This window comes from Meiothermus sp. (assembly GCF_026004075.1).
Classification (GTDB): domain Bacteria; phylum Deinococcota; class Deinococci; order Deinococcales; family Thermaceae; genus Meiothermus.
In genome coordinates, this window is sequence record NZ_BPIK01000001.1 from 2,222,658 (window position 1) to 2,277,432 (window position 54,775).

Genomic DNA, 54,775 nt, shown 5'->3' on the forward strand with positions numbered 1-54,775 from the left:
AGACGCTTGGGCCACCTTGCGGGTGGAAGACCACGCGGAAAACTGGCCCGTGCGCTCGAGGGCCTTCAGACTCTGGCTCACCCGGCTGTACTACGAGGAGCGGGGTGGGGTTCCCAACGCGCAAGCGCTGCTGGATGCTTTAGTCGCTGTGGAGGCCAAAGCGCTGTTTTCCAAAGCTGAGCACCCGGTGTACCTGCGGGTAGCCCACCAGGACGGGGCGGTGTGGGTCGACCTAGGACGACCGAACTGGCAGGCCGTGCGCGTCACCGCTGAGGGCTGGGCCGTTCTGCCCCCCGAGGTGCGCTTCCGGCGTAGCAAAGCCACCGGAGCCCTGCCCATCCCGATACAGGGAGGGGTGGGGGCGTTGAGGGATATTCTGAACCCCTGGGCCTTAGGTGAAGATTCCTACACCCTGGTAGTGGCCTGGACGCTGGGGACGCTGAGCGGTGGCCCTTACCCGGTGCTGGCCCTTTCGGGAGAGCAGGGAAGCGGAAAAAGCACCCTGGCCCGCACGCTACAGCGGCTTGTAGACCCTTCGGGAGATGTAAGCAGTATCCCCCGCGAGTCCCGCGACCTGTTTGTCGCGGCTAAGCACAGTCACGTACTGGCTTTTGACAACGTATCTGGCTTGCCGCCCTGGTTCAGTGATGACCTGTGCAAGCTGGCTACGGGTGGGATGCTGCGAACAAGGGAACTCTATACCAACGATGATGAGGCGTTTTTGAAGGCCAAACGCCCGGTAATCCTCAACGGGATTACCGATTACCTGACACAGCAAGACCTGGTAGATCGCTCTATCCTGTTGCACCTGCCCCCCCTCGAACAGCACCAGCCCGAGGCTGAACTGTGGGCTGATTTCCAGGAGGCCCACCCTCGAGCCTTAGGCGGGTTGCTTGACCTTACCGCCCTGGCCCTGCGTGAACTACCCCGCACCCGCACCCCTAACGTGCGCCTGGCGGATTTCGCCCGCTGGGCCTTGGCGGCTGAGTCGGGTTATGCCCCGCGCCCCGGAGCGTTTGAGCAGGCCTTTGCGGAGATGCGGGCGGAGTCGGTACGGGTTGGTTTGGACAATGAACCCCTATACCCTCTGTTGCTGCGGCTGTTGGAGGAGGGGGCTTTTGAGGGAAGCGCCGGGGAACTGCTCGAGCGGTTGAACGCATTGCGGGGAGAGGACAAAAAAACCCCACCCGGCTGGCCTCGCACCCCCCACGCTATGGCTTCCTGGCTAAAGCGCACAGCCCCCGCCCTACGCAAGGTGGGGATTCAGGTTGCCCCCCTACCCCGCCAAGGGGACAAACGCCGCTGGGTCATAGAAAAAGTAGGGGGTACAAACGTCACAAATGTCATTGGTGTCATAAACCCCGTGCAGGACGCAAATCACACCGTGACATTTCCCACCCACAATGACATTTCAAACGTCACCGCAAATGTCACCCCCCCGCCGGATGACATTTCAAATGTCATTTCCAACGGGCAAACGTCACTTGAAGAATCGCGTGCAGGACGCACTGGTGACATTCATGACGTTTGTGACATTTCCAACCCTACTCTTTCTACGCAAGAGCAAGAGGAAGAGGGGGGTGACTGGGAGGTGGTGCTATGACCCCCTGGCCCGCCCTCTTCTCCCGGCTGCCCCAACTGGTGGAAAAGCTCGAGGCGATAGCCCACTCCTTACTGACTGTGGAGGTAGACCGGGAGGTGGTGGCCCGGCTGGTGCGCCCGAGCCGGGCGGAACTCGAGGCCCACGCTCGCTGGCCCGGTATGCCCACCCACACCCCCGAGGGGTGGCTGCTCGAGGCCCTGAACAAAGTACGCCGCTACTATCCCGAGCCACGGGAGCGGGTGGCCCTGTATGCGGGAAACCAACCTGTGGCAGTGGTACGACGCAGGGAGGGGGTGGGCCATGCCGCATAGGTACCCCCACCTACCCGCTGCCCTGTTGGGGATGCTCGAGGTTGGAGCCTGGCAGGGAACCCCTACCGAGCTCTTCGCCGCCCTCGAGCCCCACCGGGTAGACCCCTGGCCCGCTAACCCGGTAGCCCTGTCCTTGTGGTTGAAGCACCACGCCAAAGCGCACGGCGTGCAGGTGGAGGCCCTCCACACCGGGGAGCACCGGCTGTTGCGGCTGGTACGGGAGTCTAACGGGTTGGTGGGTGCAACGATTCCGGCACATAGCGGCACGATTCCGCCGCATACCGCCGCGTTTTGGAGCTTCCCCACCTGGGGGGCTTTGCTCGAGGCCCTACCCGGAGCGCTCGAGGGGGTGAGCGGGGAAGTCACGCTGGCTTTTGACATAGGGCGTGGTCGGGTAAGCCAGGCCGTCCCCATCACCTGGCTACCAGGGGCGGTAGGGCGCTGGGCGGCACAGTTTCCCCAAGCCCATGAGATACGCATCTATCGCGGGGAAGTGGAGGTAGCCACCGTATGGCCTTTGGAATAATGTCGGAATTTGTCGCAATAAAAAAACTGACGTTCAACGGTTGAACAGGAGTACCAGGATGACCAACTGCCGTGAAACACTACGTGAAACAACACGTGAAACAACACCGGCAAAATGTTCGTTTATTGCCATAAGCGCACTTTGACCATTGAGAACACAGTGATAAAATAGTGATGTATGCCAAGAGGACAGAACTTACACCGGGTTAGACAGCCCAAGGAAGTACGGCTCAAGCAGCTAGGGCTCAACACGCCCTTGAAGCCGGGGGAGAGAAGTGTGCTGGTGCGCGTCCGCCTGCACGAGCCATGGGCGAAACGCCTGCTGGAGATGACCCCCCAGGAGCGCGGGGAGGTCTTCATGGCCGGGGTGGAGGCCCTGCAAGGGAGGTAGCCATGCCTAGAAAGCGCGGTAAGGGTTCAGGAACAACCTACTACCACAAAGGCTCTGGCCGCTGGTGCGCCGAACTGAACCTGGGCTTTGATGCTGAAGGTAAGCCCCTCCGGGTGCGCGGCTACCACAAGACCCGGAAAGAGGCTGAGGCATGGCTAGCAGAACAGGCCACGCTCTATCACAAGGGGCTGCTTGCCAACCCCTCCAGCGTCACCCTGAAGGACTGGGCCATGCGCTGGCTCGAGCGCAAAGAGAAAGAGGTCAGGCCCAGGACGGTAGAGCTCTACAGGCAAGAGCTAGGCTATGCCCTCCCCAGCGTCAAGAATCCCCAGGCCCGCGACCCCCTGGGTAGCCTGCCCTTGCAGAAAGTCACCCCTTCCCACATCCGGTCAGTGCTGGATGACCTGGGCAAACGCTACAGCCTTCGCACCGTAAGGCAGGTCAGGCAAAGACTCTGGCAGGTATGCCGGGATGCCCTGGACATGGAGCTCATTCACCGCAACCCGGCGGAGCCGGTGAAGATCAAGGCCCCCCGTGACCAGGCCAAGACCAAAGCTGGGAGGGCTCTCGAGCTCCATGAGGTGCAAGCTCTGCTCAGCGCCCTGGACGCTCACAGTGACCCCAGAACCGCCCTCTCGTTGCGCCTGATGCTGGCCTGTGGGTTGCGTTTGGGCGAGGCCCTGGGCTTGCAGTGGCAGGATGTAGACCTCGAGGCCGGGGTGCTCAGGGTGTCCAGGGCCTACAGCGCAAACCGCATCACCCTACCCAAGACCCACACAAGCGCTCGGACTGTACCAATCCCCAGGGCCACGCTGGAGCGGCTGAGGGCCTACCGGGACTGGTGGAGGGAGAGGCTGGGAGAGTACCCCCCGACTGGGATGTGGGTCTTCCCTGGGGATGACCCCAGCAAGCCCCTGGACTACCGGGCCCCTGCTCACCTGCTGACCAGGGTTACGAAAAAACTAGGAATCCCCCACGTCAGAGTGCATGACCTCCGGCACAGCTACGGTTCCCACCTGCTGGCTAATGGCGCACCCCTCGAGCTGGTATCCGAGCGGATGGGCCACGCCAACCCGAACATCACCCTGGGGGTGTACCGGCATCTGCTCCAGCATGAGCGACAGGGCTTTGTGATTGACCCAGAAGACCTGCTCCAACCCAGGGCGCAAGCCTGAACCCATAAACCGTAAAATCACCGTAAAAGCGAAGAACCGGGGTTTGTGTGACCCCGGTTTTCTTCGTCCTGGACTTGGTGGACCGCACAGGACTTGAACCTGTGACCAACCGATTAAAAGTCGGTTGCTCTACCAACTGAGCTAGCGGTCCGGTTTTTTGGCTTGCGGAGCAAGCAACTCCCAGCAGCCTTAGAGATTATAGGCAAATGGCCCAAAGTTGTCTATAGCGTGGGCACACCAAAAAAGCCGAGGGCCGGAGGTATTCCGGCCCTCGGTTCGTGGGAAACTACCAGATGTAGAAGATGGTCACGATAAACAACCAGACTGCGTCCACCAGGTGCCAGTACATCGAGGAGCCCTCGAGGGTGCCCTGCTCGTGGCTATCAATCTTGCCCGCCAAGCCTTGGGCGTAAGCCAGGGTGAGGCCCGTACCGCCAATCACTACGTGCGCCCCGTGCAGACCCACAATCAGGAAGAAAGCGGTGAACCACAGGGCCGCCTTCTGGGCCGCTTCCGACTGGCCGGCAGCGTTCAGGGCTTCCACGTAGTGCCCCGAGGCAACGGCAAACTCCCAGATCTGGAAGAGGAAGAAGACCACACCCAGCAGAATGCTGATGAGCATCCCCAGCTTGAAGGGCGAGAACTTGTTGGTGCGCAGGTCGTGGTGGGCGTAGTGAACGGTGAACGAGCTGGCGACCAGGAAGAAGGTGTTGAGCAAGGCCAGCCACAAGGCCGGGCGGTGTTCCTCGGGCGGCACCGCTGCACCGGTAAGGCGCAGATACAGGTAGCCCGCAATCAGAATGCCGAAGAGGGCAATTTCCGAGACGATGAACCAGGCCATCCCCACCCAGGCGTTGGACTTGCCGGTGACGGTGTGGTGCACCACCGGGTGGTCGTACTCTTTACGCAGCGCCCACTGGAAGAGGCTGTAAATAAAGAGCACCAGGCCCACCGCCAGCCAGCCACCCCAGCCCGCAACGCCGCCCACCGCGGCATTGCCCAGGTTGGGAGCCAGCGAAACCCCAATGCTGGTAATCAGTAGCCCCACCGCGGTCATGAACGGCCAGACGGTAGGGGCCGGCAGGTGGATGGTGGCCGGGTCTACCGGGGTCGGCTTGAGGCCCTCTTTTTCCCAGTCGTAGAGAGGCCGCTCGGACTTGAAGACAGTGGGGAACTGCACGGCAAAGTTATACGAGGGCGGCGGTGAGGAGGTGGCCCACTCGAGGGTATACCCCCCCCAGGGGTTGTCGGGGGCCTTCACGTTCTGGCGGAAGCTCTGAATCATGGCGATGAGCCAGGCAATGCCGCCCAGGGCCAGAATCACGGCGCCAACGGTAGAGGCGAAGTTGAGCTCGTTCCACAGGTACAGCCCGTCGGGGTAGGTGTAGTAGCGGCGGGGCATCCCCAGGAAGCCCAGCACGTACTGGGGCATGAAGGTAATCAGATAGCCCACCAAGAAGAGCCAGAAGTGCGCCTTACCCCAGAACTCGGGGTACATGCGCCCGGTAATCTTGGGCCACCAGTAGTACAGCCCAGCAAAGGCCAGGAAGCCCGAGCCAGCCATCAAGACGTTGTGGAAGTGGGCCACCACGAAGTAGCTGTCCTGCACCTGGTAGTCGAAGGGCACCACCGCCAGCATGACCCCGGTAATCCCCCCCAGCAGGAAGTTGAACATGAAGCCCATCACAAAAAGCAGGGGGGTCTTGAAGTCGAGCTGCCCGCCCCACAACGTACCCAGCAGGTTGAAGATCTTTACCCCGGTAGGCACCGCCACCAGCACGGTGAAGAACACGAAGACCAGCTGGAACAAGAGGCTCTCGCCCACCGTGAACATGTGGTGCGCCCAGACCAGAAAGCCCACCACCGCGATGCCCACCAGCGCAAACACCATAAAGCGGTAACCGAAGACCGGCTTGCGCGCGAAGGTCGAGGCCACCTCGGCGGCGATGCCCAGGTAGGGCAGCAGCATGATGTACACCGCCGGGTGGGAGTAGAACCAGAAGAACTGCTGGAAGAGCACCGGGTCACCGCCGATGCCAGGGTCGAAGAGGCTCAGACCCAGCTTACGGGAGAGCAGCACGGTCAGGCTGGCCGCGGTGATGCCGGCCAGGGCGAAGAGGGAAAGCATGGAGGTAGCGAAGATACCCCACACGAAGATGGGCATCTTCCACAGGCCCATCCCCTTGGCCCGCAGGTTGTAGACCGTAGCTGCGAAGTTGGCCGAACCCAAGAGGCTCGACAACCCTACCAGCAACACGCCCATCATGAAGAAATCGGTGCCCAGGCCGGTGGTGCGCGAGAAGGGGTAGTAGAAGGTCCAGCCCACATCCGGCGCGCCGCCAAAGAACAGCGAGGTGTAGATGAGCACCGCCGAGAACACGAATAGCCAGGCCGCAAAGGCGTTAATGCGCGGCAGGGCCACGTCCCGCTCACCCAGCATCAAGGGCAGAATGAAGTTCCCAAAACCCGCCAGCCCTGCCGGGATGATGAAAAAGAAGAGCATGGTAGCGCCGTGCAGGGTGAGCACCTGGTTGTAGGCCTCGCCTACCAGGAATTGCTGCTCGGGGCTTGCCAACTGCCAGCGGATGGCCACCGCCATCAGGCCGGAAAGCCCAAAAGCCACGAAGGAGGTGACCAGATAAATCATCCCGACCTTCTTGTGGTCACTGGTGGTAAGCAAATCCCAGACGGCTGCCCAAAAACCCAGGCGGGCCGCAGTCTGACTTTGTGGGGTTGCAACAGCCATATTCGTTCAGTCCTCCCGTTAGAACTTCTCCAGCTTGCTAAAGTCGAGGCCTTCTACTTTATGGCTCATCAGATAAGCCGCAATGGCCTTTACATCCTCGTCGGATAGGTTGGTGAAAGCCGGCATTTTGACGCCAGGCTTCATGCCGGGGGAGTTTTTAATCCAGGGCTCGAGGTACTCCGGCACGTTGGGCCACATTCCAGCCCCCACCGTGGTGCGGTTGCCAAAGAAGGTCAGGTCGGGGTTGTTGGGCGCCCCCTGGGAAACCCCCTTAATGGCGTGGCAGGCCGCGCACTGCTGCTTGTAGAGTTCCTGTCCCCGTACCAAGGTCGGATCGGTGGGCGTAGCAGCCTGGAAGGCCCTGGCCCCTTCAATCCAGCGGTCGAACTCCTCCTGCGACACCACCTTGACCCTGAAGCGCATGTTGGCGTGGGAGGCCCCGCACAGCTCCACGCACTGGCCGTAGTAGGTGCCAATTTTCTCCGGGGTTACCTCGATGTGCGTGACCACGCCCGGAATGGCGTCCCGGGCTCCCACCATGCTGGTGATGCGGAAGGAATGAATCACGTCGTAGTTGGTGCCATCCCCCACGGTAATCTCGAAGCGCACCGGCTTGCCGACCGGCAGAATCAGCTCGTTGGAGTTGCGAACCCCGTAATCCTTGTAGTGGAAGTCCCACCAGAACTGCCAGCCCCGCACCTCCACCACCATGGCCCCCGGTGTCGGGCGATCCAGCTTGAACATGCTCTGGGCGGTAAGGCCAAAGATGATGAGCACGATCACCGTGGGGATTACCGTCCAGGCCACCTCGAGGCGATCGTTGCCGTGCGTCTGCTCGGGTTCACTGGTCTCTTTGCCGGTACGACGGAACTTGACAGTTACGTAAATCAGCGCCCCGGTTACCACCACAAACACCAGGGCCGCAAAACCCATAACCCAGGCCAACAACCCCCGAACCTCGCGGTTAAACGCCGAGGCATCCCGATCCAGGATGTTCAGGGTGTGGCCCCCGGCCTGGCCTGGCTCGGCGGCCAGCGTCAAACCCAGCAGCAGCAGAACTATCAGACCTAGACTTCGTTGCAGCATTCCTACATCCTCCCTCGATCTTGGGGTATTCTAACCTACGTTGTTTGGAATCATTTTAGGGTATTCGATTCTATTCACAAAATACCCTATCCCGATAGGGTATTTTACCTACATCCACATAGCTCGATCTACGGCCATCGCAACAAATAGTAATGCCAGGTATAACATCGAGTATTTATACAGCGAAAGCGTCCAGCTTCGCTCCAGGGTCTGGTATAAGCGCAGGCTACGCACCAAGAGCAAGCCATTGAGCACCAGCGCTGCTATCAGATAAAACCAGCGCAATTCACCCATCAGCACCGGAATGAGGGTAATTAAGGCTGTCAGGATAGCATAAAGCCAGATCTGGTAGGCCGTTTCCCGCTCCCCGCGCACCACCGGCAGCATGGGAACACCCACCGCCGCATAGTCGTCCTTAATCATGAGCGAGAGGGCCCAAAAATGCACGGGCGTCCAGAAAAAGATGATCAGGAACAGATACCAGGCGAAGAGGCTCACATCCCCCGTTACAGCGGCCCAGCCGACCAACGGCGGGAAAGCCCCGGCGGCCCCACCGATTACGATGTTGCTCCAGAAGCGGCGCTTCATGTAGAGGGTATAGATCAGCACATACCAGCCCAGCCCGGCCATTGCCAAGAGGGCGGTGGTTAGGTTGGCGCCCCACCACAGCAACAAAAAGGAAAGCAGCATCAAAGCCGTCGCAAAAATCGTGGCATCGCGGCTACTAATTCTATCGGTGACGGTGGGGCGCTGGGCCGTGCGCTTCATGCGGCTATCAATGTCACGGTCAATAACCATGTTGAAGGCATTGGCCGCACCGGCAGCCATGTAACCGCCCACAAACACCACCACAAACAGACCCAGCCCCGGCCATCCGCCTGCGGCGATGAACATGGCCATCAGGGTGGTGAAGAGCAGCAGGCTGATCACTCGAGGTTTGGTTAGCCAGAAATAGTCGCGCCAGGTTGCGCGTTCGGGATGGGCAACAGGAACCACCATAGCAGTTTACCTCGCCTGGGCAACTTCCGACGTGGGCGGCCTTGCAGGATAAGCCAGGCTCAAGGCCGTGACCGAGAGCAGCAACCAGGTAACCCAGACCAGGTCGGAGAGCAAGAGGTGGGGAAGCTGGGTATACAACGGCGCTGCTTGCAGCACGTTAAGATAACCCGCCCCTAGCTGCAAAATAAACAAAGCCCCGACCACACAGGCAAATGGCTTGGTATAGCGGCTGGGGCGGAGCAGCGCAATCAGGTTGGCTACCAGCACCATGTACACACTCACCAAAACGGCAATAAAAGGGTGGTAGATGCGAAGCTGTACCAGGAAATGCTCACCGGGCGTGAGCGCTCTTCCCACCGCTTCGGCGGTGTTGCGAACCGGGAATAGGGCGTCGCCCAGCGAGGTCAGGGCACCCGAGGCAGCCACCGCCAGTATCCCCACGAAGCCCAAACCCAGGGCCCAGCCCACCAGCCCCTGGCCTCTCCAGACCGGGCGGTGTTCGGGGTGGCCCGACCACCAGGCGGTGAGCGTCAACGAACCAATCAGGAAAAGAGTATTGATGAGGTGAATGGGAGCCACAATAGCCCGCGCCACGCTGGCGTCCTCCCCTACCAGCCGAAACAGCACCAGTCCGGCCCCCACCAGGCTCTCGGTGATCATGAAGAGCATGGAGAGACCGGCCCCCAGCCGGGCCAGATGGCCCTTGGGAAAAGCCCGGCGCGACCAGACCAGAAGCCCAATGGTCAGAAGCAGCGAGAGGCCACTGGTAATCCGGTGGAAAAACTCGATAAAGGTCTCGAGGCCTCTAAACATGGGCAACACTTCACCATTACAGGTAGGCCAGTGAGCGCCACAGCCATCGCCGGAGCCGGTGGCCTGCACCACATCTCCCCATAAGATGACCACCAGGGTAAAAACCACCACCCCCCAAGCGTAAAAGGTAAACCGACGGTTTGGCATAAGGAAAAGACCCCTCCTGGGGGCAGTGCCACTATTCTGCCAGAAGGCACCAGGATACACCATTAGGACAATTGTCCCGCCACACAGCCGCCTATCAGGCAGCTAGATCACTAGTGGTTATGCATGGGCTTGGCGGTGGGCTCAAAGGGAAGTACCGTTCCCCCGCGCTCAAACAACCAGCGTTTCATCGTCTGAATTTCACCTGCCTGGCTCTGACCCATGGCCTCGATAAGCCGGCGCGGGAGGCCTGGGGACTGCACCTCGGCCAGCCCTTGCTCAATCATGGGTAGCGCCCCCTGGTGGTGGCGGATCATGAGCTGCAAAAATCGGATCTCGGCCTCGCGGCCCTGCAGGGCCAGCAGCTCGGCGATTTCCTGCTCCGAGGCCATGCCCATGGCCGCAGCGGCCTGGGGGCTGGGACGCTCAAAACCAATGGTCAGTTGCCGCCACCACGGCAACCAGCGCCGCATCTGGGCAATCTGGGCGGCCTGGGTCTGGGCTACATCCTGGGCAAAGTAGCGCAGGTTTTGGTCGGTGGCTCGAGGCTCCAGAATCCTAGCCAGTTCAACTGCCTGGGCGTGGTGGGGGATCATGGCCAGAGCAAAGCGGCCCTCGGGGGTGAGGGGCTGGGCCAGCAATAAGCCTACTATCAGCAGCAAACCAGCTCCCGATAGCCAACGCCACAGGGGGATACGGTGCCTCTGCATGCATTCAGATTAACCAACATCCCGGCCTTGCAAAGGTAGCCAGCATACCGGCCTCGAGCTGTGCAGGGTGGGGCTTTATTTGACACCTTGTTTAAAAGTTGTTATTTTTAGTCGAGAAATAAATAGTGGAGCCCTGTCGGAGCACACCAGATGGCCAAGTCCCCCGAGCACACCCCTTTGGGCGGTACCCGCCAGCTACGGCGCTGGCACCGCGCGCGCATCCTGCAGGCCATCCGGGCCGAGGCCGGCATCTCCCGGCTCAGGCTGGCCCGTAAGCTGGGCCTCTCGCCCTCGGCGGTGACCGAGGTGGTGGCCGAGCTGTTGAGCGAGGGGCTCCTGACCGAGCGCCCCCTGCCCCCCACCGGCCAGGGCCGCCCTTCGGTGGCCCTCGAGGTCGAAGAGGAGCGCCATCTGGTGCTGGCCTGGGAAATTGACGTAGACCGGATGGCCGTGGCCCTTCTGAACCTGAAGGGTGAGGTGCGGGCCCGGGTGGTGCTGCCCCCAGCCCCCCCGCAACTGGATGAAGCCCTGGCCCTTTTGCAGCAACACACCGCCCCGCTGCTGCCGGGGGTGCGGGTGCTTTCGGCGGGCCTTGCGCTGCCAGGGCTGCTCGAGCCCGCCCAGGGCCACCTGACCCTGGCCCCCAACCTGGGCTGGGCCGACCTGCCCCTGCTCGAGCGTTTCCAGGAGGCCCTTGGGTCGCTGGGCCTGGCAGGGACTCCCGCGGTAGTGGAAAACGAGGCCAACGCCGCCGCCTACGGGCTCTATGCCCTGGGGGGGCTGGCCCTCGAGCACTGCGTCTACCTGAGCCTGGGGGTGGGCGTGGGGGGCGGGGTGGTGGTGGAGCGCAAGGTATACCACGGGGCCCGCTTTCACGCCGGCGAGGTGGGGCACATCCCCCTCGACCCGGAAGGCCCCCCCTGCCGCTGCGGCAAGCGGGGCTGCGCCGAGGCTTTCCTGAGCTACCGCCGCTGGCAGGAAGACCCCAGCCCAGCCCGCCTGAACGAGATGGCCGAGCGGCTGGCCCAGCTCTCGGCCATGGTGCTGGCCGCCCTCGACCCCGAACGCATCGTGCTGGGCGGGCCCCTGGTCGAGGCCACCGGCGAGGCTTTGCTGCGGGCAGCACAGGCCCGGCTCCCCCGCTACGCCCTGGCAGTGCACGACCCCGCCCAGATCACCATCTCACCCCTGGGGCGCGAGGCCGCCCTGCTGGGGGTGGGCGCGCTGGCCGCCGACGTGTTTATGGAGCAGATGAGCTACGAGGAGGCATAATGTACGAACCCAGACCCGAACACAAGTTCACCTTTGGCCTTTGGACGGTAGGCAACATCGGGCGCGACCCCTTTGGCGAGGCCGTGCGGGAACGGCTCGAGCCCGACTACGTGGTGTACAGGCTGGCCGAGCTGGGGGCCTACGGGGTCAACCTGCACGACGAGGATCTGATCCCCCGCGGCACGCCCCCGGCCGAGCGCGAGGCCATCCTGCGCCGCTTCAAGAAGGCCCTGCAGGACACCGGCCTCAAGGTGCCCATGGTGACCGCCAACCTCTTCTCCGACCCGGCCTTCAAGGATGGGGCCCTGACCAGCCCCGACCCCTGGGTGCGGGCCTACGCCCTGAAGAAGAGCCTCGAGACCCTCGACCTGGGCGCCGAACTGGGGGCCCAGATTTACGTGGTCTGGCCGGGGCGGGAGGGGGCCGAGGTAGATGCCACCGGCAAGGCCCCGCGGGTATGGGCCTGGTTCCGCGAGGCCCTCGACTTTATGGCCGAGTATGCCGAGGAGCAGGGCTACAACTACCGCTTTGCCCTGGAACCCAAACCCAACGAGCCTCGAGGCGACATCTACCTGCCCACCGTGGGCAGCATGCTGGCCCTGATCGGCACCCTGAAGCACCCGCACCGCTTCGGCCTCAACCCCGAGTTCGCCCACGAGACCATGGCCGGGCTCAACTTCGTGCACGCGGTGGCCCAGGCCCTGGAGATGGGCAAGCTCTTCCACATCGACCTGAACGACCAGCGCATGAGCCGCTTCGACCAGGATCTGCGCTTTGGCTCGGAGAATCTCAAGGCCGCGTTCTTCCTGGTGGATCTGCTCGAGGCCAGCGGTTACGACGGCCCCCGCCACTTCGACGCCCACGCCCTGCGCACCGAGGACGAGGCCGGGGTCTGGGCCTTTGCCAGGGGCTGCATGCGCACCTACCTGATTCTGAAGGAGAAAGCCCAGGCCTTCCGGGCCGACCCCGAGGTGAAGGCCCTGCTCGAGGCCTACTACCAGGCCGACCCCGAGCCCCAGGCCCTGCTGGGAGCCTACAGCCGGGAAAAAGCCCAGCGGCTCAAGCAGCTCGAGCTGCCCGAGGCCCGCCGCAGCCGCGGTTATGCCCTGGAACAGCTCGACCAGCTCGCCGTAGAGCACCTGCTGGGGGTACGGGGATGAGCCTGGTGCTGGGCCTCGACCTGGGCACCAGCGGCCTCAAGGCGGTGGCGCTTTCCGCCAGGGGCCAGAAGGTGGCCGAGGCCCGGGCGGGCTACCCCCTCCACACCCCCCGCCCCGGCTGGACCGAGCAAGACCCCCTGGACTGGGCCCGCGCCGCCCAGGAAGCCTTGCGCGCCCTCTGTGAGCAACTGGGCGGGGCCGAGGTGGTGGGCATCGGGCTCTCGGGCCAGATGCACGGGGCGGTCTTCCTGGACAAAGCCGGGAACCCCCTATGCCCGGCCCCGCTCTGGAACGACCAGCGCACCGCCCTCGAGGTCGAGCAGATCGAACAGGCCATCCCGCGCAGCGAGCTCATCCGGCGCACCGGCAACGGGGCGGTGACCGGCTTCCAGCTCCCCAAGCTGCTCTGGCTCCGAAACCAGCACCCCGCGCTATTCCAGCGGCTCCACAAGGTGCTGTTGCCCAAGGACTACCTGGCCTTCCTGCTGACCGGTGCACGCTCCACCGAGTATTCCGATGCCTCGGGCGTGGGGGCCCTGAACCTGGCAAAACGACGCTGGGACAGCGAGGTGCTGCAAGCCCTCGCGCTCTCCCCCGACCTCTTCCCCGAGGTGGGCGAAAGCCAGCGGGTGGTGGGCTACCTGAGCCCGGCCTGGGCCCAGGCCACCGGGCTCAAGGCAGGCATCCCGGTGGTGGCCGGGGCCGGCGACAACGCCGCCGCCGCCCTGGGCCTGGGGGTCTCGCGCTACCGCGCAGGGGTGGGCAGCCTCTCCCTGGGCACCAGCGGGGTGATTTTCATCCCCACCGAACAGCCCATCCCCGAGCCCGAGGGCCGGGTGCACCTGTTTGCCCACGCCGACGGGGGCTACCACCTGCTGGGGGTGACGCTCAGCGCGGCGGGCAGCCTGGAGTGGCTGCGGGGCCTCTTCCCCGAGGTGGGCCTGGAAACCCTGCTCGAGGAGGCCCTGCAGGCCCCCCTGGGCTGCGAGGGCCTGTACTTCTTGCCCTTTCTGGCCGGGGAGCGCAGCCCCTACCTGGCCCCCCACCTGCGCGGGGCCTTCCTGGGCCTCTCCCTGGCCCACCGCCGGGGCCACCTGGTGCGCGCCGTGCTGGAGGGGGTAGCGCTCAGCCTGGGCGAGGTTTATCGGGTGATGCGCCCCCTGGCCGGGGCCCGGCGGCTGCTGGCCACCGGGGGCGGCTCGGCCTCCGATTTATGGCTGGCGCTGGCAGGAGGGGCCCTGGGGGTTCCCATCCACCGGGTGGTGGGGGATGAAGGCGCGGCGCGGGGGGCGGGGATTCTGGCCCTGGTGGGGGCCGGGGTGTATCCCGGCCTCCGCGAGGCCCTGGAGGCCACAGCCCCGGCAGAGCAGCCCGCCACACCCCCGCTGGAGGGCCTCGAGCCCCTCCGCAAAGCCTATGCCCAGACGGTGGAGAAGGTGCTCGAGCTGTACGAAGATAACCGCGTCTAGGCTACTCTTCCTTACAACCTCCAGAGAGCAAAGAAGCCCCTAGCAGAGCGTAATAAAAACAAACCGGTAGGGTCGGGGCGACCCCACCGGCGGGCGTTCTAGCCCATCGTCTAGGCAGTTTTAGGTTTTTGAACAAAGCGCAGCACAAAATAGACCACCGCGACCACAATCAGCACCGGAACCAGCACCCGCAGCAGCGCCCACACAATACCGGCCAGCCCTTTCAGGAGAGCGCCCAGGAATGTAAAGAGCCAGCCCCCCACCCACAGCACAACCAGTACCGCTACGGCAATCAAGAGGCCCAGCACCACCCACTCGAGGATGTCCTGCAGCGAACGCTCGTTCATGAAATTTAGGATAGCACAACACCCGGTGGATTCATCCTCCTTTCGGATGAAGACGCTCCGAAGCCATCCCATCCGGCCTTATCCCAATCGGCGCTCTGCTCACGTACCATGGGGGTAGTGGAACGCTACCGGCTCAGCGAAGGACTGGTGGTAGGGCGCAAGCCGCTCCCGGCCGGCGATGTGATTCTCTCGTTTGTGGGGCCGGAAGGCGCAGCCCAGGCCATCGCCCGTAAAGCCCTGCGGCCCACCGGGCGCAGCGGGCGGCTCTCGCTGTTTCACCACCTCCGGTACCAGGTCTATCAGAAGCCCGGCAACGACCTCCCCACCCTCACCCAGGTGGAGCTGGTGGGGCGGCTCGAGGGGCTCGAGGCCCCCACACGCTTCCCCTATGCCAGCTACCTGGCCGAGCTGGCTTTTCGCATCGCTTCCCCTGAGGTGGGCAGCAAAATCTGGCCTTTGCTCACCTCGGGGCTGAAGGGCGTTGCCAAGCACCCCCACCCCCGCATCGCTCTCCTGTGGGCTGGCTGGCGAATCCTTAAAGCCGCGGGGCTGGCCCCCAACCTGGGAGGCACGGGCCTGTATCTGCTGGATGGCGAGCGGGTGGAGCAGGGCGGGGTGTATCTGGGGCTCGAGGGCATGCAGGCCCTGGCCGCCATCCTGCGTCTGCCCGGCAGCGAGGCCATTGCAGTGCTGGAAGAAGGCGCGCCGCTGGATCGCTTGCTACAAGCTTTGCTGGCCCATGTCCGCTATGCCGTGGGAGAGCTCGGCGCGGCCCAGCTCCTCTCGAGTTCTCATGCAAAAGGGTGAGAATGACCCGGATGCAACTGGCCTTTTTGCTGGGAACTGCCCTGGGCGCGGCGCTGTTGTTCGCTGCACTCAACCAGAACCCCCCGCTACCCGCGCCCGGCGGCCAGGACATCCGCGTGCTGCTTTCTTATCAACCGGGGGCGGCGTCCTTCGAGGCGAAGTACCTCTTCCCTACCCTGAGCCTACTTCCGCTGGGAGGCAGCGTGCAGGTCTCGAGCGGCCCCGACCACGCAAACCTGCGGCCCGTGGTAACGGTTTTTGCCGACAAACCCCTCACCTTCACCCCACAGAATAATCGTCTGGTGGCTACTTTCGAAGGGCTTACCTTTGCCCTGGAGGGCGTGGTTCAGCTCAAACCCGCCGACCCCGCCCAGCCCGTGCTGTACCGCCTGCTCACCCGCATGTCCGAGTACCCCGGCGAACTCTGGCTCGAGCTGCGTAGCAACGGTTTGCTGGTGGTCAATCGGGTGGATTATCAGGACTACCTCAAAGGGGTGCTGCCCAGCGAGATGCCCCCACACTTTCACCCTGAGGCCCTCAAGGCCCAGGCGGTGGTGGCCCGCACCTATGCCCTCGTCCGGCAGCAGGCCGATACCTACTGGAAACAGTTCGGGGCCGACGTGGACGACTCGACGAGCGAGCAGGCCTACAACCACACCCGCCCCCACCCGGCCACCAACGCCGCTGTGGACGCCACCCACAACCAAATTCTAACCTTTGAAGGAAGGCCCATTCAAAGCTTCTTCTTCTCCACCAGCCCCGGTGCTACCGCCAGCATCGAGGAGGTCTGGATGGATCGGCCCCCCGCACCCTACCTGAAGGGCCTTTCCCAGACCAACCCCATCCGGGTTTCGATCGAGAACGAGACCGAAGCGCTGGCCTTTTTTCAGAACTGGAACCCCGAGGGCTTTTACGATGCCATCTCACCTTTCTGGCGCTGGAAGCTGCGCCTGAGCCGGGAGGAGCTCGAGGCCCTCCTGCGCCGCACCCTGCCCGAAAGGGCCCGGCGGGCCCCCCAGTTCGTGCAAACCCCCGAAGGCCCGCTTTCGCCGGACGCACCGGGGTTCGAGCTGGGAACCCTGCAGAAAATCGCCGTGCTGAAGCGAACCACCGGCGGCTATGTGACCGCGCTGGAAATCCAGACCTCCAGCGGGCGCTATGTGGTGCAGCGGGAGTCGCATATCCGCAGCCTGCTGCGGCCCGACAAGGCTTTTACCGGAGGGGCCGACGTGCTGCTGGAGCTGTGGCAGGGCGGGCCGCGCCTCAACTTCCCCAGCCTGCCCAGTGCGGCCTTTGCCCTGCAGGAGGAACGCGACGCGCGTGGAAATCTTCTGGGCCTTACCTTCTGGGGTGGGGGCTTTGGGCATGGGGTGGGGATGAGCCAGTACGGCGCGCTGGGGCTGGCCCGGCGGGGGTACGGCTACCAACAGATCCTCGAGCACTTCTACCCCGGTACCACCCTCACCACGCTCAACACCGGGGATAAACGCTGAAAACCCCGCGCAGCCGGCACGGGGTTCAGCACCAGCCCAGGGCCTACGAGGCCGGCTCTGTGTTCCTCCGGAACATCACCCCCAGGCGGGGCAGCACATAGTAGTCGAGGCCGATATAGCCAGCCGTGCGCCAGGCCAGCACCAGCCAGGTAGCCACGATAAACATCCAGGGGTTCGAGCTCACCGTGCCCGCCAGCAGGAAGGCCGCATTCATGAAGCCGGCGAAGAAGGCCGCTAGACCGGTAAAGAGGCCCAGGATGAGCGCCAGTCCCACCAGAATCTCGCCGAAGGTCACCAGGTAGCTGAAGAGCACCTTGTTGGGCAGGGCCACGTTCTGGATGAACCAGGCATACCAGCCGGTTACGTCGGGGTGGTCGCCGGTGGTCTTGGTCAGGGCCCGCTCGAGGAAGCCACCCACCGCCACGCCGGCCTTGTCACCCACCCACGCCGGGTTGTTGAGCTTGCCCCAGCCCGCCTCGAGCCACTGCCAGCCCAGGTACACCCTGAGCACCAGCCAGATAGGCGCAAGCCGCACATCCGCAAAGAGGAACCTCGCGATCTTGGGCTCGGGAACCTGCAGGTTGGTGTTGATTCTTGCCGTTGCCATACCCACCTCCTCCTATTTCGAAATTCAAAGTACAACCAAAAGCAAAGCAGCCATAGGTGAATCTGTACCCAAGCAAATGTCCCTATAGGGCTGCGCTCGAGGGCGTTATGATGACTCTTTTCGCTTTGAAGGCCCGATAACGGGACGGACAGCCTCAGCCGGCCCGCTCGCAACCAATTGTCTGACGGATTATCCTCCTGCTGTCTCAAATCCGTTATATAATCGGGGCATGGCACAGCCCAGACCCAAGCACGCCTGGATGCGGGAAACCTACCAGAAATCCCTGGCCAAGATGCCCGAGCGCAAAGTGGCCCACAAAACCCTCTCGGACATCGCCCCCGAGCCGCTTTATACCCCCGAAGACCTGAAGGACTTCGACTACACCGAAAAGTTGGGCTACCCCGGCGAGTACCCCTACACCCGGGGGGTTTACGGCTCGATGTACAGGAGCCGCCTCTGGACCATGCGGATGTTTGCTGGGTTTGGCACCGCCGAGCAGACCAACGAGCGCTTCAAGAAGCTGCTGGCCGCCGGGCAGAACGGGCTTTCCACCGCCTTCGACCTGCCCACCCTGATGGGCTACGACTCCGACCATCCGCTTTCCAAGGGTGAGGTGGGCAAGTGCGGGGTGGCGGTGAGCAGCCTGGCCGACATGGAGATTCTCTTCGAGGGGATCAACCTCGAGGAGGTCACCACCTCCATGACCATCAACTCGCCGGCCAACGCCATCTGGGCCATGTACCTGGCTGCCGCCAAGAAAAAAGGCTACGACTGGAACAAGCTGGGCGGCACCATCCAGAACGACATCCTGAAGGAATTTATCGCCCAGAAAGAGTTTATCTTCCCGCCCGAACCTTCCACCAAGCTGGTCATTGATACCTTCGAGTGGGGGCCCCGCAACGTGCCCAAGTGGAACTTCATCTCGGTCTCGGGCTACCACATCCGCGAGGCCGGCTCCACCGCCGTGCAGGAGCTGGCCTACACCCTGGCCGACGGCTTCGAGTACGTGGAGTGGGCCCTCAAACGCGGGCTGGACGTTGACGAGTTTGCCCCCCGCATCTCGTTTTTCTTCAACGCCCACAACGACTTCTTCGAGGAAATTTGCAAGTTCCGGGCTGCCCGGCGCATCTGGGCTAAAGAAATGCGGCATCGCTATGGGGCCAAAAACCCCCAGAGCTGGATGCTGCGCACCCACGCCCAGACCGCTGGGGTCTCGCTTACCGCCCAGCAGCCCCTCATCAACATCGCACGGGTAGCCATTCAGGCCCTGGCCGCCGTGCTGGGCGGCACCAACAGCCTGCACACCGACGCCTACGACGAGGCCCTGGCCCTCCCCACCGAGGAATCGGCCAAGATCGCCCTGCGCACCCAGCAGATTATCGCCTACGAGTCGGGCGTGACCCATACCGCCGACCCGCTGGGGGGCAGCTACTATGTGGAGTGGCTCACCGACCAGATGGAGACCCAGGCCATGCAGATCATCGAGGAGATCCGGCGCATGGGCGGGGTGGTGCGGGCCATTGAGGAGGGCTACTTCCTGCGCGAGATCGCCGACGCCAGCTACCGCTTCCAGCAGGAAGTGGAGCGGGGCGAGCGGGTGATTGTGGGGGTGAATGCCTTCCAGGACGAGGGCCTCCAGGTACCCATCCAGCTCATTGACCCCGAGGTGGAGCGCGTGCAGGCCGAGCGGCTGGCCCGGGTACGGCGCGAGCGCGACCCCCAGGCCGTACAGCAGGCCCTGGCGGCGCTGCGGCAGGCCGCCAAAGAAGGGCGCAACACCATGCCCTACTTCGTGGACTGCGCCCTGGCCTACTGCACCCTGGGCGAGATGATGGACGAACTCCGAGCGGTATACGGGGTCTACGAGGAGCCGGTGCTGGTATAGCGGCACAACAATACGTTCACCCGGGCAGCCCTGTCTAGCAACAGATGTACCGAACCCCTGCGTTATAGTCGGGGCATGGCCCTTTTTACCTACCACAAACCCAAATCGCAGCTCCCCTACGCCCTTTATCTACCCGAAGGAAAGCCCCCCAAAGGTGGCTGGCCCCTGATTTTGTTCCTGCACGGCTCCGGTGAGCGGGGTAGCGACGGCCGGAAGCAGAGCACGGTGGGCATTGGCCCGGCCATTCAAGAGAACCTCCAGCGCTGGCCCGCCGTGGTGCTGATGCCTCAGTGCCCCAAGGGGCAGCAGTGGGCCGGGGAGCCCCTGGCGCAGGCCTACGAATTGCTGAACCAAGTGGAGCAACAGCACAAAACCAACCCCCGGCGGGTCTACCTGACCGGCCTCTCGATGGGGGGCTGCGGCAGTTGGAATCTGGGCTGCCTGTACCCCCGGCGCTTTGCCGCCATCGCGCCCATCTGCGGGGCCGCCGACCCCTTTATGGTCTGGCAACGGCTGGGCAAGGTGCCCATCTGGAACTTTCACGGCGCCGCGGACGAAGTGGTGCCGGTGAGCTTCTCGAGGGCGCTGGCCGATGCTCTAGCCAAGGCCGGCAACGTCCGGGCCCGTTTCACCGAGTACCCCACCGAAAAGCACGATGTCTGGAACCGGGTGTATCGGGAGCTCGAGTTCATCCAGTGGCTGTTTGCCCAGCAGAAGCGCGGCGGTAGTTGAAGAACGGCTACTCCACCAACAGCAAGCCCCAGACCCGCAACCGCCGGCCTGGGGCAGGTGGCTTGCACTAAGCCGTTTGCAGGATGGGAATCTCCGAGAGGAAGGTGATGGGCAGCTTGCTGTTGCCCTGGTGGAAAGCGGCCAGACGGGCTACCACGTTGGCCCCGGCCTTTTTGGCTACCTTCTCGAGCGCGTTCATGGTGCCCCCCGAGGAGACCACGTCGAAGACCAGGGCCACATTCTGGCCCATCAGCTTTTCGGCCATGCGGCTGTCCAGCCAGAGGGTCTCGGTTACGCCCAGGGTCAGCGACTCCACCTCCTGAATGATGGGGTCTTGCATATAGGGGCGGCGCTTGCGGCGCACCACCACATAGGGCTTGCCGCAGATGGCGCTCATGGTATGGGCCAGGACGATGGGGGAGGTCTCGAGGGTCAGCAGGGCATCGGTCTCGGGCGGCAGGTGCTTGACCAGCCCTTCGGCGGCGGCCTGCACCAGCTCCACATCGCCCATAATTTCAACCAGGGGGATGTGAACGCCCGGCAGGGTTTCGACCACCGGTACATGGCGGGTGATTTTGCCTATTGTGATGGGGTAGGTTTCCATAGTTACACTCCCTCGTTGCACCAAGGACTTAGCCTATTCGAACACCATGAGGATACGTGTGAATAGCCGTATACAAAGGTCATCTGGTTCCAGGAATCACGGGGTTAGGACAGCGATTCTCTTGCCCCACTGTTCGGCCATCCGTTCAATCCGGTTTGAAGAGCGGCAGATGCCCCAGGGCGATCACGTCTTCGCGGGGGGAACCCTCGGTAAACACGGCCAGCACAGCGGCTACCTGTCCGCCCACATCGGTGATGAGGTCGGAAAGGCCCTTGAGCGTGCTACCTGTCGAGACCACATCGTCTACGATAGCCACCTTTTTGCCCTTGATGAGTGGCACGTCGGTTCCGTCCAGTACCAGAAGCTGAGGCTTGCCGGTGGTGATGGAAATCACCGTGCGCGATACCGGGCTAATCATGTAGGGCTTCTCGGTTTTGCGGGCCACCACGTAGGGCTTCCCGGTCAGGCGTGAGAGGGCGTGGGCCAGGGGCACGGCCTTAACCTCCGGCGTCACCAGGGTTTCGATATCAGCAGGCATCCGTTGGGCCAGCGCGGCTGCGGCCTGCTCGACCACCTCGGTATCGCCCAGCATGTTGAACAGGGCCACCGCCACATCGGGGCCCACCTGCACCACCGGTAGCTCACGACGAACCCCGGCTACTTCCACCGCATAGGTTTTCACGGTCATAGTTTATAGGGTTATTTGAGATTCGCAAGCACATGACTTATGGCACACATGCCCCTTGAAAGGCCGCGTATACTCAAAGCATGGTACCCGCACGCATCGAAGGAATGGGAGTAGATCCGGGGAACGGCAACCTGATCGTGATGCTCAGGGCCGAGAACGAGCTGCTCCTGCCGGTGGTGATTGGGGCCCTGGAAACCCAGAACATCATGGTGCACCTTTCGGGCGAGAAACCGCCTCGCCCGCTGGGCCCCGATCTGTTCTACAACACCCTCGAGTTGCTCGGGGTAAAGGTGCTGCGTCTTGAGATCGTCGAACTGAAAGAAGGTACTTTCTACGGTCGACTGATACTGGAACAGCGCGGCATGGAGTACGAGATTGACTGCCGCCCTTCCGACGGCATTGCTCTGGCCATCCGCGCCGGGGCCCCCATCCTGATTGCCGAGCAGGTGCTCGAGCAGGCCGGCATCAAAGAATCGCAGCTCACCCGCCAGGGAGAGCCGCCCAAGGCATGAGGCGCCTGCTGGCTCTTTTCCTTGGGCTGGCCCTGGGCCTGCCGGGGCTGGCCCAGCGGCTGGCCGTGCTGGGCGACTGGGGGGCCGAGACCCCACACCGCCCCCTGGTTGCAGGAGCCATATACGAGCAACATCGGCAAAAGCCTTTCGAGGCCCTGCTGACAGTGGGGGACAACTTCTACCCTCGAGGCGAGCCCGTGCGCCGCTATCTGGACGAGCTGCCCCCAGTACGCATTTATCCCGCATTTGGCAACCACGATGTACCCGCCCTGGCCAATCAGCTCGAGCTGTTCAGGGTCGAAGGGCCCTACTACACTTTCCGGCTGGAAAACCTCGAGGTCTTCGTGGTCTACTCGGAGCATTTTAGCCAGGCCCAGCGCCGCTGGCTGGAAGCCGCCCTCAAAGCCTCTAAGGCCCCCTGGAAAATTGTGGCCCTGCACCGCCCCCTCTACTCCTCGGGCCTGCATGGAGGCGCCCGCAGCCTGCGGCAGTCCATTGAGCCCCTCCTCATCCAGTACCGCGTGCCGCTGGTGCTGGCCGGGCACGAGCACAGCTACGAGCGGCTCGAGGCCAGGGGCATCGTTCACATCGTTTCCGGCGGCGGTGGGGCCTGGCTGCGGGGTTTCTTGAGCGTACGCCCTCAAAGCAAAGTGCGGCGCCAAAGCCCCAATTACCTGACCCTGGAAGCCAGCGCCGAGCGGCTGCTGATTACGGCCCACAACGAGAAGAACGAGATAATTGACCGCGTGGAGCTAAAAAAATAGCAAGGCCGCCTGCGCTAGGCGTCCGAGCGCAGGTGCACGTGGACGTGAAATACCTCCTGCCCGCCTTTCTCGCCCACATGGATGCGGATGAAGTAGCCCTCGAGGCCCATCTGCTTGGCGATGCGGTTGGCCGTCAGCATCAGCTTGCCCAGCTTGAGCGCGCCCTCTGGGGTGTCGGGGTAGTCGGCCAGGGTGGGGATGTATTCTTTGGGGCAGACTAAAATATGCACCTTCGAGCGCGGGCGAATGTCCTTGAAGGCGATAAATTCGCCATCTTCGTACACGATGTCCGCCGGCAGCTCACGGCGGATGATTTTACCAAAAACCGTGGGGTTCTCCATATCGCCTAGACTATAACGCTTCCGAATCGGGGGCTGGCACAATAGTAGGGAGGTAAGTCTATGGGATCACTACCAGCAAGGGCCCTCTGGACGGGTGTTTTTCTAATACTGGTCTCTACCCTGGCGGTCATGGGCTCCAAGCTCACCCCCACCGCGCTGATTCCGGGAATTCTCGGCCTCTTGATTGCCCTGATGGGCATCTGGGCCAACAGAACCCCCAGCCAAACAACCCTCGCCATGAACATCGCCCTGGGGCTCTCGCTGCTGGGCCTGCTGGGTTCGCTGCGCGGCATCCCCGACTTCATCACCATCCTGGGGGGCGGCACGGTGGAGCGCCCGGTGGCGACCATGGCCCAGTTTGCCACGGTATTCATCTGCCTGGGCTTCAGCATCCGCTGGCTGGTGGAGCGGCGGCGCAAGGCCTAGGCCCTATACCACGGGCAGCAGGTAGCGGGCCGGTTCTTCCTTGATGGCCTCGAGCCGACCCTGCAGGGTGTAGCCCTCGATGGCCTCCACGCGCACCCAGGCGGTCTGGCCGATGCGGGCCTGTCCGGTGAACTCGACCTCGTAGTAGTCGGGGGTATGCCCGTAGGCCTTGCCCCCGCGAAAACTTTCGACCAGCACCTCCACCGCACCGCCCAGCTTGGGCCGAACCCGCGCCTCGGCCAGCCGGGCCGCCAGGGCCTGGAGTTCTTTGTTGCGGCGCTTGCGGACTTCGATGGGCACCTGCGGCAGCGAGGCCGCGCGGGTCTTGGGGCGTGGGGTGTAGGTGAAGACGTGCACGCGGCTGGGCCGCACCTCCTCCAGGAAATCCAGGGTTTCCCGGTGCTCGGCTTCGGTCTCGGTGGGGAGGCCCGCAATCACATCGGTGGTGAGGGCGAAGCCGGGTATCCAGTTGTAGGCTTTCTGCACCAGCGCGCGGTAGTAGTTTTTATCGTAGCGACGGCCCATCAGGGCCAGCAGCCGGGCAGAACCGGTTTGCAGGCTCAGGTGCAGGTGGGGGCGCACCTGGGGCGCAAAGCGCTGCATTACCTTCAGAAGCTCGTCCCCGGTGTCCTCGGGTTCGATGGAGGACAGGCGCACCTTGGCCCCCATCAGAGCAAGTTCCTCTACCAGGCCGGCAATCCCGCGGGGGTGGCCTTTGTAGGAACCCAGCCGCACCCCGGTCAGTACGATTTCCTGCACACCCGCTTCCAGCAGGGCCCCGGCTTCCGAAAGCGCATCGCGGTGCCCACGGTGGCGTTCGCGCCCGCGCAGGCGGGGGATGACGCAGTAGGCGCACCCCGCATTGCAGCCGTCCTGCACCTTGAGGAAGGCCCGCACATAGTTGTTCAGCAGGCCCCGCTCGCCGGCCCCCCAGAACTCGTTGGGCGGGGTGGTGATGGGGTCGGCTGGCAGCCCAAAGCGCTGCAAGATTACACCGGGCAGCTCGGCTTTGCGGCTGTTGGGCAGCACCACGTCGGCCCCCAGCTCGGCCAGTTGATCGGGGGCCAGCTCGGCGTAACAGCCCGTCACCACAATGAACGCTACAGGGTTGGCTCGGCGGGCCCGGCGCACCTCTTTGCGGGCATCGGCCTCGGCGGAAGTCGTAACGGCGCAGGTGTTGATGATCACCAGATCGGCCCCTGCCTCGAGGGGCACCACCACCGGCTGCAAAGGCTTTAAGAGACCCACCAGGGCGTCCGATTCGACCTGGTTAACCTTGCACCCCAGGGTTTTGACCGCCAGCCGCACCCCTTCCATCAGGGGCATTGTGGGCCACGGCCCGTCTCCGGTCAAGGGTCGGTAAGGACAAGGCCAGCAAAGTCCTCGTCAGATTCGTGCTCTTCCAGTACACACACCGGCTTGAGCCGGACGATCTGGGCAGGCGGGTCGTCGGGGCCAAACTCACCTGTTTCGGTGCTTTGGGCCACGCGAAACATCTGCTCCTCGAGCAGTTCCAAAAGCTCAGGGGTGGCCTCACGCACCATGACGGGTAGGTTTTTGAGCACATGAGGGGCTATCGAATAGCAGTCCTCGAGGCAGTGCAAAGCCTCGAGCACCTCCACACAGGAGACCATATCCCGCCCCACGGCATTGCGTAACTTTTCTGGGAGGGGTTCGCCGGCCTCTACAATACTCACCGCATACAAGTCGAAACCTGTGTGGTGTCGGTGTATCCACAATTTGAGCAGCTCCCGCGCAGTGGGGGTTTGGCCAACTAGCATCTGGCCGGGCTCGAGTTCGTAAATTGCCTCGGCGAGCATCCGCATGCAACCACTGTAGAATAAAAGGCTTTTGTGTAAGGTGCTTTGTGAGCGTTACTCAAACATTGGGCGTTACACATCCTCCTGTTAGCATGGGGGCGTGCTATCCCTGCAAGATATCCAAGACGCCGCCCGGCGCATCGCGCCCTACATCCACCGCACCCCGGTATTCACCAGCCAGGGGCTGGATAAGCTTCTGGGCCGCCAGTTTTTTTTCAAAGCCGAGCACCTGCAAAAAACCGGCAGCTTCAAGGCCAGGGGTGCCCTGAACGCAGCCCTCCAGTTACAAAACCCCAGGGGCCTGATTGCGGTCTCGTCGGGCAACCACGCCCAGGGGGTGGCCTATGCAGCCCAGGTGATTGGGGTTCCGTCCCTGGTGGTGATGCCCGAGGACGCCTCCCCCACCAAAAAAGCGGCCACCCGGGCCTACGGCGCCGAGGTCTACGACCAGGGGGTGACGGTAGAGAACCGTGAGCAGGTGGTGCGCGCACTGGCCGAGGAGATGGGTTATGCGCTCATCCATCCTTTTGACGACTTTCGGGTGATGGCGGGCCAGGGCACCCAGGCCCTGGAACTTTTGCAGCAGGTGCCCGATCTGGACGCCGTCCTGGTCACGGTGGGCGGGGGCGGGCTGATCTCGGGCATTGCAACGGTCATCAAGAGCCTGCGGCCCGAGTGTGAAGTGATTGGGGTGGAGCCCGAAACCGCCAACGATGCCCAGCAGAGCCTCCGGGTGGGGGTGCGCGTGAAGCTGATGCAGGCCCCCAAAACCGTGGCCGATGGGGTGCGCACCATGGTGATTGGCGAGAAGACCTTTCCGGTCATGCAGCACCACGTAGACCGCATCCTAACCGTGCCGGACGAGGTTACTTTGGAAGCCCAGCGCCTGATGATGCAAAGGCTCAAACAGGTGGTGGAGCCCACCGCCGGGCTGGCTTTGGGGCCGGCCCTGATGAACTACGACCTGCCCCGGCGGGTGGCGGTCATTGTGTGCGGTGGGAACTGGATGCCATAAAAAAGCCGGGGGCCCGAGGACGTTTATCACAGAGGTTTGGGCGTAGGGTGGAAGTATGGACACCACCCCGTTGTGCATACCCAGTGACCTCGAGCTCGCCCGACAATCCCAACCCAAACCCATCGCGGAAGTGTCTGCCAGCCTGAACATTCCACCCCAGGCGCTTTTTCATTATGGCCCCTACATGGCCAAGGTAACACAAACCCCACCCCCACCCAGGGGCCAGCTGATTCTGGTTACGGCCATGACCCCCACGCCCGCCGGTGAGGGCAAAACCACCGTGGCGATTGGCCTGACCCAGGCCCTCGGCAAGCTGGGCAAAAAGGTGGCCGTGGCCCTGCGCGAGCCCTCGCTGGGGCCGGTATTTGGCATCAAAGGCGGGGCCACCGGCGGGGGCTATGCACAGGTGCTGCCGATGGAGGAGATCAACCTGCATTTCACCGGCGACTTTCACGCCATTACCAGCGCAGTCAACCTGCTCTCGGCCCTGGTTGACAATCATCTGCACCATGGCAATGCGCTGGGGCTGGACGTGCGCCGCATCGAGATTAAGCGGGCACTGGACATGAACGACCGGGCCTTGCGGCAGGTGGTTGTGGGGCTGGGAGGCCCCGGCCAGGGCGTGCCCCGCGAGGCCGGTTTCGAGATTACCGTTGCCAGCGAGGTAATGGCCATCATGAGCCTGGCCTCCGACCTGGGCGACCTGCAAGAACGCCTGGGGCGTATCCGCATCGGCTACAACCAGGCCGGCCAGCCGGTATTCGCCCGTGACCTGGGGGCCCACGGGGCCATGACGGTGCTGCTCAAACAGGCTTTTTATCCCAACCTGGTACAGACCATGGAGCACCAGCCGGCCTTCATGCACATGGGGCCTTTTGGCAACATCGCCCACGGCACCAACTCGGTGGTAGCAACCCGCATGGCCCTGGGCTATGCCGACTATGTGGTGACCGAGGCCGGGTTTGGCTCCGACCTGGGCGCGGAAAAATACTTCAACCTGGTCTGCCGCCAGGCCGGTTTTGCCCCTCAGGCCGTGGTGCTGGTAGCGACCATGCGGGCCCTGCGCTTCCACGGCGGGCAGGACGACTACACCCGGCCCAACCTCGAGGCCGTGCGGCGGGGACTGTCCAATCTGGCCAAGCACATCGAGAATATCCGGCTTTTTGGTTACGAGCCGGTGCTGGCTTTCAACCGCTTCCCCACCGATTCCCTCGAGGAGCTCGGTCTGCTGCGGGCCTTTGCCGCCGAGCAGGGCCTGCGGGTTTCCTTTACCGAGGTGCACGATAAAGGGGGCGCGGGAGGGGTGGAGCTGGCTCAGATGGTGTTGGAGGCTCTGCAAAACCCCGGCCAGTTACGGTTTCTTTATGCGCTCGAGCAGCCGCTGGAAAGCAAGATTGAAACCATTGCCCAGCAGGTTTACGGGGCCGCTAAAGTCGAATACACCCAGGAGGCCCGCAAAGCCCTCAAGCGGCTGGAAAAAGAGGGCTGGGGCAGTCTGCCGGTCGTCATCGCCAAAACTGCCAACTCCCTCTCCGACAACGCCAGGCTGCGGGGCCGCCCCCACAACTTCACCGTGACCGTAACCGACCTCCGGCCCAAGTGCGGGGCCGGCTTTGTGGTGGCCTACATGGGCGAGATCATGACCATGCCGGGGTTGCCCAAAGCGCCGGCGGCCCTCCAGATTGGGCTGGACGAAGAAGGTCGGGTCACCGGACTGTTCTAAAGAAGTAGGAAAGCGCTCGAGGTTCTTATCGAATATCCCTCGGCTTCCACCTAGCGCAGCAGCCTTTCCAGAATCCCCCGCACCACCTGGCCGGTCTGGGCCATCAGCACGGGGTCGGCGAGGGTGTCGGTGGGGCGGTGGTAGTTGGGGTCGAGACCCCGGAAGAAGAAAAGCACCGGCACCCCAGCCTGGGCAAAGGGTACGTGGTCGCTGCCCCCACCCGGCGCACTGCCGCAGGCCACCTGGAGGGCGTTGCAGTCGGCCAGCGCCCGCAATTCACCGCTCCCACCGATGCCCAGGGAACCATTCACGTTGACGCCCACCATGTCCAGGTTGAGCATGCCCTTCAGGCCCCGCACAATTTCGGAGTTCTGTTCGACAAACCGGCGCGAGCCCCACAGCCCGTCCTCTTCCCCATCGAAAAACATGAACCAGATTTGCGCTGCGAGGGGGCTATCGGCCAGTTGGCGGGCCAGCTCGAGCACCGTCACGGTGCCCGAGGCGTTGTCGTTGGCCCCGGGGCTGCCCGGAACCGAGTCGTAGTGGGCCCCCACAATGGCCAGCGGATTCTGGCCGCCGCGCTTGGCGATCACGTTGCGCCCCTGTACCTCCTCGGTCAGGATGAGCACGTCCAGCACGGCGCGGGTTCCTACCTGGCTGAAGAGCCCAGCACCATCGCTCTGCGAGAGGGTCACCCCTGGAATGGGGCTGTTGCCGCCAAAGGTAAAGCGGGTGCCGCTAGGCTCCTCGGTCAGCAAGATAATGCCCACAGCCCCCCGCTCGGCCGCCAACTGGGCTTTCTCGAGGCCCGGAATCCCACCCCGGCGCACCACCGCAATGGCGCCCTGCAGGTTCAGGTTGGCGAAGTCGGCGGCCAGCCCCGCCCCCGGCACCACCGCTAGCGGCCCCTCTACCCGTCGGCCCGGGCTACCCACGATGCTGCTAACCGGAAAAGTGGCCGCACCCACCTGGAGGCTCGAGCCCTGGTCGCGGGTGCGGCTGTAGGTGAAGGGCTGGAATTCCACGGTGTAGCCCGCCTTGCGCAGCTCGGCAGCCAGGTATTCCCCGGCGGCTGTGGTCGCGGGCAGGCCTGCGACCCGCGGCCCCTGCGACAGCAGGGCCTGCAGGTCGGCCTGCATGCGCTCGGTGGAGAAAGCCTGAGCCAGCGCCAGCAGTCCGGCAGCCACCAGCCCCAAAGCCAACCGCAAAAACAGGTGTCGGCCCATGCCCCAATTGTGCCATCCAGCCCATGAGTTAGATGGGCACAGTCATCAGTCGTTAAACAGATTATCGAAAGCCGCTTGACCACCGCTTTTGCGCTTAAGACGAAAGAGATCGTTTTTGAGCTCGAGCCGGTCTTCTTGTAGCAGCAGCTCGAGGGTGCGCCGCAGTTCGTCCCTGGACAGGGTCTCACCCTCCTCGTCCAGCCAGCGAATAATGTCCTTTTCGCTGGCGAAGCGCAGCTTCTCAATGGCTTTGAGAACCCAACCGCGGGTGTCCATGCTTGAATATACCGCGACCCCCACAGGCCTCGTCATGAGAAGCCAGCAGGCTCATGGCAAGGGCTCTCTTTATTCGTCGAACAAAAGCATATCTTTTTGAGCTTTATGCAGACTCGGGATAGACGATCACCACCCCGTAGCCACCCTCGAGATCGATCTCCACAGGGCCCAATGCCAGATTGGAAAGGGTCTGCGTACTCCCCAAGGATACGCTGGCTTTTTGGAGTGGCCAACGCACGCCCCGAATACTCAAGCCCGAAAACCCCCCCAGGGGCAACAGGCTGAGCTTGCTCTGCGGCGGCAGATATAAGCGCAATTGTCCCGGCAACAGGGGATGGGCCTCTTCGTTACCCGAGGTCAGCAAGGTGGCAATACCCTGCCGGGCCAGCCGGATACCCAGCAGCAGGTGGGCTAGGGTCTGGTCGGTCTGGCCTCCCATGGCCCCTACCAGAACAAGCTGCTCGGCCCCCCGGGCCAGGGCTGCCGCGACCGCCAGCTCGCCGTCGGTAAAGTCCTTAGCCACCGGGTGTTCCTCTCGAGGCACCTGGACATAGGCTTGCTCCAGTTCTGGGGAGGCCGAGTCGAAGTCGCCAACCCACAGCTCGGGCATAAGCCCCAGGGTTTGCGCATGGCGCATACCCCCGTCAGCTGCAATAATCCGGCTTCCGGCCACCTGGGCTCTTAGCCGCTCGGTGGGCACAACCAGGCCTCCCAGCAGAATGGTAAAGCGGTGCATAAACAAGACCAACCTACGGCTTAGGCCAGGGGATTTATGGTGTCGCGACGACCTGTTTGCTCCTCTTCCAGCGCGACCACCCTCGACCAATCTACCCGTATCTGGGTGGTATCGCCGGGGTAAAGCCCCTGCTCCGGGCCTTCCAGGTACAGCCCCAGGCCCCGCCAGACCAGCTCGAGGGCCACCACAAAACCCTTAAATACCCGCTCCCGTACAACCGCTTCTTCACCCACCCCCAGGGTTATGGCCTCCTGGGGCAACAAGTGTGGTCGGGCCGGAAGGCCCATCTGGCGGCTCTGCTCGGCAGAGAGCAGGTTGCGGTGGCCCAAAAAACTGGCCACCCAAGGGTTCTTGGGCTGGCGAAAAAGCTGCTCGGGTGAGCCGAGTTGCACAACGATGCCCTCCTTTAGCAAAGCCACCTGCTGGGCAATTGCAAATGCTTCGGACTGGTCGTGGGTAACCACAATGGTCGGTACGCCAATCTGGCGCAAGATGGCTCGCAGTTCCAGGAGCAGTTCCTGCCGTAGCTTCAAATCCAGTGCGCCCAATGGTTCATCCAGGAGCAACAAGCGGGGGTTGTTGGCCAGGGCTCGAGCCAGCGCTACCCGTTGCCGTTCCCCGCCCGAAAGCTGGTCGGGGCGCTTGTGGGCATGAGGCCCCAGATGGGTCAACTCCAGTAAAAAGGCTACCCGCTCCCGCATTCTATAGGCCTCCCAGCGCGCTTCGCGCAGGCCAAAAGCGATATTTTCCCATACCGACATGTGCGGGAACAACGCATAGTCCTGAAACACAAGCCCAACACGGCGCGCTTCGGGCGCCAGCAGTGTGAGTTCGGCTTCATCCAGCCAAACCTGACCTGCTTCGGGTATTTCCAGACCCGCAACCAGCCGCAAAAGCGTACTCTTGCCACTCCCCGAAGGCCCCAGCAAGGCCAGGGTTTGCCCTGGGCCAACCTCCAGCGATACCGATAACTTGAATCCCGGATAACTCTTGCCCAGCCCTACTATGCGCAGCATATCCTTAGCCTAACGCTAAAGCGGTAGCCACACACTAAACTTGGCCCCCCGATCTTCCTGCGAATCTACCCATATGCGCCCCTGGTGGGCTTCGACAATGGCCTTGGAAATGTAAAGCCCCAGCCCCGTACCCACAATGCCTCTGGCAATGGCACTTTTGGTGCGGCTATAGCGCTGAAAGAGCTGGCCCTGCTCTTCCAGTGGGATGCCCGGGCCAGTATCCTCTACCTCGATCAAAATCCCACCATGGGCTCTGGCCCGTAACCAAACGGTGCCCTGGCGGGGACAGAACTTAAATGCGTTGGAAAGCAAATTGCCCACCACCTGTCCAATGCGCTCCGGATCGGCCTCGATAATGGGCAGCCGCTCGAGCTCCAAAATGAACTGAATCTGGCTAAGTTTGGCCACCCCGGCAAAGCTGCGGGCAGTCTGGGCTAAGGTGGCCCGTAGGTCTACAGGCTGCCGATTGATGCTAAATCGGCCAGCCTCCAGGCGTGATGTGTCCAGCAAGTTGTTGACCATATCTTTGAGCCGCAGGCTGCTGTGCTGTATGTTTTCTAAAAAACCCTTAAGCTCCGAAGGGCTGTATTTATCGTCCAGCAGCAGTTCACTAAAACCCAGTATCGAGGCCAGCGGCGTTTTGAGTTCGTGCGAGACAGCCGCCATAAACTCCGACTTTAGACGATCGGCCTGGCGCTCGAGCGTGACGTCCCGGAAAAGCATCAGAGTCAGCTCTTTTTCCATGGGGACAATCCGGGCCTCGAAGTCCCGCGATTCCAGGCTAAACTCGAGTACCTGGGCCGGTTCACCAGCCAGCACCTTACAAGCGGCTCGTTGAAGCGCTTGTGCTACATCTGGAGCAAATAGCTCACTCAGGGTTGTACCCAGGAAGCGATCCATGGGCAGGTGAGTAGCACTCCTGCCAGCCTTGTACTCACGGATATTACCCTCGAGATCTACCAGCAGCATGTCGTCGGGAATGGCCTCCAATATGGCGCGAATACGCTGGTCACGCTGATATTCCAGGGTGCCGTCTTGCATCTTCAAATATTACCCGGCAACCCTTGAAAGAATTACGAATTCCCTAACCCTTCTGGGCTATCCTGGCTAATATGAGTCTTATTGCCGCCTTTCTAGCCGGGATTCTCTCTTTTCTTTCGCCATGCGTGCTGCCGCTGGTACCTACCTACCTTCTGTACCTGGGCGGGGAGCGCGGACGGCCTCTTTTCAATGCGTTCTTCTTCGTAGGTGGGTTCTCGCTGGTGTTCTTGCTGCTAGGGCTACCCTTCACCATTCTGGGGGGGCTGTTAGCGGAAAACCGCCAGTTACTGGGTCAGGCGGGCGGGGTCATCCTGGTCTTGTTTGGCCTGTACATGCTGGGCTTAAAGCCAAAGTGGGGGGTTAATTTGCGCTATCAGGGGGATACCAGTCGCCCCTGGGGGGCCTTTGTGCTGGGTGCCATCTTGGGTCTGGGTTGGACACCCTGCATTGGGCCAATCCTGGGGGGCATTTTGACCCTCACGGCCACTGGAGGTGGGGTCAGCTTTCTGCTGGCCTACATTTTGGGGCTGGCTATACCGTTCCTGCTGGTGGCTCTTTTTGCCGATCGCATCCGTCCTGTGCTGCGCAAGGCAGCCCATTTCTCTCGCTGGGCCGAGGTAACGGCTGGGATTGTTCTGGTTGTGGTAGGCGTGCTGATGTTTACCGGTACCTTTACCCAACTCAACAGCTTCTTTTTGAAAATCACGCCCGAGTGGCTTCTGAACCTCGAGAAGGGCCTAATTGGGCAGTAACCTATGCGTATGATAAGTCCTATGCTGATTGAGGCCGTATTGGTTTCCAAGCGCTACGGGCGGGACTGGGTACTGCGTGACCTAGACTTTCAGCTCGCCCAGCACGAGGCCGTAGCCCTAGTAGGGCCCAATGGCGTGGGGAAAACCACATTATTGAGGGTGCTAGCTGGTTTGATACAGCCAACCCAGGGTTCGGTCAAGCTGGGCGGAAGAGTGGGTTTTTTGGCCAATCCACCGGCCTTTCATCGGCATTTTTCTGGAGCGGAAAATCTGCATTATGCCCTTCGGCTCGATGGGCGAGTCAGTGACAGCAAAGAGATTGCTACCACCTTGGCAGAGGTCGGGCTCCCGCACGACAAGCCCGTACTGAGCTATAGCAGCGGCATGAAAAAGCGCCTGGCCATGGCCAAGTTGCGCCTGCAAAACCCCGATATCTGGCTACTAGACGAACCCGAGGCAGCCCTGGATGCAGAAGGGCGGGGGTTGCTAGAAAACCTGGTGCGCTACGCCCGATCGCGAGGCGGCGTAATTATTGCCACTCACGACAAAAGCTGGCTTTCGCTGGTAGATCGGGTGGTTGAACTGATACCAGGTTCGGTTCACTCGTCATTGAATGCGACCAGCTAGCCCAATCCGTATAACAGAGAACGATACCGTCGAAATGCTTTTCTACTCCCTTCGGTCAGCTTGAATCCTTCACCTCTGGCTGCGCATGGCGGTGAAGGATTCAAGCGGAAACAGTATGAAAGGGTATCTTTTGCTTCGACCCCTTCGACCGGCTCTGGGATCAGCTCTGCAGCCAAAGGATTACAGAGGGCAACCCCTTGCATGTAGTTGAACGACCCTTCTTGTGAGTCCGGTATTACAGCAACCCTCGAATGACCCCGCCCTCCACCATAATGGCTTGACCGGTTAAGTAGCTAGCCCTGGCCGAGAGCAAAAAAACGGCCACGTTAGCAATTTCTTGGGGGGAAGCCATCCGGCCTGCTGGTATCTGTGCGGCCTGCTGAGCATATGCTGCTTCTAAGCTGATGCCTTGGCTCTGGGCACGAAAGGCAAATACCTCCTCAACCCGTTCCGTGCGGGTATAGCCCGGCCCCAAGGTATTGACCGTAATGCCAAAGGGAGCCACTTCTTTAGCCAGGGTTTTGGCATAACCTGTCAGTCCTGCTCGTAGAGCGTTGGAAAGGGCTAAATTCTCGATGGGCTCCTTAACAGCCAGCGAGGTGATAAACAGAATTCTGCCGAACTGCCTCGCCTGCATATCAGGAAGCAAGGCATTAGCTAAAGTCACCATCGGGTACCAAAGCTGCTCTGCGGCCATGCGAATATCTTGAATCTTCAAGTCTCGAGCCGCCCCAGGCTTGGGCCCCGCTGTATTACCCAGGAAGAGTTCCACAGCTCCCAGTTTTTGGGTTTCTACAATTAGGCGCTCGAGCTCCTCTTCTCGAGCTAGATCCACCGCTACCGCATGGGCTTCTCCCCCACTCGTCCTGATTTCACGTACCAGCTCTTGGAGTTTCTCGCGATTGCGTGCTGCCATCACCACCCTAGCCCCCTCCTCCGCCAAAGTGGTTGCGATAGCCCGTCCAATTCCTTGCGACGCCCCTGTTACCAGGGCCAGCTTACCTGCAATGCCCAGATCCACAAGATACTCCCGAAACTACTTTAGAGATTTCATATACCAGCTCAGGGTCGGGCCACTGTCGCGCAGATGCTCAAAGCCTACTCGCTCCCAGAAGCGTTTGGCCTGCTCGTTATTGCCGTACACCACTGCATACAACTGTTCCATTCGGCCACTCAACTGGGCCTCGAGCTGCTCTACCGCGGCCTTTCCCAGACCCTGGCCCTGCAGCTTTTCCTCGATTAAGAGCAGGCTGATGGTGGCCGAGTGCAGATCAGGGTAAGCCACTTTGTAGTCCAGAAAACCCACGGGCCGGTTCTCCTGCATCAAGAGCAGCGCCTGGCGCCTGGTGTCGTGGCGAAGGGTATCAAGCTCGCGCCGAATGTCGTTTAGGGTGGGCATGTCCCCCCCAATGAGTGAAATATAGGTGGGGCAATTTAAGTAAAGCTCATGCACAATTGCAGCCGAATCGCTTGTAACGGGCGAGAAGTCGAGGCGCACAGAAACTTTCATAAGCTTGCTCAGATTGTACCCAGCACAGGCCGGCTAAGGTGTAATTTTCAACCCACAGGACACCTGTGTATCAATCCCACATCCAGGCGGGCGCAGCCTCGCTATTACCGGCCTGCCTTGATACCCAGTGCCTCGAGGGCCTTCTCAAAAGGCAGGTCACGCCCGGTGTTGGCGAGCTGCTCGAGGGAGTTCTCAACCACGAAGTCTGGAGTAGCCCGTGGCGGATAAGGCGTTCCATCGGCAAAAAAGGCCCGGTTGTAGGAGATGCTCAAGGCCCCTCCGTTAATCAAATTGAAGGGGCGGGTGGTGGTGTTGCCAATGCCCAGCGTGGGTACGCCCACCAGGGCCCCTACCCTGGCCTTCTGGATGGCCGACGCCAGATACTCTCCACCCGAAGCAGTGTTGTTGTCTACCAGCACCACCAAGGGGCCGCGCCAGCGTGTCAGGAATGGTAGGTTAGCGGTCTCGCTCTGACCATTGCGGGTAATGGTGAACCGCCCATCACGGATACGAAACTCGGTGCGCTCGGTCTGATAGCGGTCTTCCAGGGCCACATAAGCCTCGTCCAGAAAAGCAGCTGCGGCAAGAATCATCTCGTTGAGCAAGCCGCCGCTGTTGCCCCGCAATTCCAAAACCATGGCCCGCGCGTTTTTCTGCTGGGCCTCACGCACAAGCTCGTGTACCCGGCGGCCCACCTGGCCCTGGGCATCAAAGTCGGGGATTTTGAGCACCGCCACGCCATCGGGCCTTATTTTGAGCGAGGGGAAGCGGGCCAGATTAATTTCACGGCCTGTGAGGGTTATCTCGAGGCGCTGGCGCTCGGGGCCCCGCAGAATGGTTAAAACCACCGGACGCCCCGATTGCACCGACTGCGTTAGGAGCTGGACGACCTGATTGTCATCAGGCAGCTCGCCCAAGGAGCGTCCGTTGATAGCAATGATGCGGTCGCCATAAGCCAGCCCAGCCTCGTCGGCTGGCCCTCCCTCCACCACATCCACAATGAGGCGGTCGCGGGAACCAGGTATGGGCAGGTGGCTGACACCAATGCGCAACGTGCGGGAAGGCGCATTACCCTGGCGGCTTTCTCGAGTGCCGCGCAAAGCCTCGGGGCTCAGGTAATAGGTGTGATTGTCGTTGAGTTCGTCCACCATCTGCTCGATGATGGGCACGGCTTGCTCGTAGGGGCAGGTATCTTTTTGCGAAGCACAGGCACGATCCAGCTCCACCTGGTAGCGGGCTGTGAGCTCTTTGAGGTTCAAAGTAGCAGGGCCGTTGTAATAAAACTCCACATAGAAGCTGGCCTGGTCGAAGAGGTCTTGAGCCGGCGAGGCCAGCGAAAGCGAGCCGAGCACCAGAACCAGAGTGGCAAACAGTTTGCGCATAGCTTTCACCTACCGCAGCATTTCCAAGGCGTGCTCCAGTACTCGGTCACGCCCGGCAATAAGGGCCTCGAGGTCGTCCTCCACCACCACATCGGGGCTGACTTTGAGGGGGAAGGGCGAGCCGTCCAGGTTGCGCATTCTAAGCGAAGAAACCGCGATAAAATCGCCGTTGATAAGGGGGCCCTCGGCGCTGCCCGACATCCCCAGGGCACCGGCGGTGGGCTCTCCCACCACCCTGGCCCGACCCGCTGCCTGCAGGAAGTAGGCCAGCATTTCGGCAGAGTTGAAGGTATTGCGGTTAACCAGCACCACAACCGGGATACGGGCCAGGTAAGGCCGCCCGAGGGCGTTTTGCTCTTCCTTTTCGGCTCCTTCAGGCTGCACGTAAAGCTTGCCATTTTCTACGGTGTGGGTTTCATCCTGCCCCTGAAAACGACGATCGTAAATGAACCCCCCCTTGCCGGTAAAAGCCGCCGCCGCCAGCAGGGCTTCCGAGTCGTAACCGGTTAGGGCATCGCGCAGGTCGATCACCATCCCGCGGGCCCCGGCCTGTTCCGCCCGACGTGCAGCATCGTGGATAAGCTGGGCAGTGGAGTAGTTTTCGGAACTGTAGAGATGGTAGATACGCAAGTAGGCGATATTGTTATTGACCTCGAGCCTGGGCTGCATGGTGGCCTCGGCCACCCGTGGGGTGAGCGTCACGCTGCGGGCCGTGCCTTGCCGGCTATAACGCAAGCCAAAGGGGCTGCGGGCTGCCTCAGCCGCGTTCAGCCGGGCCAGGGTCGCAGGCTGGTCTGCAATCTGGGTAATCAGGTCGCCCCGGCGCAGCCCGGCCTCGTACGCCGGCTCGCCGGGAAAGGCCTCGCTCACCACCAACCCCCTGGGAGTTTCGCGTACCCAGACCCCTATCCTGGGGGCCGCGGGCCCCAGGCCAGCCCCATAACGCTCGTCATCGATGAGCTGGTCTCGAGTGACCAAGACCGTAAATGGATCGGCAATATCCCGCACAATGCGCTCGATAACCTGTTTTGCTTTATCGAAGCCGCAGCGGTTACCTTCAGAAGCACAAAGCCGATCAAGTTCAGGCTGGTACTGCCGCCGTAGCTCCCTGAAGGGCGGAACCTTGGCCGGGCCGTTGTAGTAGAAGCCGATCAGAAAAGTAGCTTGATCAAACAGATCCTGGGCGGGAGAAGCCAGGGCCGAACCAGCCAGACCAAGCACCACCATGCCGCTCACCAACGCATGTCGTAGGGCCATATTCCCTCAATGATACGCAAAAAAATGTTAAGCGAATGGTAGGTTGGCCTGGGTTATAAAAATGGTCACCCAAGCCGTAAAGATCCGCAGAGCTGCTCGCCCCTCCAACCACGGCCAGAGCGAATTTTGATTGGCTAAACCCGCTTAAAGAGCAGGGTGGCGTTCATCCCTCCAAAGGCAAACGAGTTGGAGAGGGCGTAGTCCACCTGTTTTTCTTTAGGGGTGTTGGGCACGTAGTCGAGGTCGAGTTCGGGATCGGGATCCTCGAGGTTGATGGTGGGCGGCAGAATTCCGCTGGCCAGGGCCTGCACGGTAGCCACAGCCTCGATGGCCCCCGCCGCGCCCAACAGGTGCCCAATCATGCTCTTGGTGGACGAGACCGAGAGCCTGTAGGCGTGCTCGCCGAAGACCTTTTTGATGGCCAGGGTCTCGGCCTTGTCCCCGACCGGCGTAGAAGTGCCGTGGGCGTTGATGTAGCCGACCTGCTCAGGGCTGACCTTGGCATCCTTGAGGGCCGCTCGCATGGCCAGGGCCGCGCCCGCGCCCTCGGGGTGAGGCTCGGTAATGTGATGGGCATCGGCGCTGCGGCCAAAACCCACCAGCTCGGCGTAGATTTTGGCACCACGGGCTTTGGCCCGTTCGTACTCCTCCAGCACCAGCACCGCAGCCCCTTCCGAGAGCACAAAGCCATCGCGGCTTTTGGTGAAAGGGCGGCTGGCCTTCTCGGGTTCGTGGTTGCGGGTCGAGAGGGCCCGCATCACCCCAAAGCTGCCAATGGCCATCTCGGTGACCACCGCCTCGGTGCCGCCGGTGAGCATCACATCGGCCTCACCCAGTTGGATTACCCGCAAGGCGTTGCCTATGGCATCTGAGCCGGTTGCACAGGCGGTTACTACCGTGGAGGATGGCCCCATGAAGCCATATTTCATGGCCAGCTGGGCCGAGGCCATGTTGGCAATCATCATGGGGATGAAGAAAGGCGATAGGCGGGTACCACCCTTCTCGAAGAGCACCTTGCTCTGCTCCTGCCAGGTAATCATACCCCCGATGCCGGTTCCAATCAGGGTACCGATGCGGGTGGGGTCTTCTTTCTCGAGCTCCAGCCCCGAATCCTGCAAGGCCAGGTGCCCGCCAATCAGGGCCAGTTGGGTGAAACGATCCAGGCGGCGCAACTCGCGCTTGTCTATGTATTCCTCGGGGTTGACATCCACTTCGCCCGCAATCTGCACGGGGTAGCTCGAAGCATCGAACTGGGTGATGCGGCGGATGCCCGACCGGCCCTCGAGCTGGGCTTTGTGGAAGGCTTCGGCTCCGATGCCGTTGGGGGCCACCGGGCCAATTCCGGTAACGACGACGCGACGCATAAGGGCCATTATAGACCACCGCCGCAATTGTTCTAAGTCTAGCTATAAAGGCCTATCGTAATCAAAACTCCGAGTAGCTACTCGGGAAACACCAGCTGCTTTTCCCGGTGGTGACTGCCGTATACTGAAGGACGGTGATGTATGGCTGGTCATAGCAAATGGGCACAAATTAAGCGCAAGAAAGCCGCTAACGACCTCAAAAAAGGTAAGATCGTCAGCAAATACCTGCGTCTGATTGCAGCCGCGGCCAGGGCGGGGGGTAGCGCCGACCCGGCGGCCAACGTCAACCTGCGCAACCTAATCGAAGCTGCCCGGGACGCCGATGTACCCAACGACAACATCGAGCGCCTTTTGAAGCGACTTGCCGGCGGCGACGACGAGGGCAGCAACTACGAAGAGATCGTCTACGAGGGTTACGCACCGGGCGGGGTGGCCATCATCGTGCAGGCCCTCTCCGACAACCGCAACCGCACGGCTTCGGAGGTGCGTCACATCTTCAACAAGCACGGGGGCAGCCTGGGGGCTACCGGGTCGGTCTCGTGGCAGTTCGACCGGCGGGGCTATATCTGGGTTGAACCCAACACCGAGGCCGCACAGGAAGCCGCCATCGAGGCCGGGGCGATTGATCTTCAGGAGAGTGAAGAAGGTCTGGAAGTCTATACCGACCCCCAGGAAGTCTATGCCGTAGCCAACGCCCTCAAGGCCAAAGGCTTCAAGCCCGAGGACACCGAGATCACCATGGTGCCGCAAAACACCATGAGCCTGAGCCAGGAAGAGGCCGAGAAGGTGCTGCGCATGGTGGAAGCCCTGGAAGAGCTCGACGATGTGCAGAACGTGTACACCAACCTGAACCTCGATAACGTCTCGATTGGGGCCTAGGCATGTCCCAGCCCATTGTGGTGGTGGACTACGATCCTACCTGGCCCGAAGTTTTTGAACGGCTCCGGGCGCCGGTCTGGCGAGCAGTACAGGATTTTGCCCTGGCCATCGAGCACGTGGGCAGTACCTCGGTGCCGGGACTGGCCGCCAAGCCTATCATTGATATGGATGTGGTCATCGCCTCTGCCGCCCTAATTCCTCTGGCCATCGAACGCCTGGGAACGCTGGGCTATGTGCACCGGGGCAACCTGGGTATCGAGGGGCGGGAAGCCTTCCAGCAACCGGCCCACCTGCCACCGCATCATCTGTATGTTTGTCTGCAAGACAGCGTGAGCCTGCGCAACCACCTGGCCTTGCGGGACTATCTCCGGGCTCATCCCGCGGCGGTACAGGCGTATGGCGCCCTGAAGAAGCGTCTTGCCCAGGAGCATGCCCACAACATCGAGGCTTACATCGAGGCCAAAAGCGACCTGATTCTATCCATGCTGGCTCAAACCGGTTTCGAGACCGAGCAGATAGCTGCCATTCGAGAACAGAACCGGGCCAAACCCTGACCGGCTGTACTGCATACTCAAGGATCCAATAGAATGCAAGCTCACAGCCAGGCTGAAGGAAGACTGGCTAAGCTTAATCAGCAGGCAGGGTTGGTTCTGCCTCGAGTGTCCCAGAATGGTATCCATAGTGGAACGGTTTAGAGAGGATGTGCAGGCCGTGCTGGACCGAGACCCGGCGGCCAGGGGTGCCCTCGAGGCCATCCTGTTCAGTCCGGGGATGCACGCCTTGTGGATGCACCGGCTCAACCACTGGCTCTGGCGGGCCAATTTCAAGTTACTGGCCCGCATTCTGGCCCACTTTACCCGTATGCTCACCGGGGTCGAGATTCACCCCGGCGCCCGCATTGGCCGCCGGGTGGTGCTAGACCACGGCATGGGCATTGTAATTGGCGAGACCGCCGAAGTGGGCGACGATGTGCTGATGTACCACGGGGTGACCCTGGGCGGCACCGGCTTCACCCGCGAGAAGCGCCACCCCACCATTGGCAAGGGGGTGCTGCTGGGGGCCCATGCGGTGGTGCTGGGGCCTATCGTGGTGGGCGATGGGGCCAAGATTGGGGCCGGGGCGGTGGTCACCAAACCCGTGCCCCCCGGTGCAACCGCCATCGGGAACCCGGCGCAGATTATCGTTCGGGAAGAGGCGCTCGAGGCGGTCGAAACCTAGTTTTCACAGAATCAGCATGGCATCGCCCAGGCTATAAAACCGGTAGCGTTCGGCCACCGCGGTCTGGTAGGCCTGTTTCATCAGCTCGTGCCCCATAAAGGCCGAGACCAGCATCAGCAGGGTGGATTTGGGCAGGTGAAAGTTGGTAATCAGGGCGTCTATCACGTTGAACCTGAACCCTGGGCGAATGAATAGCTGGGTCTCGCCGCTGCCCGCCCGCACACCGCTTAGCTCAGCGCTGTAGGCGGTCTCGAGGGTGCGTACCACTGTTGTGCCTGCCGCAATCACCCGCCGCCCCTCGGCCCTGGCGCGGTTGACTGCCTCGGCGGTTTGCGGCGAAACCTCGTAGGGCTCCAAATGCATCACATGCCGGTCGGGGTCGTCTTGGACAGGCTTGAAGGTGCCGGGGCCCACGTGCAGGGTGACGTATTGAATATCCACCCCCAGCCCCCGTACCCTGTCCAGCAGTTCGGGGGTAAAGTGCAGCCCCGCTGTGGGCGCGGCCACCGAGCCGGGGGTTCTGGCGTACACGGTCTGGTAGCGGGCCGGGTCTACCGAGGCCTGGATGTAGGGGGGCAGCGGCATCTTTCCGATGTTTTCCAGGTGTTCCCAGACATTGCCGGAAAACCTGAGCAGCCGGGTTCCGTCTGCTTCGATGGCCTCCACGGTAGCGAAGAGCCCATCGGGAAAGGTCAGCCTCGAGCCTACCTTAGCCCGTCTGGCGGGTTTGAGCAGGGCCTCCCACAGCCCCTCACTGGAGGGAATTTCCCGCACCAGCAGCACCTCGAGCACCGTTCCATGTGGGTTGGTGGCAAAAGTACGGGCCGGAATCACCTTGCTCTGGTTGAGCACCAGCACATCCCCTGCCCGAAGGTACTGGGGCAGGTCGCGGAAGATGCGGTGGGCAATCTGGCCGCTGTAGCGGTCAATTACCATCAACCGCGAGGTATCGCGGGGCTCGGCTCCACTCTGGGCGATGAGTTCGGGGGGTAGGTGGTAGTCGAAGTCCTCGAGGTTCATGGAATGGGTTTATGGCCGGGTTCGCGGGCTAGGGCTCGATTCGTGGTACTGCTGTACGCTCCCGGTCCTTACTGGGCACGAAGGCATTCTCGATCTCAGGCAGGTGGATAAAGCGGTCTACGGCATCAATCAGTTTTTGCGAGGTGGTCTCCTTGAAGGCGATCACCTCGACCCGGATGCCGCGTTCCATCAGCACCTCCACGATGTCCACAAAGTCGCCGTCGCCGCTGCCCAGCACCACCACGTCCAGGGTATGCATCAGCCGCACCATATCGGCGGCGATGCCCATATCCCAGTTGCCTTCGTAGATGGGCTTGCCCTCGTCGGTGGTCTCCTTGAGGGTCAGATTCATGCGGCGCACCCGGAAGCCAATGGTGGAGAGCTTATAGATAAAGGGCCAGGCCGAGGTGTCGTGCTCGCGCTCGACTACGTAGGCGGTGGCCCGCACCAGTTGGCGGTTGGCCACCGCATAGCGCATCAGGCTTTCGAAGTTGACGTTCTGCCCGTAGTAGTCGCGGGCCGAGTGGTAGAGATTCTGGGTATCTACGAACAGGCCCACGCGCTGATGGGGGCTCCAACCGGGGATACGGCCAAAAGGGTCGTTCATCAAAGCTCCTTTAAAAATCGAGACCTACAAAAGGGGGTTAGCCCGCCTGAAATTGTATCAAATCGTACCCAATAAAACGCGCGGGGCCCGGCCTCGCAAGGTTGTATAGGCCCCGCCTGCTTCTTTGAACAATAAGGGGTGTGGGGCTGCCCTCGACCAGGCCCTACCGCAAAGCCGCCAACTCACGCCGGGCGCGCTCGAGGTCGAAGCGGTCGGCGGCGGTTTTGGGAGCAATCGCCAAAGCGGCCTCGTACTGCTTGCGGGCCTCTTCTTTCTTACCCTGGGCAGCCAGCACCCCGGCCAGCTCCACCTTGTGGATGATGGTCTGGGGCTCGAGCTGGATGGCCTCGTTGAACAGCGGCATAATCTGGTTGCCATTGGCCCCGTACAACCAGCCCACGTTCTTGGAGATGAGCGAATGGTGCCACAGGGCCAGCGCGACCCTGGCCCCGGCATGGCGGGGGTTCAGACGCAGGGTTTTGTCCAGGTTCTCTTTGATGCTGCTAGCCAGGCCCAGGCTTTCCAAAATACCCCGGTACTGCGAAAGGCGGCCCTGGGCTCGAGCCAGCTCAAAATAGGCCTCGGCATTATCGGCGTCGGCCTGGATGGCCCGACGGGCAGCGGCTTCGGCCCGGCCATACCAGTCGGCTTTTTCGTTATCTTTGGCCTGGTAGCCTGCAAAATAGCTGGCGGCTTTGGCAGCCAGAATCAGGCCTTCGGCGTTCCCCAATCGCAAGCCTGCCTCGTAGGCCTCTTGAAACTTGCCTTCATCAATCAGTTTCTCGACTGTTGCAGGGTTTTGGGCCAAGCCCATGGACAGCAGCACCATCAGCCCAAGTAGCAGATTCCTCACAGGTTCCTCCTCTTTGCGGCTCGCAGCCGACTACGATACCGCATGGATTTTACCGGATGTGCATCTGCAGGCAACTAGCCTGGGTGTGCATGTTACACTACCCCCATGGTAGCGTTACGAGCGATTCCTTTCGCCGTGGGAATCGCCCTATTTGCGTTTACGGCCCTGGCCCAGCTTGGCGCTGAAGGCTACTACACCCAGTGCAAGGCCCTGTACGACCAGGGGGTGCGGGATAGCGCCAAAGCAACCTGTCAGCTCGCGCTGGTGGACAACCCCAATCACCTGCCCAGCATCAAACTGCTGGGACGCATCTACCTCGAGGAAAACAACCTGGCTGCGGCCCAGCCCTTCCTCCAACAAATGAAGCAAATGGGCCCCCAAGACCCCGAGGTAGCCCTGCTGGAGGCGCGCTTTTTACTGTTGGAGGGGCGGCCATCCGAGGCACTCGAGCGCCTACCCAGAGGCCTGAGCACCGAGGCGGTGCTGCTACGGGCGCAGATTTACGAGGCTTTAGGCCGCTACGAAGAAGCTTACGCCACCTACCGACGGATAGCAGCCTCGGAAGAAGCCCGACTGGGCGCGGCTCGACTGGCAGAGCGGCTGGGGCGGCCTCAAGAAGCCCTGGGTCTACTGGGCAGCAGTCCCAAGGAGCAGCTTGTAAAAGCCCGCTTGATGTGGCTGTCGGGTGACACCCGCGCAGCAGCGGAGGCCCTAGAGGAAGTCTTGCCTCGCCTGGGGCCCCTAGAGGGGGACTACACCCAAACTTTAGGGCTGCTAGCCATGGTCTACTACGGCCTGGGTGAATTTGAAAAAGGCTCGCTGGTGTTGCGTCAGCTATCCTCGAGGGTAAGCCTTCCCAGCAGCCTGTTGGGCAAAATCTGGCCCTGGCTGCTGGTGTTCCTTATCTACTTGGGGCTGGTGCTGTATGGGGAAAGCCGTATCGAGCCCATGCGTACCGTGGAAATGGGCAGCGATCGGCGCTTTGGGCCTGGCTCCATTCATCTATGGCTCATACTGGCCTTTATTTTGGCGGGGCTGGCCAGTGTAGGCATTGGGCAACTGCTCTACCAAAACCTGTTGGCTTTGTTTACCCCATTCCAGGGCCAGGTTGTACGCCCAGTGTTCTATTTTCTGATGGGCGCTTTGGCCCTTCTCATTACCTATCAGATGGTGAAGCAAGAGGGCCTGGTTCAGGCGTTGGGCTCGAGATCAAGCTGGGTCGAAGGCACTTGGGCCGGCCTGGTTTTACTGGCCCTACTGGGTTTGTATTCCTACATCGCCAAGCCCCTGGGTCTGAGTGGACTCGGCACCATGTACCCCATTTTTTTGGGGCTGGGTTTGCTGGAGGTGGTTATTCGCGGCGTGGGATATCCGATTTATAAGGAGCGCTATAAGGAGCTAAGTAACTTCATGATTCCAGTGCTGTTTGCCCTAGCCATTCCCGGCCCTACAATCTTCTTCCTGATGGCAAGCCTATTTTTGGGTTGGCTATATATGCGCACCAAAGGGGCTTTGGCCGGGGCCACCGCCTGGGTATTGGCCGGATTGATTCTGGCCCTGGTTGCCAACATGCCCTTGGTACGTACCCTGCTGGTCGGTTAGCACCTGTCTCCTTCGTCCCTGCTGACAAAAAGTGCGGGCTTTTAGAGGGTGAGCTGTGCACCGGGCGCTTTTTGTATAGACTGCGTTTAGATGCGGGAAATCTTCTTTCTCTCCGATTTTGGCCTAGCCGATCCCTACGCTGCGGTGGTCAAGGCGGTGATGCGGCAAACTGCTCCTGGTGTGGTTATTCACGATCTAGCCCACAACCTGCCTCCGGGCGATCTGAATCGGGCCACCTACATCCTGTATGAGTCGGTACCCTATCTACCCCGGCAATCGGTGGTGCTGGCGGTGGTCGATCCGGGGGTGGGCTCCTCCCGCCGGGCGGTTTTGGTAGTGGGGGAGCGGCTTTGCTACGTGGCTCCGGACAACGGCCTGCTCACCCTGGCCTACCTGCAAGACCCTCCACGTAAGGCGTACCTGCTCGAGAACCCTGCCTACCACCTGCCCCGCAAATCGGCCACCTTCCACGGGCGCGACGTGTTTGGACCGGTTGCAGCCCACCTGGCCACGGGGGTTGAGCCAGCCCGCTTTGGCCCGGAGTTGCCGGTTGCGGAGCTGGTGCGCCTGCCCATCCATCTGAACTTTGGCAACCAGGGCGAGATTCTGACCTTTGACCGCTTTGGTAATGCCATCACCACCCTATTAGCCACCCCGGCCCAGATCCGTGGCAAAACGGTGCGCATTCGCTATCATCGCATCCCGGTGGCTTCGCACTACGCCGAAGTGCCAGTCGGGACGGCCCTGGCCTATGTGGGCAGCGCTGGGCTTTTAGAGGTCGCCATCCATCTGGGCAATGCCCAGGAGCAGCTGGGCCTTAAACAGGGCGACCGGGTGGAGCTAGGTTGACCTTTTGGGCTTCAGCCTGTAGATTGGAGAACGGTTTGTCGAGCACAACCCCACCCAGGGGTTGATACTCCCAAAGGAAGTGACCCAAGATGGCCAAGCACCCAGTACCCAAGAAGAAAGTCTCCAAGTCCCGCCGGGACATCCGCCGGGCTGCGGTCTCCACCCTAACAGCCCCCACTCTCACCAAGTGCGCCAACTGCGGGGCCATGATACCGCCCCATGCCGTCTGTGATAGCTGTGGCTATTACGCCGGGAAAAAAGTACTGGAAGTCAAAGCTTAAAACCGGCTTCAAAAGCCCCCGACCGACGAGCGGTGTCGGTCGGGGGCGTTCTTTTGTAGGCTGCCATTGTCGCGCCCAGCCGAGCCTGCCGTCTAGACTTAGTCCAAAACGCATTCCGGCACAAGGGGGGGGCGGAGTGTTATCTTTGTTGAAGTGCCCTATGTGTTTAGGGCAGCTTTAGGAGGCGAATGAATACCGGTATCCTTGCCCTTGGCACCTACGCCCCCGAGCGGGTAATGACCAACCACGACTTTGAAAAGATACTGGACACATCCGACGAATGGATTGTTAGTCGCACAGGTATCCGCGAGCGACGCCTGGCTGCCGAGGGGGAGTTCACTTCCCACCTGGCCTTCAAGGCAGTCGAAGACCTGATTCGCCGCCATGGAGAAAGTGCGCTGGAAGGGGTGGATCTGGTCATTGTGGCCACCAACACCCCCGATGCCCTTTTCCCCGCCACGGCTGCCCTGGTGCAGAACCGCTTTGGTTTGAATGCCGGCGCTTACGACCTGCTGGCCGGCTGCCCTGGCTGGGGGTACGCCATTGCCCAGGCCCATGCCATGGTGCATAGCGGGCTGGCCCGCAAGGTGCTCACCATCGGCTCCGAAACCCTCTCCAAAATCCTCGACTACACCGACCGCTCCACGGCGGTGCTGTTTGGTGATGGGGCCGGGGCAGCCGTCATTGGCCCGGTGCCGGACGGGTACGGCTTCAAGTCGTTTGTGCTGGGGGCCGACGGTTCGGGGGGCAAGGAGCTGATGCTGCGCTGTATCGCCGACAAGCTGCCCGACGGCAGCCCCATGGGGCAGTACGCCTACATGAACGGGCGCGAGGTTTTCAAGTTTGCGGTGCGGGTGATGAACACCGCGACCCTCGAGGCCATCGAAAAAGCCGGCCTGAAACCCGAGGACATCAAGTACCTGATTCCCCACCAGGCCAATGCCCGCATCATCGAAGCAGCCCGCGAGCGCCTGGGGTTGCCCCCCGAGCAGGTCTGGGTCAACGTAGACCGCTACGGCAACACCTCCACGGCCTCCATGCCCATCGCGCTGCAGGAGGCCCTGGACGCAGGTAAGATCCACAACGGCGACCACATCCTCTTTGTGACCTTTGGCGCTGGCCTCACCTGGGCCGCCAGCGTGATGACCTGGTGGCAGCCGGACTAGGGCCGTGGCCTTGATGAGGTGAACCATGATTGCAGCTTTGTTCCCCGGACAGGGGTCGCAGGAAATTGGCATGGGCAAGGCGCTTTATGAGGGCTCGAGGGCGGCCCGCGAGGCCCTGGATCGGGCCGAGGCTGCTTTGCCCGGTCTGCTCAAGCTGATGTGGGAAGGCCCGGAGGAGGAACTCAAACTAACCGCCAACCAGCAGCCGGCCCTTTTGGCGGTGGGCTATGCGGCCTTCCAGGCCTATCTGGAAATGGGCGGTGCGCTACCCAGCTTTGCAGCGGGGCACAGCCTGGGCGAGTGGACGGCCCATGTGGCCGCCGGCACCCTCAGTCTGGAAGACGCCCTGCGCTTAGTGCGCAAACGCGGGGAGTACATGCAAGAAGCCGTACCGGTGGGGGCGGGGGCCATGGCGGCTGTTTTGAAGGTTCCGGCCCAGACCATTCAGGAGCTGACCGCCGGCATTGCCGGGGTGGAGATCGCCAACTACAACTCGCCCGAGCAAACCGTCATCTCCGGCACGGCCAAGGGAGTTGCAGAGGCTGCTGAAGTGTTGAAAAGCCACCGGGCTCGAGTCATACCCCTGCCGGTCTCGGCTCCGTTTCACTCCTCGCTGATGCGGCCGGCTCGGGAGCGCCTGGCCGCCGACCTGGCCCAGGTGGAGTTCTCCACCCCCCGCTTCCCGGTGTACTCCAACGTGCTGGCCCAGCCCGAGACCCGCCCTTCGGTAATTCGGGAGCTGTTGCTGGAACAGATCACCCATGCCGTGCGCTGGGTAGAGATTCTGCAGCACCTGAAGGCGCAAGGGGTGAAGGTGTACCTCGAGTTCGGTTCCGGTAAAGTACTCACCGGCCTGGTGGGGCGCACCCTGGAAGGGGTGGAGGCCCGTTCGCTAACCAGCCCGCAAGAAATCGCCGAGTGCCTGGCCATGCTAGGGCAAGGCTAACATCTGGAGGAAGTATGCGAAAAGCGCTGGTAACAGGTTCGTCGCGTGGAATCGGAAAAGCCATTGCCCTGGAGCTGGCCCGGCGGGGCTATGCCCTGGCGGTGCACTATGCCGGCAATCAGGCCGCCGCCGAGGCCACCGCCGCCGAGGCCCGGGCCCTGGGGGCCAGCCAGGTGGTGGTGCTGGGGGCCGACCTGAGCAGTGCGCAAGCGGCTCAAAAACTCGTAGCCGAGGCCAGCGCCGCCCTGGGGGGGCTCGAGGTGCTGGTCAACAACGCCGGCATCACCCGCGACACCCTTTTGATTCGTATGAAGGACGAGGACTGGGATACGGTCATCGCCACCAACCTGAGCGCCATCTTCCACACCACCCGCGAGGCCATCAAGCTGATGATGCGCGCCAGATGGGGCCGGGTCATCAATATCAGCAGCGTGGTGGGCATCCTGGGCAACCCCGGCCAGGCCAACTACGTGGCGGCAAAAGCGGGCCTGATTGGCTTCACCAAGTCGGTAGCCAAGGAGTACGCCACCCGTGGCATCACCGTCAATGCCGTGGCGCCGGGGTTTATTGAGTCGGACATGACCGCCAAACTGCCCGAGCAGGTTGTGGCCGAGTACCTCAAGCAAATCCCCGCCGGTCGCCTGGGCAAGCCCGAGGAGGTGGCCAAGGCCGTGGCCTTTCTGGCATCGGATGATGCAGCCTACATCAACGGACAAACCCTGTGTGTGGATGGCGGCATGACCCCGCACTAGAATGCTCGAGCCCTGTAACTCAGAGCCGAGGCTGGTTTTGATGTGGTAGAATCCCGCACGGTAGAATAAACCCTAATCTATGGAGGTTAAAACATGGCAATCCTAGACGATGTAAGAGAAGTGATCGTGGACAAACTCGGCGTGGATGCCGACAAGGTAGTGCCCGAAGCCCGCTTTATCGAAGACCTTGGCGCCGACAGCCTCGATACCGTAGAGCTGATCATGGGCCTGGAGGACAAGTTCGGGCTGGAAATCTCCGACGAAGACGCGGAAAAGATTCGCACCGTACAGGATGCGATCAACTTCATCCAGAGCAAGCAAGCCTAGGTCGGTTTCGGTTGGCACCCAGTACAACAAGTGGTGTTGTGCTGGGTCTTTTTTTCCACATGGCGCGCCGCGCGGTTGCAAACCACCTGCACCAATCAATCAGAACCAGCCCTGCCCATAAGAAGCAAGGAAGGGGCTTTGGTTGCCCCTCCCTTTAGGACGGTTACTCTCAAAAACGCTTGGCCGGCTCGACCACACTCACGTTGGCGGCCTGAGGGCCTTTACCGTTCTTTCCGGGCTCAATGTCGAAGGTTACTACGTCGCCTTCGTTCAGGGTACGAAAGCCACGAGACTGAATGGCGCTATAGTGCACAAATACGTCCGGCTCCCCCTCTTCGCGCTGGATAAAGCCATAGCCCTTCTCTGCATTGAACCACTTGACCTTACCTTTTTGCATACTGCTCCTTATCACGGGCAACTGGAACGTAACCCGGCCCGGGACCAAGGCGCTGAACTACCCAAACATCATCCGACCACCGCTAGCCATGGGCAACCCCCTTAGCCAGGCTGTGGACAAAACAACATGGGCCACCTCAGAAAACTCCCAGACGCCTCAAGATAGCACTACACAGCAAACCATGTCTACCCATCAAGCAAAACGCCCGCCGTCACCAGCGAGCGTTTTTCAATTGGTCTGTCTCGGCCATCAGGGGCGCCAGATCGGCACCGTGGTGGGATCGATACCCCATTCCTTGGCCAGGTAGGTCTGCGAAAGCTTCTTAAGGGTACCGTCTTTTTCCAGAGCTTCCAGAATTTTGTCGACCTGGGCCCGGTTGGGGTTGCCTTTGGTAAACAGCGCTCCGTAGTTCTCGCCGGTCTTGAACTGGCCCACCACCGCCAGGGCTCCCCCCGACTTGGCCGCCTCCGAGAGCACGATGGAGGTGTCGATGATGAAGGCATCAATCTGACCGGCCCGCAGCGCCGTGAAGCCCGCAGCCACATCCGGGAAGACCCGGGTCAGGTTCTGGGGGTGCTTGAGGGTCTCGCTCAGAAACTTGGCCGCCGTGGTGGCCTGCTGCACCCCCAGGCGGGCGGTCTTGAGGCTGGCCGGTGCGTTGAACTTGGCTTTGTCGGCTGCCCGCACCAGCACGCCGATATCCGAGGAGAAGTAGGGCCTCGAGAAGTCCACCACCCGCTTACGGGCCTCGGTGATGGTGATCTGCGAGAGGGCAAAGTCGAAGTTGCGGGTCTGGCCGGCAATCAGGGCATCCCAGGCCACGTTCTGCACCACCACCTTGTCCAGCCCCGCGCGGTGGGCAATGTTGGCGGCCAGGCAGTACTCGAAGCCGTCCTTGATGGTGGCGGGGCTGTCGCCGTTCCAGAAGCCCGGCCCCGGCAGGTTGGTCTGCACCGTTAGCTGGCCGGCCACCGCCGGGCGGATGGGAAACTGGCCTTTGGGGCCGGTCACTTCGCAGTTGCCAATTTTGGTCTGGGCCATCCCCAGCGAAGCCAAAACCGCCAGTCCTAGAATCCCGATTTTTTTCATGGAAACCTCCTTAGGCACCCATCTATGCGCTCTGCTCAACTTTACAGAACCCAGTAGAGGGCGTCAATGCAGGGCAAGTATGAACCGCAGGCCGTCGTCTACCAGAGACATCACCTCGAGCAGCCCCAAGCCCACGCACCCCTCGAGGTCGTCCCTGTCGAGGGTGATTTACTTGGCACCCAAAACCCAGGTTGTCGTACTATTAATCTCAGAGTTCAGGTAGGCCCCAACCGTCAGGTTGATGGACTCGAGCGCAGAAAAAATCATGAGATTGAACCCTGTGCTTTTCCTCTGTTCATTGTTCCTTGGAGCCTGTAGCTTCGTTTACACAGGATCAACCGTTACACCACAACCCATCACCGAGACCGCTCTGTCCTCACGCTATGGCCTGATTGCACTGAACGCTGCCATTTTGGAAAGAGAGGAGGAAGGCGGGTGGGAACGGGTGGTTTTTCGCTTACAACCCAACTACCCACTCCCGCTGGCAAACACAGGGGATCTGGGTCGCCACCTTCGAGCCCAGCTCGAGATTCGACAGTGGCGCTTGCAATGCGAGACCTCGAATTCCCTGCCCATCTTCGGCGGGCCTCACTACACCCTGCGGGTGGTTCGCGGGACGGAGGGAGCAGGCCTTTTCCTGCAACCGGCAGGGGAGCCCGGCACCTACAGGCTGGAAGTGGGCCCTACAAACCCAGACCCGCCGCCTTTTTCTTGCCCATTCCGCTAATTACTCTTGCCTGCCAAGCGCCCGCCGTGATTACAGACTTTCCCACCGCATCGGCTACAATGGGTAGGCTGTGCAGGAGAGGATTCGCAATTTTTCTATCATCGCGCACGTAGACCACGGTAAGTCTACGCTGGCCGACCGCATTCTTCAGATGACCAAGGCGGTCTCGGATCGAGAGATGCGCGAGCAGTTTTTGGACTCGCTGGAGCTCGAGCGCGAGCGCGGCATCACCATCAAGGCCAGCGCGGTGCGGCTGTTTTACCAGAGCAAAGCCGGAGAAACCTACATCTTCAACCTGATTGATACCCCCGGCCACGTGGACTTCGGCTACGAGGTGAGCCGGGCCCTGGCCGCGGTGGAAGGGGTGTTGCTGGTGGTGGACGCTTCGCAGGGGGTAGAGGCCCAGACCATCGCCAACTTCTACCTGGCCATGGAGCACGAACACACCATCATCCCGGTGATTAACAAGATTGACCTGCCCGGCGCCCAGCCTTTGGAGGTGGCCCTGGAAGTTGAAGAAGTGCTGGGGATTCCCGCCGACGAATGCATTTTTGCCTCGGGCAAAACCGGCCAGGGGGTGGATGAGATCCTCGAGGCCATCGTGGCCCGCATCCCGGCCCCCAAGGGCCGCCCGGAGCACCCCCTCCAGGCCCTGATCTTCGACTCCATCTTCGACGCCTACCAGGGGGTGATTCCCTACGTGCGGGTAATGGATGGCAGCATCCAGCCCGGTGACAGCATCCGCATCTGGTCTACCGGCAAGGTCTTCGAGGTGGACAAGGTAGGGGTCTTCCGGCCCGGAACGCTGGAACCGGTAGGCCAGCTTGGCCCCGGCGAGGTGGGCTGGATTACCGCCGCCATCCGCGAGATTGGCGATGCCCAGGTAGGCGATACCATCACCTCGGCCCAGAACCCCTGTGAAGCCCCCTATCCGGGCTTCCAGCCGGCCAAACCGGTGGTGTTTGCCGGCCTCTACCCTACCGACACCCAGGAGTACAACCGGCTGCGCGAGGCCCTGGAGAAGCTCAAGCTCAACGATGCAGCGCTTTCATTTGAACCCGAGACCTCCGAGGCGCTGGGCTTTGGCTTTCGCTGCGGCTTTCTGGGGCTGCTGCACGCCGAAATTGTGCAGGAGCGGCTCGAGCGCGAGTTCGACCTCGACCTCATCTCCACCGCCCCCAGCGTGATTTATCGGGTCAAGCTCACCAGCGGCGAGGAGATCGAGATTCACAACCCCTCCGAGCTGCCCAACCCCGATAAAATCGAGGCCATCTACGAGCCCTACGTCAAGCTCACGGTGTACACCCCCGAGGAATATGTGGGCTCCATCATGCAGCTTTTGCAGGAAAAGCGCGGCAAGATGGGCAACATGCACTACATGGGCAAGCGGGTGGAGCTGGTGTACGAGGTGCCCTTCGGCGAAATCCTCTACGACTTCCACGACCGACTTAAGTCCATCAGCCGGGGCTACGCCTCCATGGACTACGAACAGGCAGGCTACCAGGAAGGCGATCTGGTCAAGGTGAGCATCCTGGTCAACGAGGAGCCGGTAGATGCTCTGGCCTTTATCGCCCACAAAGACAAAGCCTATGGCATTGGGCGCGAGATTGTGGACAAGCTGGCCGAGGTTATCCCCCGCCAGCAGTTTGCGGTGCCCATCCAGGCGGCCATCGGGGGCAAGATTATTGCCCGTGCCACCGTCAAGGCCTTGCGCAAAGACGTGCTGGCCAAGTGCTACGGCGGCGACATCACCCGCAAGAAAAAGCTATTGGAAAAGCAGAAGGAAGGCAAAAAGCGCATGAAGGCCATCGGCAAGGTGGACGTGCCGCAGGAGGCTTTCCTGGCAGTGCTGTCGGCCGGGCGCGATTAGTTCAGGCTAATTTCGCTGAGCCGCTGGGGCAGGTTACGAGGGGCTGCCTCAAAGCGCAGAGGGCTGGCTGGCACGCGGGAGTCACGCCCGCCCTGCCTTATCTCGCCCTGTAACGAAAAGCGCACCCGCACCGCGCTGTGCTCGGCCCGAAGCGGTACAGGTGGGGTGGTCGGGCAAGGCACCGGGGTGGCCAGACCTTCCTCGTCAAAGCCCAAGCAGTCGGCAAAATTCACCACAAAACCGCCCGGCTGCACATAGTCAGCCAGCAGGTTGCCGCTGCTGCCCGGTACGGTGGTGGGCATGATAGCCGGCAGTCCATTGGGCAGGCGGTTGCTGCCCACCACCAGGTTACGCTCGTAGATGTACAGCAGCCATTTATCGTTGTTGGCAGGGTCGGGGCCGGGGTTCTCGGCCCCGCTGGCCCGCGCGACCACCCAGCCCCGGTTGAGGGGGTAAATCATCACAAACTTCACCACTTCCACCCCACCCTCTACTCGAGGGGGCTGGAGCAGGGCAATGGCCGGATCCAGGCCAATCTGCCAGGTATTGCTGTTGGTGCGCGGGTTGCGTACGCTATAACCCCCCGCACTTCCAATGGTGAGGGTTGTACCAGGGGGGTATATAAAAGCCGCCGTAGAAAGATAATCGCTCACCAGGTTACCGGCATTGCGCAGGTCTTCGGTGAGGAGCTGGGCATTTTGTACAAAGCGAAGGCTATCGCTGCTGCTGCGCAACCCGGCGGCAATTAAGGTCAGAATGGCCACCCCAACAACGGCTGCAATCAGCATTTCAACAAGGCTAAGACCGTTTTTGTGCATAACGCCTCTACTGGGGTGG

57 protein-coding genes, 1 tRNA gene and 1 pseudogene (2 of these 59 only partly in view) are annotated in these 54,775 nt (G+C 61.8%); 30 read left to right on the forward strand and 29 right to left on the reverse strand.

Annotated elements, in window-relative coordinates:
- The 5 genes from Q0X18_RS10730 to Q0X18_RS10750 form a co-directional block, all read left to right on the forward strand.
- Positions 1-1,603 carry the 3' portion of a bifunctional DNA primase/polymerase gene (locus Q0X18_RS10730; protein ID WP_297562154.1) on the forward strand. Its footprint begins 1,175 nt before the window's first position, so only the last 1,603 of its 2,778 coding nucleotides appear in the window; the start codon falls outside the window, past its left edge; it ends in the stop codon at positions 1,601-1,603.
- A complete protein-coding gene (locus tag Q0X18_RS10735) occupies positions 1,600-1,914 on the forward strand; it encodes a hypothetical protein (RefSeq protein WP_297562157.1) in 315 nt (104 codons plus the stop codon). The genes Q0X18_RS10730 and Q0X18_RS10735 overlap by 4 nt, the downstream gene beginning before the upstream one ends.
- Positions 1,904-2,440 carry a hypothetical protein gene (locus tag Q0X18_RS10740; protein WP_297562159.1) on the forward strand — a complete coding sequence of 179 codons (537 nt, stop codon included), beginning with the start codon at positions 1,904-1,906 and terminating at the stop codon, positions 2,438-2,440. The genes Q0X18_RS10735 and Q0X18_RS10740 overlap by 11 nt, the downstream gene beginning before the upstream one ends.
- Before the next feature lie 177 nt (positions 2,441-2,617).
- Positions 2,618-2,830, forward strand: coding sequence for a hypothetical protein (locus tag Q0X18_RS10745; protein ID WP_063843353.1), 213 nt, complete (start codon positions 2,618-2,620; stop codon positions 2,828-2,830).
- A gap of 2 nt (positions 2,831-2,832) precedes the next feature.
- Positions 2,833-4,005, forward strand: a complete 1,173-nt coding sequence (locus Q0X18_RS10750) for a site-specific integrase (protein WP_297562164.1) — start codon at positions 2,833-2,835, stop codon at positions 4,003-4,005.
- A 75-nt stretch (positions 4,006-4,080) separates the two neighbouring features.
- Here Q0X18_RS10750 and Q0X18_RS10755 read toward each other — a convergent pair.
- From Q0X18_RS10755 to Q0X18_RS10775, 5 genes and pseudogenes are all read right to left on the reverse strand, one after another.
- A tRNA-Lys gene (locus tag Q0X18_RS10755) sits at positions 4,081-4,156 on the reverse strand.
- Between the two features lie 135 nt (positions 4,157-4,291).
- The gene (locus Q0X18_RS10760; protein WP_297562166.1) at positions 4,292-6,751 is read right to left on the reverse strand and encodes a cbb3-type cytochrome c oxidase subunit I; all 2,460 of its coding nucleotides are present in this window, start codon (positions 6,749-6,751) and stop codon (positions 4,292-4,294) included.
- 18 nt (positions 6,752-6,769) lie between these two features.
- A complete protein-coding gene (gene coxB / locus Q0X18_RS10765; protein ID WP_297562168.1) occupies positions 6,770-7,837 on the reverse strand; it encodes a cytochrome c oxidase subunit II in 1,068 nt (355 codons plus the stop codon).
- 108 nt (positions 7,838-7,945) lie between these two features.
- Positions 7,946-9,796, reverse strand: a pseudogene (locus Q0X18_RS10770) (heme o synthase).
- A 110-nt stretch (positions 9,797-9,906) separates the two neighbouring features.
- Positions 9,907-10,503 carry a DUF305 domain-containing protein gene (locus Q0X18_RS10775; protein ID WP_297562171.1) on the reverse strand — a complete coding sequence of 199 codons (597 nt, stop codon included), beginning with the start codon at positions 10,501-10,503 and terminating at the stop codon, positions 9,907-9,909.
- A 150-nt stretch (positions 10,504-10,653) separates the two neighbouring features.
- Between Q0X18_RS10775 and Q0X18_RS10780 the strand changes: the two genes are divergently transcribed.
- The 3 genes from Q0X18_RS10780 to xylB are packed head-to-tail and all read left to right on the forward strand — an operon-like array spanning position 10,654 to position 14,404.
- A complete protein-coding gene (locus Q0X18_RS10780) occupies positions 10,654-11,775 on the forward strand; it encodes an ROK family transcriptional regulator (protein ID WP_297562174.1) in 1,122 nt (373 codons plus the stop codon).
- Complete coding sequence (gene xylA, locus Q0X18_RS10785) at positions 11,775-12,935, forward strand: xylose isomerase (RefSeq protein WP_119361806.1); 1,161 nt, start codon at positions 11,775-11,777, stop codon at positions 12,933-12,935. The genes Q0X18_RS10780 and xylA overlap by 1 nt, the downstream gene beginning before the upstream one ends.
- On the forward strand, positions 12,932-14,404 hold the full coding sequence (gene xylB, locus Q0X18_RS10790) for a xylulokinase (RefSeq protein ID WP_297562179.1): 1,473 nt from the start codon (positions 12,932-12,934) through the stop codon (positions 14,402-14,404). Before xylA ends, xylB begins: the two co-directional genes overlap by 4 nt.
- A 110-nt stretch (positions 14,405-14,514) precedes the next feature.
- On the opposite strand, the gene Q0X18_RS10795 is transcribed toward xylB, so the two are convergent.
- Positions 14,515-14,751 (reverse strand): hypothetical protein, encoded by a 237-nt coding sequence (locus tag Q0X18_RS10795; protein ID WP_297562182.1) that lies wholly within the window; start codon positions 14,749-14,751, stop codon positions 14,515-14,517.
- Between the two features lie 108 nt (positions 14,752-14,859).
- On the opposite strand from Q0X18_RS10795, the gene Q0X18_RS10800 reads away from it, so the two are divergent.
- Complete coding sequence (locus Q0X18_RS10800; RefSeq protein WP_297562185.1) at positions 14,860-15,558, forward strand: DNA repair protein RecO; 699 nt, start codon at positions 14,860-14,862, stop codon at positions 15,556-15,558.
- Between the two features lie 2 nt (positions 15,559-15,560).
- Positions 15,561-17,051, forward strand: coding sequence for a SpoIID/LytB domain-containing protein (locus Q0X18_RS10805; protein WP_297562189.1), 1,491 nt, complete (start codon positions 15,561-15,563; stop codon positions 17,049-17,051).
- A 43-nt stretch (positions 17,052-17,094) separates the two neighbouring features.
- Here the strand turns inward: Q0X18_RS10805 and Q0X18_RS10810 are convergent, their stop codons facing one another.
- A complete protein-coding gene (locus Q0X18_RS10810) occupies positions 17,095-17,658 on the reverse strand; it encodes a TQO small subunit DoxD (RefSeq protein ID WP_297562191.1) in 564 nt (187 codons plus the stop codon).
- Between the two features lie 229 nt (positions 17,659-17,887).
- Here Q0X18_RS10810 and Q0X18_RS10815 point away from each other — a divergent pair, with 229 nt between their 5' ends.
- Both Q0X18_RS10815 and Q0X18_RS10820 read left to right on the forward strand, forming a co-directional pair.
- Positions 17,888-19,543: a methylmalonyl-CoA mutase gene (locus tag Q0X18_RS10815; protein ID WP_297562193.1), complete on the forward strand. Its 1,656-nt coding sequence runs from the start codon at positions 17,888-17,890 to the stop codon at positions 19,541-19,543.
- 75 nt (positions 19,544-19,618) lie between these two features.
- Positions 19,619-20,275 (forward strand): alpha/beta fold hydrolase, encoded by a 657-nt coding sequence (locus Q0X18_RS10820; RefSeq protein WP_297562196.1) that lies wholly within the window; start codon positions 19,619-19,621, stop codon positions 20,273-20,275.
- 67 nt (positions 20,276-20,342) lie between these two features.
- Here Q0X18_RS10820 and Q0X18_RS10825 read toward each other — a convergent pair whose 3' ends face one another.
- Together Q0X18_RS10825 and Q0X18_RS10830 are read right to left on the reverse strand one after the other, a co-directional pair.
- Positions 20,343-20,879 carry a phosphoribosyltransferase family protein gene (locus tag Q0X18_RS10825; protein ID WP_297562198.1) on the reverse strand — a complete coding sequence of 179 codons (537 nt, stop codon included), beginning with the start codon at positions 20,877-20,879 and terminating at the stop codon, positions 20,343-20,345.
- A 145-nt stretch (positions 20,880-21,024) separates the two neighbouring features.
- A complete protein-coding gene (locus Q0X18_RS10830) occupies positions 21,025-21,567 on the reverse strand; it encodes a phosphoribosyltransferase family protein (protein WP_297562200.1) in 543 nt (180 codons plus the stop codon).
- An 80-nt stretch (positions 21,568-21,647) separates the two neighbouring features.
- Here Q0X18_RS10830 and Q0X18_RS10835 point away from each other — a divergent pair, with 80 nt between their 5' ends.
- Together Q0X18_RS10835 and Q0X18_RS10840 are read left to right on the forward strand one after the other, a co-directional pair.
- Positions 21,648-22,079, forward strand: coding sequence for a bifunctional nuclease family protein (locus Q0X18_RS10835; protein WP_297562203.1), 432 nt, complete (start codon positions 21,648-21,650; stop codon positions 22,077-22,079).
- The gene (locus Q0X18_RS10840) at positions 22,076-22,843 is read left to right on the forward strand and encodes a metallophosphoesterase (protein ID WP_297562206.1); all 768 of its coding nucleotides are present in this window, start codon (positions 22,076-22,078) and stop codon (positions 22,841-22,843) included. The genes Q0X18_RS10835 and Q0X18_RS10840 overlap by 4 nt, the downstream gene beginning before the upstream one ends.
- 14 nt (positions 22,844-22,857) lie before the next feature.
- On the opposite strand, the gene Q0X18_RS10845 is transcribed toward Q0X18_RS10840, so the two are convergent.
- Entirely contained in the window at positions 22,858-23,184 is a 327-nt protein-coding gene (locus Q0X18_RS10845) for an HIT domain-containing protein (RefSeq protein ID WP_297562209.1), read from the reverse strand.
- A gap of 60 nt (positions 23,185-23,244) precedes the next feature.
- Here Q0X18_RS10845 and Q0X18_RS10850 point away from each other — a divergent pair, with 60 nt between their 5' ends.
- Complete coding sequence (locus Q0X18_RS10850) at positions 23,245-23,610, forward strand: hypothetical protein (protein WP_297562212.1); 366 nt, start codon at positions 23,245-23,247, stop codon at positions 23,608-23,610.
- Positions 23,611-23,613: 3 nt separating this feature from the next.
- On the opposite strand, the gene Q0X18_RS10855 is transcribed toward Q0X18_RS10850, so the two are convergent.
- Both Q0X18_RS10855 and Q0X18_RS10860 read right to left on the reverse strand, forming a co-directional pair.
- Entirely contained in the window at positions 23,614-24,918 is a 1,305-nt protein-coding gene (locus Q0X18_RS10855) for a MiaB/RimO family radical SAM methylthiotransferase (protein ID WP_297563072.1), read from the reverse strand.
- A gap of 41 nt (positions 24,919-24,959) precedes the next feature.
- Positions 24,960-25,436 carry a hypothetical protein gene (locus tag Q0X18_RS10860; protein ID WP_297562214.1) on the reverse strand — a complete coding sequence of 159 codons (477 nt, stop codon included), beginning with the start codon at positions 25,434-25,436 and terminating at the stop codon, positions 24,960-24,962.
- A gap of 94 nt (positions 25,437-25,530) precedes the next feature.
- Here Q0X18_RS10860 and Q0X18_RS10865 point away from each other — a divergent pair, with 94 nt between their 5' ends.
- Both Q0X18_RS10865 and Q0X18_RS10870 read left to right on the forward strand, forming a co-directional pair.
- Complete coding sequence (locus Q0X18_RS10865; RefSeq protein WP_297562217.1) at positions 25,531-26,445, forward strand: threonine/serine dehydratase; 915 nt, start codon at positions 25,531-25,533, stop codon at positions 26,443-26,445.
- A 55-nt stretch (positions 26,446-26,500) separates the two neighbouring features.
- Positions 26,501-28,168 carry a formate--tetrahydrofolate ligase gene (locus Q0X18_RS10870; RefSeq protein WP_297562220.1) on the forward strand — a complete coding sequence of 556 codons (1,668 nt, stop codon included), beginning with the start codon at positions 26,501-26,503 and terminating at the stop codon, positions 28,166-28,168.
- A gap of 50 nt (positions 28,169-28,218) precedes the next feature.
- Here the strand turns inward: Q0X18_RS10870 and Q0X18_RS10875 are convergent, their stop codons facing one another.
- The 5 genes from Q0X18_RS10875 to Q0X18_RS10895 form a co-directional block, all read right to left on the reverse strand.
- Positions 28,219-29,394: a M28 family metallopeptidase gene (locus Q0X18_RS10875; protein WP_297562222.1), complete on the reverse strand. Its 1,176-nt coding sequence runs from the start codon at positions 29,392-29,394 to the stop codon at positions 28,219-28,221.
- A gap of 45 nt (positions 29,395-29,439) precedes the next feature.
- Entirely contained in the window at positions 29,440-29,670 is a 231-nt protein-coding gene (locus Q0X18_RS10880; protein WP_297562225.1) for a hypothetical protein, read from the reverse strand.
- Between the two features lie 103 nt (positions 29,671-29,773).
- Complete coding sequence (locus tag Q0X18_RS10885; protein WP_297562228.1) at positions 29,774-30,406, reverse strand: thiamine diphosphokinase; 633 nt, start codon at positions 30,404-30,406, stop codon at positions 29,774-29,776.
- A gap of 20 nt (positions 30,407-30,426) precedes the next feature.
- A complete protein-coding gene (locus Q0X18_RS10890) occupies positions 30,427-31,422 on the reverse strand; it encodes an ABC transporter ATP-binding protein (RefSeq protein WP_297562231.1) in 996 nt (331 codons plus the stop codon).
- Positions 31,423-31,437: 15 nt separating this feature from the next.
- Positions 31,438-32,463: a PAS domain-containing sensor histidine kinase gene (locus Q0X18_RS10895; protein WP_297562233.1), complete on the reverse strand. Its 1,026-nt coding sequence runs from the start codon at positions 32,461-32,463 to the stop codon at positions 31,438-31,440.
- Between the two features lie 71 nt (positions 32,464-32,534).
- Here Q0X18_RS10895 and Q0X18_RS10900 point away from each other — a divergent pair, with 71 nt between their 5' ends.
- Positions 32,535-33,215, forward strand: a complete 681-nt coding sequence (locus Q0X18_RS10900; RefSeq protein WP_297562236.1) for a cytochrome c biogenesis CcdA family protein — start codon at positions 32,535-32,537, stop codon at positions 33,213-33,215.
- Positions 33,216-33,236: 21 nt separating this feature from the next.
- Positions 33,237-33,842 carry an ABC transporter ATP-binding protein gene (locus Q0X18_RS10905; protein WP_297562240.1) on the forward strand — a complete coding sequence of 202 codons (606 nt, stop codon included), beginning with the start codon at positions 33,237-33,239 and terminating at the stop codon, positions 33,840-33,842.
- Between the two features lie 235 nt (positions 33,843-34,077).
- On the opposite strand, the gene Q0X18_RS10910 is transcribed toward Q0X18_RS10905, so the two are convergent.
- The 5 genes from Q0X18_RS10910 to fabF all read right to left on the reverse strand — a co-directional run bounded on the left by Q0X18_RS10910 (position 34,078) and on the right by fabF (position 39,355).
- Entirely contained in the window at positions 34,078-34,863 is a 786-nt protein-coding gene (locus Q0X18_RS10910) for an SDR family oxidoreductase (protein WP_297562242.1), read from the reverse strand.
- Positions 34,864-34,878: 15 nt separating this feature from the next.
- Positions 34,879-35,352 (reverse strand): GNAT family N-acetyltransferase, encoded by a 474-nt coding sequence (locus tag Q0X18_RS10915; protein WP_374707514.1) that lies wholly within the window; start codon positions 35,350-35,352, stop codon positions 34,879-34,881.
- 104 nt (positions 35,353-35,456) lie between these two features.
- Complete coding sequence (locus tag Q0X18_RS10920) at positions 35,457-36,734, reverse strand: S41 family peptidase (protein WP_297562247.1); 1,278 nt, start codon at positions 36,732-36,734, stop codon at positions 35,457-35,459.
- 9 nt (positions 36,735-36,743) lie between these two features.
- A complete protein-coding gene (locus Q0X18_RS10925; RefSeq protein ID WP_297562250.1) occupies positions 36,744-37,991 on the reverse strand; it encodes a S41 family peptidase in 1,248 nt (415 codons plus the stop codon).
- Between the two features lie 134 nt (positions 37,992-38,125).
- Entirely contained in the window at positions 38,126-39,355 is a 1,230-nt protein-coding gene (fabF, locus tag Q0X18_RS10930; RefSeq protein ID WP_297562253.1) for a beta-ketoacyl-ACP synthase II, read from the reverse strand.
- 141 nt (positions 39,356-39,496) lie between these two features.
- Here fabF and Q0X18_RS10935 point away from each other — a divergent pair, with 141 nt between their 5' ends.
- Genes Q0X18_RS10935 through cysE form a run of 3 tightly spaced genes read left to right on the forward strand, consistent with a single transcriptional unit; the run spans position 39,497 to position 41,452 of the window.
- A complete protein-coding gene (locus Q0X18_RS10935; protein ID WP_297562255.1) occupies positions 39,497-40,234 on the forward strand; it encodes a YebC/PmpR family DNA-binding transcriptional regulator in 738 nt (245 codons plus the stop codon).
- A 2-nt stretch (positions 40,235-40,236) separates the two neighbouring features.
- A complete protein-coding gene (locus tag Q0X18_RS10940) occupies positions 40,237-40,788 on the forward strand; it encodes a GrpB family protein (RefSeq protein ID WP_297562258.1) in 552 nt (183 codons plus the stop codon).
- Positions 40,789-40,816: 28 nt separating this feature from the next.
- The gene (gene cysE, locus Q0X18_RS10945) at positions 40,817-41,452 is read left to right on the forward strand and encodes a serine O-acetyltransferase (RefSeq protein WP_297563073.1); all 636 of its coding nucleotides are present in this window, start codon (positions 40,817-40,819) and stop codon (positions 41,450-41,452) included.
- A 3-nt stretch (positions 41,453-41,455) separates the two neighbouring features.
- Here the strand turns inward: cysE and queA are convergent, their stop codons facing one another.
- The 3 genes from queA to Q0X18_RS10960 all read right to left on the reverse strand — a co-directional run bounded on the left by queA (position 41,456) and on the right by Q0X18_RS10960 (position 43,908).
- A complete protein-coding gene (gene queA, locus Q0X18_RS10950; protein ID WP_297562260.1) occupies positions 41,456-42,472 on the reverse strand; it encodes a tRNA preQ1(34) S-adenosylmethionine ribosyltransferase-isomerase QueA in 1,017 nt (338 codons plus the stop codon).
- A gap of 28 nt (positions 42,473-42,500) precedes the next feature.
- Positions 42,501-43,079 (reverse strand): NYN domain-containing protein, encoded by a 579-nt coding sequence (locus Q0X18_RS10955; RefSeq protein ID WP_297562262.1) that lies wholly within the window; start codon positions 43,077-43,079, stop codon positions 42,501-42,503.
- Between the two features lie 163 nt (positions 43,080-43,242).
- Positions 43,243-43,908: a hypothetical protein gene (locus Q0X18_RS10960; protein WP_297563075.1), complete on the reverse strand. Its 666-nt coding sequence runs from the start codon at positions 43,906-43,908 to the stop codon at positions 43,243-43,245.
- Positions 43,909-44,037: 129 nt separating this feature from the next.
- Here Q0X18_RS10960 and Q0X18_RS10965 point away from each other — a divergent pair, with 129 nt between their 5' ends.
- The 7 genes from Q0X18_RS10965 to acpP all read left to right on the forward strand — a co-directional run bounded on the left by Q0X18_RS10965 (position 44,038) and on the right by acpP (position 49,855).
- Complete coding sequence (locus Q0X18_RS10965) at positions 44,038-45,534, forward strand: lipopolysaccharide assembly protein LapB (RefSeq protein WP_297562264.1); 1,497 nt, start codon at positions 44,038-44,040, stop codon at positions 45,532-45,534.
- Between the two features lie 90 nt (positions 45,535-45,624).
- A complete protein-coding gene (locus Q0X18_RS10970) occupies positions 45,625-46,383 on the forward strand; it encodes an S-adenosyl-l-methionine hydroxide adenosyltransferase family protein (RefSeq protein WP_297562266.1) in 759 nt (252 codons plus the stop codon).
- Between the two features lie 89 nt (positions 46,384-46,472).
- Positions 46,473-46,664 carry a 50S ribosomal protein L32 gene (gene rpmF / locus Q0X18_RS10975; RefSeq protein WP_297562268.1) on the forward strand — a complete coding sequence of 64 codons (192 nt, stop codon included), beginning with the start codon at positions 46,473-46,475 and terminating at the stop codon, positions 46,662-46,664.
- A gap of 188 nt (positions 46,665-46,852) precedes the next feature.
- Positions 46,853-47,830 (forward strand): beta-ketoacyl-ACP synthase III, encoded by a 978-nt coding sequence (locus Q0X18_RS10980; protein WP_297562270.1) that lies wholly within the window; start codon positions 46,853-46,855, stop codon positions 47,828-47,830.
- Between the two features lie 25 nt (positions 47,831-47,855).
- Positions 47,856-48,776: an ACP S-malonyltransferase gene (fabD, locus tag Q0X18_RS10985; RefSeq protein ID WP_297562272.1), complete on the forward strand. Its 921-nt coding sequence runs from the start codon at positions 47,856-47,858 to the stop codon at positions 48,774-48,776.
- A gap of 14 nt (positions 48,777-48,790) precedes the next feature.
- On the forward strand, positions 48,791-49,528 hold the full coding sequence (gene fabG / locus Q0X18_RS10990; RefSeq protein ID WP_297562274.1) for a 3-oxoacyl-[acyl-carrier-protein] reductase: 738 nt from the start codon (positions 48,791-48,793) through the stop codon (positions 49,526-49,528).
- A gap of 93 nt (positions 49,529-49,621) precedes the next feature.
- On the forward strand, positions 49,622-49,855 hold the full coding sequence (gene acpP / locus Q0X18_RS10995; protein ID WP_297562276.1) for an acyl carrier protein: 234 nt from the start codon (positions 49,622-49,624) through the stop codon (positions 49,853-49,855).
- Positions 49,856-50,024: 169 nt separating this feature from the next.
- Here the strand turns inward: acpP and Q0X18_RS11000 are convergent, their stop codons facing one another.
- On the reverse strand, positions 50,025-50,252 hold the full coding sequence (locus Q0X18_RS11000) for a cold-shock protein (protein ID WP_297562279.1): 228 nt from the start codon (positions 50,250-50,252) through the stop codon (positions 50,025-50,027).
- Between the two features lie 249 nt (positions 50,253-50,501).
- The gene (locus tag Q0X18_RS11005; RefSeq protein ID WP_297562282.1) at positions 50,502-51,341 is read right to left on the reverse strand and encodes an ABC transporter substrate-binding protein; all 840 of its coding nucleotides are present in this window, start codon (positions 51,339-51,341) and stop codon (positions 50,502-50,504) included.
- Between the two features lie 797 nt (positions 51,342-52,138).
- Between Q0X18_RS11005 and lepA the strand changes: the two genes are divergently transcribed.
- On the forward strand, positions 52,139-53,938 hold the full coding sequence (gene lepA, locus Q0X18_RS11010; protein WP_297562285.1) for a translation elongation factor 4: 1,800 nt from the start codon (positions 52,139-52,141) through the stop codon (positions 53,936-53,938).
- Here lepA and Q0X18_RS11015 read toward each other — a convergent pair.
- Positions 53,935-54,726, reverse strand: a complete 792-nt coding sequence (locus tag Q0X18_RS11015) for a type II secretion system protein (RefSeq protein ID WP_297562288.1) — start codon at positions 54,724-54,726, stop codon at positions 53,935-53,937. The genes lepA and Q0X18_RS11015 overlap by 4 nt on opposite strands.
- A 37-nt stretch (positions 54,727-54,763) precedes the next feature.
- Positions 54,764-54,775, reverse strand: the final stretch of a protein-coding gene (locus Q0X18_RS11020) for a prepilin-type N-terminal cleavage/methylation domain-containing protein (RefSeq protein WP_297562291.1). The gene runs 363 nt beyond the window's last position; the window shows 12 of its 375 coding nt (coding positions 364-375); its start codon lies off the right edge, out of view — the gene reads right to left on this strand; it ends in the stop codon at positions 54,764-54,766.

Bases quoted from the DNA above. Each gene is read 5' to 3' on its own strand.
- Q0X18_RS10735 (WP_297562157.1), top strand. From the start codon at position 1,600: ATGACCCCCTGGCCCGCCCTCTTCTCCCGGCTGCCCCAACTGGTGGAA.
- Q0X18_RS10740 (WP_297562159.1), top strand. From the start codon at position 1,904: ATGCCGCATAGGTACCCCCACCTACCCGCTGCCCTGTTGGGGATGCTC.
- Q0X18_RS10745 (WP_063843353.1), top strand. From the start codon at position 2,618: ATGCCAAGAGGACAGAACTTACACCGGGTTAGACAGCCCAAGGAAGTA.
- Q0X18_RS10750 (WP_297562164.1), top strand. From the start codon at position 2,833: ATGCCTAGAAAGCGCGGTAAGGGTTCAGGAACAACCTACTACCACAAA.
- Q0X18_RS10760 (WP_297562166.1), bottom strand. From the start codon at position 6,751: ATGGCTGTTGCAACCCCACAAAGTCAGACTGCGGCCCGCCTGGGTTTT.
- coxB (WP_297562168.1), bottom strand. From the start codon at position 7,837: ATGCTGCAACGAAGTCTAGGTCTGATAGTTCTGCTGCTGCTGGGTTTG.
- Q0X18_RS10775 (WP_297562171.1), bottom strand. From the start codon at position 10,503: ATGCAGAGGCACCGTATCCCCCTGTGGCGTTGGCTATCGGGAGCTGGT.
- Q0X18_RS10780 (WP_297562174.1), top strand. From the start codon at position 10,654: ATGGCCAAGTCCCCCGAGCACACCCCTTTGGGCGGTACCCGCCAGCTA.
- xylA (WP_119361806.1), top strand. From the start codon at position 11,775: ATGTACGAACCCAGACCCGAACACAAGTTCACCTTTGGCCTTTGGACG.
- xylB (WP_297562179.1), top strand. From the start codon at position 12,932: ATGAGCCTGGTGCTGGGCCTCGACCTGGGCACCAGCGGCCTCAAGGCG.
- Q0X18_RS10795 (WP_297562182.1), bottom strand. From the start codon at position 14,751: ATGAACGAGCGTTCGCTGCAGGACATCCTCGAGTGGGTGGTGCTGGGC.
- Q0X18_RS10800 (WP_297562185.1), top strand. From the start codon at position 14,860: ATGGGGGTAGTGGAACGCTACCGGCTCAGCGAAGGACTGGTGGTAGGG.
- Q0X18_RS10805 (WP_297562189.1), top strand. From the start codon at position 15,561: ATGACCCGGATGCAACTGGCCTTTTTGCTGGGAACTGCCCTGGGCGCG.
- Q0X18_RS10810 (WP_297562191.1), bottom strand. From the start codon at position 17,658: ATGGCAACGGCAAGAATCAACACCAACCTGCAGGTTCCCGAGCCCAAG.
- Q0X18_RS10815 (WP_297562193.1), top strand. From the start codon at position 17,888: ATGGCACAGCCCAGACCCAAGCACGCCTGGATGCGGGAAACCTACCAG.
- Q0X18_RS10820 (WP_297562196.1), top strand. From the start codon at position 19,619: ATGGCCCTTTTTACCTACCACAAACCCAAATCGCAGCTCCCCTACGCC.
- Q0X18_RS10825 (WP_297562198.1), bottom strand. From the start codon at position 20,879: ATGGAAACCTACCCCATCACAATAGGCAAAATCACCCGCCATGTACCG.
- Q0X18_RS10830 (WP_297562200.1), bottom strand. From the start codon at position 21,567: ATGACCGTGAAAACCTATGCGGTGGAAGTAGCCGGGGTTCGTCGTGAG.
- Q0X18_RS10835 (WP_297562203.1), top strand. From the start codon at position 21,648: ATGGTACCCGCACGCATCGAAGGAATGGGAGTAGATCCGGGGAACGGC.
- Q0X18_RS10840 (WP_297562206.1), top strand. From the start codon at position 22,076: ATGAGGCGCCTGCTGGCTCTTTTCCTTGGGCTGGCCCTGGGCCTGCCG.
- Q0X18_RS10845 (WP_297562209.1), bottom strand. From the start codon at position 23,184: ATGGAGAACCCCACGGTTTTTGGTAAAATCATCCGCCGTGAGCTGCCG.
- Q0X18_RS10850 (WP_297562212.1), top strand. From the start codon at position 23,245: ATGGGATCACTACCAGCAAGGGCCCTCTGGACGGGTGTTTTTCTAATA.
- Q0X18_RS10860 (WP_297562214.1), bottom strand. From the start codon at position 25,436: ATGCGGATGCTCGCCGAGGCAATTTACGAACTCGAGCCCGGCCAGATG.
- Q0X18_RS10870 (WP_297562220.1), top strand. From the start codon at position 26,501: ATGGACACCACCCCGTTGTGCATACCCAGTGACCTCGAGCTCGCCCGA.
- Q0X18_RS10875 (WP_297562222.1), bottom strand. From the start codon at position 29,394: ATGGGCCGACACCTGTTTTTGCGGTTGGCTTTGGGGCTGGTGGCTGCC.
- Q0X18_RS10880 (WP_297562225.1), bottom strand. From the start codon at position 29,670: ATGGACACCCGCGGTTGGGTTCTCAAAGCCATTGAGAAGCTGCGCTTC.
- Q0X18_RS10885 (WP_297562228.1), bottom strand. From the start codon at position 30,406: ATGCACCGCTTTACCATTCTGCTGGGAGGCCTGGTTGTGCCCACCGAG.
- Q0X18_RS10890 (WP_297562231.1), bottom strand. From the start codon at position 31,422: ATGCTGCGCATAGTAGGGCTGGGCAAGAGTTATCCGGGATTCAAGTTA.
- Q0X18_RS10895 (WP_297562233.1), bottom strand. From the start codon at position 32,463: ATGCAAGACGGCACCCTGGAATATCAGCGTGACCAGCGTATTCGCGCC.
- Q0X18_RS10900 (WP_297562236.1), top strand. From the start codon at position 32,535: ATGAGTCTTATTGCCGCCTTTCTAGCCGGGATTCTCTCTTTTCTTTCG.
- Q0X18_RS10905 (WP_297562240.1), top strand. From the start codon at position 33,237: ATGCTGATTGAGGCCGTATTGGTTTCCAAGCGCTACGGGCGGGACTGG.
- Q0X18_RS10915 (WP_374707514.1), bottom strand. From the start codon at position 35,352: ATGAAAGTTTCTGTGCGCCTCGACTTCTCGCCCGTTACAAGCGATTCG.
- Q0X18_RS10920 (WP_297562247.1), bottom strand. From the start codon at position 36,734: ATGCGCAAACTGTTTGCCACTCTGGTTCTGGTGCTCGGCTCGCTTTCG.
- Q0X18_RS10925 (WP_297562250.1), bottom strand. From the start codon at position 37,991: ATGGCCCTACGACATGCGTTGGTGAGCGGCATGGTGGTGCTTGGTCTG.
- fabF (WP_297562253.1), bottom strand. From the start codon at position 39,355: ATGCGTCGCGTCGTCGTTACCGGAATTGGCCCGGTGGCCCCCAACGGC.
- Q0X18_RS10935 (WP_297562255.1), top strand. From the start codon at position 39,497: ATGGCTGGTCATAGCAAATGGGCACAAATTAAGCGCAAGAAAGCCGCT.
- Q0X18_RS10940 (WP_297562258.1), top strand. From the start codon at position 40,237: ATGTCCCAGCCCATTGTGGTGGTGGACTACGATCCTACCTGGCCCGAA.
- queA (WP_297562260.1), bottom strand. From the start codon at position 42,472: ATGAACCTCGAGGACTTCGACTACCACCTACCCCCCGAACTCATCGCC.
- Q0X18_RS10955 (WP_297562262.1), bottom strand. From the start codon at position 43,079: ATGAACGACCCTTTTGGCCGTATCCCCGGTTGGAGCCCCCATCAGCGC.
- Q0X18_RS10960 (WP_297563075.1), bottom strand. From the start codon at position 43,908: ATGGTGCTGCTGTCCATGGGCTTGGCCCAAAACCCTGCAACAGTCGAG.
- Q0X18_RS10965 (WP_297562264.1), top strand. From the start codon at position 44,038: ATGGTAGCGTTACGAGCGATTCCTTTCGCCGTGGGAATCGCCCTATTT.
- Q0X18_RS10970 (WP_297562266.1), top strand. From the start codon at position 45,625: ATGCGGGAAATCTTCTTTCTCTCCGATTTTGGCCTAGCCGATCCCTAC.
- rpmF (WP_297562268.1), top strand. From the start codon at position 46,473: ATGGCCAAGCACCCAGTACCCAAGAAGAAAGTCTCCAAGTCCCGCCGG.
- Q0X18_RS10980 (WP_297562270.1), top strand. From the start codon at position 46,853: ATGAATACCGGTATCCTTGCCCTTGGCACCTACGCCCCCGAGCGGGTA.
- fabD (WP_297562272.1), top strand. From the start codon at position 47,856: ATGATTGCAGCTTTGTTCCCCGGACAGGGGTCGCAGGAAATTGGCATG.
- fabG (WP_297562274.1), top strand. From the start codon at position 48,791: ATGCGAAAAGCGCTGGTAACAGGTTCGTCGCGTGGAATCGGAAAAGCC.
- acpP (WP_297562276.1), top strand. From the start codon at position 49,622: ATGGCAATCCTAGACGATGTAAGAGAAGTGATCGTGGACAAACTCGGC.
- Q0X18_RS11000 (WP_297562279.1), bottom strand. From the start codon at position 50,252: ATGCAAAAAGGTAAGGTCAAGTGGTTCAATGCAGAGAAGGGCTATGGC.
- Q0X18_RS11005 (WP_297562282.1), bottom strand. From the start codon at position 51,341: ATGAAAAAAATCGGGATTCTAGGACTGGCGGTTTTGGCTTCGCTGGGG.
- Q0X18_RS11015 (WP_297562288.1), bottom strand. From the start codon at position 54,726: ATGCTGATTGCAGCCGTTGTTGGGGTGGCCATTCTGACCTTAATTGCC.